Annotated in this window: 54 protein-coding genes and 1 riboswitch (2 of these 55 cut by a window edge); of the genes, 25 read left to right on the top strand and 29 right to left on the bottom strand. The window is 58.7% G+C overall.

The window, feature by feature from the left end:
• The 4 genes from PH562_RS02970 to PH562_RS02955 all read right to left on the bottom strand — a co-directional run.
• A protein-coding gene (locus PH562_RS02970; protein WP_285171355.1) for an NAD(P)/FAD-dependent oxidoreductase crosses the window boundary here: on the bottom strand, positions 1–153 show its 5' portion. It extends 1,041 nt beyond the left edge of the window; 153 of the gene's 1,194 nt are visible here — the first part of the coding sequence; its start codon is at positions 151–153; the stop codon falls past the left edge of the window.
• A gap of 78 nt (positions 154–231) precedes the next feature.
• A complete protein-coding gene (locus PH562_RS02965) occupies positions 232–789 on the bottom strand; it encodes a lytic transglycosylase domain-containing protein (RefSeq protein WP_285171354.1) in 558 nt (185 codons plus the stop codon).
• A gap of 266 nt (positions 790–1,055) precedes the next feature.
• Entirely contained in the window at positions 1,056–1,817 is a 762-nt protein-coding gene (locus PH562_RS02960; protein WP_285171353.1) for an N-acetylmuramoyl-L-alanine amidase, read from the bottom strand.
• Entirely contained in the window at positions 1,814–2,524 is a 711-nt protein-coding gene (locus PH562_RS02955; protein WP_285171352.1) for a J domain-containing protein, read from the bottom strand. Before PH562_RS02955 ends, PH562_RS02960 begins: the two co-directional genes overlap by 4 nt.
• 272 nt (positions 2,525–2,796) lie before the next feature.
• Between PH562_RS02955 and PH562_RS02950 the strand changes: the two genes are divergently transcribed.
• The 3 genes from PH562_RS02950 to PH562_RS02940 all read left to right on the top strand — a co-directional run bounded on the left by PH562_RS02950 (position 2,797) and on the right by PH562_RS02940 (position 6,073).
• Entirely contained in the window at positions 2,797–4,008 is a 1,212-nt protein-coding gene (locus PH562_RS02950; protein WP_285171350.1) for a pyrophosphate--fructose-6-phosphate 1-phosphotransferase, read from the top strand.
• Between the two features lie 140 nt (positions 4,009–4,148).
• A complete protein-coding gene (locus PH562_RS02945; protein WP_113230495.1) occupies positions 4,149–4,784 on the top strand; it encodes a LysE family translocator in 636 nt (211 codons plus the stop codon).
• 134 nt (positions 4,785–4,918) lie between these two features.
• Positions 4,919–6,073 (top strand): lytic transglycosylase domain-containing protein, encoded by a 1,155-nt coding sequence (locus PH562_RS02940; RefSeq protein ID WP_285171349.1) that lies wholly within the window; start codon positions 4,919–4,921, stop codon positions 6,071–6,073.
• A gap of 29 nt (positions 6,074–6,102) precedes the next feature.
• On the opposite strand, the gene PH562_RS02935 is transcribed toward PH562_RS02940, so the two are convergent.
• Entirely contained in the window at positions 6,103–7,491 is a 1,389-nt protein-coding gene (locus PH562_RS02935; protein WP_285171347.1) for a serine hydrolase domain-containing protein, read from the bottom strand.
• 192 nt (positions 7,492–7,683) lie between these two features.
• Between PH562_RS02935 and PH562_RS02930 the strand changes: the two genes are divergently transcribed.
• The 5 genes from PH562_RS02930 to PH562_RS02910 all read left to right on the top strand — a co-directional run bounded on the left by PH562_RS02930 (position 7,684) and on the right by PH562_RS02910 (position 12,999).
• The gene (locus PH562_RS02930; protein WP_285171346.1) at positions 7,684–8,931 is read left to right on the top strand and encodes a BtaA family protein; all 1,248 of its coding nucleotides are present in this window, start codon (positions 7,684–7,686) and stop codon (positions 8,929–8,931) included.
• Positions 8,928–9,602, top strand: coding sequence for a class I SAM-dependent methyltransferase (locus tag PH562_RS02925; RefSeq protein WP_483315309.1), 675 nt, complete (start codon positions 8,928–8,930; stop codon positions 9,600–9,602). Before PH562_RS02930 ends, PH562_RS02925 begins: the two co-directional genes overlap by 4 nt.
• A 212-nt stretch (positions 9,603–9,814) precedes the next feature.
• Positions 9,815–10,606, top strand: coding sequence for a glycoside hydrolase family 25 protein (locus PH562_RS02920; protein ID WP_285171345.1), 792 nt, complete (start codon positions 9,815–9,817; stop codon positions 10,604–10,606).
• A 133-nt stretch (positions 10,607–10,739) separates the two neighbouring features.
• The gene (locus PH562_RS02915) at positions 10,740–11,930 is read left to right on the top strand and encodes a lytic murein transglycosylase (RefSeq protein WP_483315313.1); all 1,191 of its coding nucleotides are present in this window, start codon (positions 10,740–10,742) and stop codon (positions 11,928–11,930) included.
• A 142-nt stretch (positions 11,931–12,072) separates the two neighbouring features.
• The gene (locus tag PH562_RS02910; RefSeq protein ID WP_113230488.1) at positions 12,073–12,999 is read left to right on the top strand and encodes a DMT family transporter; all 927 of its coding nucleotides are present in this window, start codon (positions 12,073–12,075) and stop codon (positions 12,997–12,999) included.
• A 414-nt stretch (positions 13,000–13,413) separates the two neighbouring features.
• On the opposite strand, the gene metF is transcribed toward PH562_RS02910, so the two are convergent.
• From metF to PH562_RS02890, 4 genes are all read right to left on the bottom strand, one after another.
• Positions 13,414–14,316, bottom strand: coding sequence for a methylenetetrahydrofolate reductase [NAD(P)H] (metF, locus tag PH562_RS02905; protein WP_285171343.1), 903 nt, complete (start codon positions 14,314–14,316; stop codon positions 13,414–13,416).
• 1 nt (position 14,317) lies between these two features.
• The gene (locus tag PH562_RS02900) at positions 14,318–15,343 is read right to left on the bottom strand and encodes an ArsR/SmtB family transcription factor (RefSeq protein ID WP_285171342.1); all 1,026 of its coding nucleotides are present in this window, start codon (positions 15,341–15,343) and stop codon (positions 14,318–14,320) included.
• Between the two features lie 190 nt (positions 15,344–15,533).
• Entirely contained in the window at positions 15,534–17,183 is a 1,650-nt protein-coding gene (ettA, locus tag PH562_RS02895; RefSeq protein ID WP_113230485.1) for an energy-dependent translational throttle protein EttA, read from the bottom strand.
• A gap of 125 nt (positions 17,184–17,308) precedes the next feature.
• Positions 17,309–18,055 carry a ribonuclease T2 family protein gene (locus PH562_RS02890; RefSeq protein ID WP_285171341.1) on the bottom strand — a complete coding sequence of 249 codons (747 nt, stop codon included), beginning with the start codon at positions 18,053–18,055 and terminating at the stop codon, positions 17,309–17,311.
• 164 nt (positions 18,056–18,219) lie between these two features.
• Here PH562_RS02890 and PH562_RS02885 point away from each other — a divergent pair, with 164 nt between their 5' ends.
• Genes PH562_RS02885 through PH562_RS02870 form a run of 4 tightly spaced genes read left to right on the top strand, consistent with a single transcriptional unit; the run spans position 18,220 to position 23,003 of the window.
• Positions 18,220–19,152: an alpha/beta hydrolase gene (locus PH562_RS02885; protein ID WP_285171339.1), complete on the top strand. Its 933-nt coding sequence runs from the start codon at positions 18,220–18,222 to the stop codon at positions 19,150–19,152.
• 19 nt (positions 19,153–19,171) lie between these two features.
• Positions 19,172–20,131, top strand: coding sequence for a DMT family transporter (locus tag PH562_RS02880; RefSeq protein WP_285171338.1), 960 nt, complete (start codon positions 19,172–19,174; stop codon positions 20,129–20,131).
• A 14-nt stretch (positions 20,132–20,145) separates the two neighbouring features.
• Positions 20,146–21,348 (top strand): succinate--glutarate CoA-transferase, encoded by a 1,203-nt coding sequence (gene caiB, locus PH562_RS02875; protein ID WP_285171337.1) that lies wholly within the window; start codon positions 20,146–20,148, stop codon positions 21,346–21,348.
• Positions 21,345–23,003, top strand: a complete 1,659-nt coding sequence (locus tag PH562_RS02870) for a thiamine pyrophosphate-binding protein (RefSeq protein ID WP_285171336.1) — start codon at positions 21,345–21,347, stop codon at positions 23,001–23,003. The genes caiB and PH562_RS02870 overlap by 4 nt, the downstream gene beginning before the upstream one ends.
• A 41-nt stretch (positions 23,004–23,044) precedes the next feature.
• On the opposite strand, the gene PH562_RS02865 is transcribed toward PH562_RS02870, so the two are convergent.
• The 3 genes from PH562_RS02865 to PH562_RS02855 all read right to left on the bottom strand — a co-directional run bounded on the left by PH562_RS02865 (position 23,045) and on the right by PH562_RS02855 (position 24,729).
• A complete protein-coding gene (locus PH562_RS02865) occupies positions 23,045–23,389 on the bottom strand; it encodes a RidA family protein (protein ID WP_095435300.1) in 345 nt (114 codons plus the stop codon).
• An 89-nt stretch (positions 23,390–23,478) separates the two neighbouring features.
• On the bottom strand, positions 23,479–23,817 hold the full coding sequence (locus tag PH562_RS02860) for a protein tyrosine phosphatase family protein (RefSeq protein ID WP_285171335.1): 339 nt from the start codon (positions 23,815–23,817) through the stop codon (positions 23,479–23,481).
• A 72-nt stretch (positions 23,818–23,889) separates the two neighbouring features.
• Positions 23,890–24,729 carry a DUF4432 family protein gene (locus PH562_RS02855; RefSeq protein WP_285171333.1) on the bottom strand — a complete coding sequence of 280 codons (840 nt, stop codon included), beginning with the start codon at positions 24,727–24,729 and terminating at the stop codon, positions 23,890–23,892.
• A gap of 216 nt (positions 24,730–24,945) precedes the next feature.
• Here PH562_RS02855 and PH562_RS02850 point away from each other — a divergent pair, with 216 nt between their 5' ends.
• Positions 24,946–26,406, top strand: coding sequence for a L,D-transpeptidase (locus PH562_RS02850; RefSeq protein ID WP_285171332.1), 1,461 nt, complete (start codon positions 24,946–24,948; stop codon positions 26,404–26,406).
• Between the two features lie 114 nt (positions 26,407–26,520).
• Here PH562_RS02850 and PH562_RS02845 read toward each other — a convergent pair whose 3' ends face one another.
• The 5 genes from PH562_RS02845 to PH562_RS02825 form a co-directional block, all read right to left on the bottom strand.
• A complete protein-coding gene (locus PH562_RS02845; RefSeq protein ID WP_285171331.1) occupies positions 26,521–27,669 on the bottom strand; it encodes an iron-containing alcohol dehydrogenase in 1,149 nt (382 codons plus the stop codon).
• On the bottom strand, positions 27,666–29,051 hold the full coding sequence (locus tag PH562_RS02840; RefSeq protein ID WP_285171330.1) for an aldehyde dehydrogenase family protein: 1,386 nt from the start codon (positions 29,049–29,051) through the stop codon (positions 27,666–27,668). The genes PH562_RS02845 and PH562_RS02840 overlap by 4 nt, the downstream gene beginning before the upstream one ends.
• A 153-nt stretch (positions 29,052–29,204) precedes the next feature.
• Positions 29,205–30,575, bottom strand: coding sequence for a glutamine synthetase family protein (locus tag PH562_RS02835; RefSeq protein ID WP_285171329.1), 1,371 nt, complete (start codon positions 30,573–30,575; stop codon positions 29,205–29,207).
• Between the two features lie 147 nt (positions 30,576–30,722).
• On the bottom strand, positions 30,723–32,294 hold the full coding sequence (locus PH562_RS02830) for an amino acid permease (protein ID WP_285171328.1): 1,572 nt from the start codon (positions 32,292–32,294) through the stop codon (positions 30,723–30,725).
• A 126-nt stretch (positions 32,295–32,420) separates the two neighbouring features.
• The gene (locus tag PH562_RS02825; protein ID WP_285171327.1) at positions 32,421–33,188 is read right to left on the bottom strand and encodes an N-formylglutamate amidohydrolase; all 768 of its coding nucleotides are present in this window, start codon (positions 33,186–33,188) and stop codon (positions 32,421–32,423) included.
• A 179-nt stretch (positions 33,189–33,367) separates the two neighbouring features.
• Here PH562_RS02825 and PH562_RS02820 point away from each other — a divergent pair, with 179 nt between their 5' ends.
• The 7 genes from PH562_RS02820 (at position 33,368) to PH562_RS02790 (ending at position 39,580) form a co-directional block, all read left to right on the top strand.
• Positions 33,368–34,240, top strand: a complete 873-nt coding sequence (locus tag PH562_RS02820) for a MurR/RpiR family transcriptional regulator (RefSeq protein WP_095435308.1) — start codon at positions 33,368–33,370, stop codon at positions 34,238–34,240.
• 188 nt (positions 34,241–34,428) lie between these two features.
• Entirely contained in the window at positions 34,429–35,532 is a 1,104-nt protein-coding gene (locus tag PH562_RS02815; protein WP_113230471.1) for an ABC transporter substrate-binding protein, read from the top strand.
• A 72-nt stretch (positions 35,533–35,604) separates the two neighbouring features.
• Positions 35,605–36,495 (top strand): ABC transporter permease, encoded by an 891-nt coding sequence (locus PH562_RS02810; protein ID WP_285171326.1) that lies wholly within the window; start codon positions 35,605–35,607, stop codon positions 36,493–36,495.
• A complete protein-coding gene (locus tag PH562_RS02805) occupies positions 36,492–37,280 on the top strand; it encodes an ABC transporter permease (RefSeq protein WP_015340397.1) in 789 nt (262 codons plus the stop codon). Before PH562_RS02810 ends, PH562_RS02805 begins: the two co-directional genes overlap by 4 nt.
• 11 nt (positions 37,281–37,291) lie before the next feature.
• The gene (locus PH562_RS02800; protein ID WP_285171325.1) at positions 37,292–38,353 is read left to right on the top strand and encodes an ABC transporter ATP-binding protein; all 1,062 of its coding nucleotides are present in this window, start codon (positions 37,292–37,294) and stop codon (positions 38,351–38,353) included.
• 105 nt (positions 38,354–38,458) lie between these two features.
• Positions 38,459–38,605: riboswitch (FMN riboswitch) on the top strand.
• Positions 38,606–38,694: 89 nt separating this feature from the next.
• On the top strand, positions 38,695–39,171 hold the full coding sequence (locus PH562_RS02795; protein WP_113230469.1) for a 6,7-dimethyl-8-ribityllumazine synthase: 477 nt from the start codon (positions 38,695–38,697) through the stop codon (positions 39,169–39,171).
• A 58-nt stretch (positions 39,172–39,229) separates the two neighbouring features.
• Positions 39,230–39,580 carry a VOC family protein gene (locus PH562_RS02790; protein WP_285171324.1) on the top strand — a complete coding sequence of 117 codons (351 nt, stop codon included), beginning with the start codon at positions 39,230–39,232 and terminating at the stop codon, positions 39,578–39,580.
• 39 nt (positions 39,581–39,619) lie between these two features.
• Here the strand turns inward: PH562_RS02790 and phnF are convergent, their stop codons facing one another.
• The 4 genes from phnF to PH562_RS02770 all read right to left on the bottom strand — a co-directional run bounded on the left by phnF (position 39,620) and on the right by PH562_RS02770 (position 42,063).
• Positions 39,620–40,348 carry a phosphonate metabolism transcriptional regulator PhnF gene (gene phnF, locus PH562_RS02785; RefSeq protein WP_285171323.1) on the bottom strand — a complete coding sequence of 243 codons (729 nt, stop codon included), beginning with the start codon at positions 40,346–40,348 and terminating at the stop codon, positions 39,620–39,622.
• A gap of 1 nt (position 40,349) precedes the next feature.
• Entirely contained in the window at positions 40,350–41,036 is a 687-nt protein-coding gene (locus tag PH562_RS02780; RefSeq protein ID WP_285171322.1) for a class I SAM-dependent methyltransferase, read from the bottom strand.
• Between the two features lie 116 nt (positions 41,037–41,152).
• Complete coding sequence (locus PH562_RS02775) at positions 41,153–41,548, bottom strand: VOC family protein (RefSeq protein ID WP_285171321.1); 396 nt, start codon at positions 41,546–41,548, stop codon at positions 41,153–41,155.
• Between the two features lie 68 nt (positions 41,549–41,616).
• Positions 41,617–42,063 (bottom strand): tautomerase family protein, encoded by a 447-nt coding sequence (locus PH562_RS02770; RefSeq protein WP_285171320.1) that lies wholly within the window; start codon positions 42,061–42,063, stop codon positions 41,617–41,619.
• 119 nt (positions 42,064–42,182) lie between these two features.
• On the opposite strand from PH562_RS02770, the gene PH562_RS02765 reads away from it, so the two are divergent.
• Positions 42,183–42,788, top strand: coding sequence for a TetR/AcrR family transcriptional regulator (locus tag PH562_RS02765; RefSeq protein ID WP_285171319.1), 606 nt, complete (start codon positions 42,183–42,185; stop codon positions 42,786–42,788).
• Positions 42,789–42,853: 65 nt separating this feature from the next.
• Here the strand turns inward: PH562_RS02765 and PH562_RS02760 are convergent, their stop codons facing one another.
• The 5 genes from PH562_RS02760 to PH562_RS02740 all read right to left on the bottom strand — a co-directional run bounded on the left by PH562_RS02760 (position 42,854) and on the right by PH562_RS02740 (position 48,199).
• A complete protein-coding gene (locus PH562_RS02760) occupies positions 42,854–43,858 on the bottom strand; it encodes an ABC transporter ATP-binding protein (RefSeq protein WP_285171318.1) in 1,005 nt (334 codons plus the stop codon).
• 12 nt (positions 43,859–43,870) lie between these two features.
• On the bottom strand, positions 43,871–44,935 hold the full coding sequence (locus PH562_RS02755) for a Gfo/Idh/MocA family protein (protein ID WP_285171317.1): 1,065 nt from the start codon (positions 44,933–44,935) through the stop codon (positions 43,871–43,873).
• Positions 44,932–45,771: a carbohydrate ABC transporter permease gene (locus tag PH562_RS02750; RefSeq protein WP_015340408.1), complete on the bottom strand. Its 840-nt coding sequence runs from the start codon at positions 45,769–45,771 to the stop codon at positions 44,932–44,934. Before PH562_RS02750 ends, PH562_RS02755 begins: the two co-directional genes overlap by 4 nt.
• A gap of 12 nt (positions 45,772–45,783) precedes the next feature.
• The gene (locus PH562_RS02745) at positions 45,784–46,737 is read right to left on the bottom strand and encodes a carbohydrate ABC transporter permease (RefSeq protein ID WP_285171316.1); all 954 of its coding nucleotides are present in this window, start codon (positions 46,735–46,737) and stop codon (positions 45,784–45,786) included.
• 202 nt (positions 46,738–46,939) lie between these two features.
• Complete coding sequence (locus tag PH562_RS02740; RefSeq protein WP_285171315.1) at positions 46,940–48,199, bottom strand: ABC transporter substrate-binding protein; 1,260 nt, start codon at positions 48,197–48,199, stop codon at positions 46,940–46,942.
• A 542-nt stretch (positions 48,200–48,741) separates the two neighbouring features.
• Here PH562_RS02740 and PH562_RS02735 point away from each other — a divergent pair.
• Positions 48,742–49,626 carry a glucosamine kinase nucleotide-binding domain-containing protein gene (locus tag PH562_RS02735; RefSeq protein WP_113230684.1) on the top strand — a complete coding sequence of 295 codons (885 nt, stop codon included), beginning with the start codon at positions 48,742–48,744 and terminating at the stop codon, positions 49,624–49,626.
• The gene (locus tag PH562_RS02730) at positions 49,623–50,387 is read left to right on the top strand and encodes a GntR family transcriptional regulator (protein WP_069612582.1); all 765 of its coding nucleotides are present in this window, start codon (positions 49,623–49,625) and stop codon (positions 50,385–50,387) included. Before PH562_RS02735 ends, PH562_RS02730 begins: the two co-directional genes overlap by 4 nt.
• Positions 50,388–50,618: 231 nt before the next feature.
• Here PH562_RS02730 and metH read toward each other — a convergent pair whose 3' ends face one another.
• On the bottom strand, positions 50,619–54,395 hold the full coding sequence (gene metH, locus PH562_RS02725; protein ID WP_285171314.1) for a methionine synthase: 3,777 nt from the start codon (positions 54,393–54,395) through the stop codon (positions 50,619–50,621).
• A 266-nt stretch (positions 54,396–54,661) separates the two neighbouring features.
• Between metH and PH562_RS02720 the strand changes: the two genes are divergently transcribed.
• Positions 54,662–55,918 carry an AGE family epimerase/isomerase gene (locus PH562_RS02720; protein WP_285171313.1) on the top strand — a complete coding sequence of 419 codons (1,257 nt, stop codon included), beginning with the start codon at positions 54,662–54,664 and terminating at the stop codon, positions 55,916–55,918.
• 42 nt (positions 55,919–55,960) lie between these two features.
• On the opposite strand, the gene PH562_RS02715 is transcribed toward PH562_RS02720, so the two are convergent.
• Complete coding sequence (locus tag PH562_RS02715; RefSeq protein ID WP_285171312.1) at positions 55,961–56,449, bottom strand: heme-degrading domain-containing protein; 489 nt, start codon at positions 56,447–56,449, stop codon at positions 55,961–55,963.
• A 59-nt stretch (positions 56,450–56,508) separates the two neighbouring features.
• The gene (locus PH562_RS02710) at positions 56,509–56,703 is read right to left on the bottom strand and encodes an ATP-grasp fold amidoligase family protein (protein ID WP_285171311.1); all 195 of its coding nucleotides are present in this window, start codon (positions 56,701–56,703) and stop codon (positions 56,509–56,511) included.
• A gap of 431 nt (positions 56,704–57,134) precedes the next feature.
• On the opposite strand from PH562_RS02710, the gene PH562_RS02705 reads away from it, so the two are divergent.
• Positions 57,135–57,671, top strand: partial view of a polysaccharide lyase family 20 protein gene (locus PH562_RS02705; RefSeq protein ID WP_483315308.1) — the 5' portion only. The gene runs 432 nt beyond the window's last position; the window shows 537 of its 969 coding nt (coding positions 1–537); it begins with the start codon at positions 57,135–57,137; the stop codon falls past the right edge of the window.

Raw genomic sequence — 57,671 nt, 5'->3', positions numbered from 1 at the left:
ATGACTGCCGAATACGCCCTGATGGCTGGCGCGATCTTCAGGTTCATCCGGCCCGATGACGGCAACCCCGTCCGTTCGGTTTGCCAGGTGACGGGCAGCGGCTGCCCCCATCATGCCCCGGCCAACGACGATGAACCTGAAATCCGCTGCCATGCTGTAACCCTCATCCATAGTCGCGATTTCGATAGCACGGAAAGCGATTCCGCCCTACCCGAAATGCTAGCATGAATGTCAGTCCAGAAGTGCAAGCACCTTGCCGCAATAGCGCTTCGAGATCGGGTTCATGCGCGTGGCGCCATGGCCGGCATTGTATTTGAGGATGGTGTTGCAGGTCGGTCCACCGCCGAGATCCTGCGCCATGGCGAGATATTTCATGCCGAACTTGATGTTCGTTTCGGGATCGTAGAGATCTTTGGTGCGGCCGGTATAGCCCATCAGCTTGGCGGTCGCCGGCTTGATCTGCATCAGGCCGATTTCGCCTGCACTTCCACGAGTTTTCGGATTGAAATTGCTTTCGATCCGGATGACGGCAGTGGCGAGTTCAACTGCAACGCCGTTTTGTTTTGCATATTTGGCAATCAGCGCGGAATAGCGATTTTGCCGTGCGAAGGAGGTCTCGGCGTCGCGCAATTCGGCGGGAACATTGGGAACCGGAAAGCCGGTGGTGCGGCTGACGATCTTGAGAGGAACCGTTTTCTGCTTTGCGTGGCGCTCGCCCGCAGAGGCGCAATCGTATCCCACCAGCAGCACGCCCACGCATGCCACAGCCGCAACAATCAAATTTTTCATGTAGTCTTTTGTCTCCAGGGGCGGGACCACAGATAGCGCAAGCCATCACGTCCGGCTGGAGGCAAAAAGAGCCGCCGGAATGCACAGTCCCCATTAGTCGTCTACGGTCGCGCGACACACAAACCCAGACGGCGCGACCGCCGTTCAGCGAGCGTCGTTAGACCAATGCAATGCGGAGATAATAGGGAAAAGCTGTGGCGCAGCAGGGAGTTACGCTTTTTTACATCCATAGCCGGCTATAAATGCAAAGGACACGATCGAACGAATTAGGAATAACGGGGCAAAGCCGAGAGCAGGCGATGCAGCGTATCGATCGTGGAGAAGTCAGCAATGCCGTCCACTCGCTCCTGCCGGAAATGGCGCTGGAAGGCTTCAACGTCGCCCTTCAATTTTTCCGAGAATTCGCCATTTATTTCAGTGCTATAGCCATAAAGCGAAAGCATCGACTGCAAGGCTTCGATCGGCTGTCCCACATCACCCTTTTGGAAGAATCGGCCGCCGGTGATCGAAGCCGGCTCAACCCAGTGCCCGACACCGGCCGCAGCCAGTCGCGCCCAGGGGAATTTCTCACCCGGATCGACCTTGCGCACCGGCGCAACATCGGAGTGTCCAAGCACACGTTCGGGCGCGATTGCCCAGCGTTGGCCGCAATCGCGACACAGTTCGATCACCGCCTCGACCTGAGCATCAGGGAATTCAGGCAGTCCGCCGGGATGGCCGGCATTGGCGATCTCGATGCCGATAGACGCTGAATTGATATCGGTCTCGCCATGCCATGAGCTCTTGCCCGCATGCCAGGCACGACGCTCTTCCGGGACTAGCTGCATGACGCGCCCATCCTCGAAGACGAAATAATGGCTGGACACCTGGCTCTCCGGACGACAGAGCCAATTGAGAGCGCCCTCAGCCGTGCCCATGCCGGTATAATGCAGAAGGATGATGTCAGGCCGACGCCCATCCCGCCTCTCGCTATGATTCGGCGAAGGCTGCACATGGGCGCGAGCGAAATCGGCCTTGAATGCACTCATGCTGCGCGGCGTTCTTTCTCGATCTCGGCATAAGCCGCATTCAGAGCCGCCATGCGCTCGTTGGCGATGACATGGAACTCTTCCGGCACCCCACGCGACACGAGGCGATCCGGATGGTTCTCGTAGACGAGGCCATGGTAACGGCGGCGGATGGTCGGGAAATCGTCGTGGCGCGAGACACCGAGCACCTTATAGGGATCGCGACCGCCAACGTTTACATGGCGGGCCATGATCTGCTCGAACCGCTCCTCGCTCATATGGAAGATTTCGGCTACATGCTGAAGGAAATCCATTTCCTTCTCATGGATCAGGCCGTCGGCCTTGGCGATATGGAAAAGACCGTCGAGCACGTCTTCCAGCACCGGGCAATTCTTCGTGCAGGTCTCGCAAAGGGAGGACAGCCGCTCCGCATAGGCTTCGTAGCCGGCCACGTCCTGGCGCGCCAGATTATAAAGACGGGCGACATTTTTCGCTTGATCAGACGGAAATTCGAAGATCTCCCGAAATGCATTGACTTCGTTTTCCGTCACCACGCCATCTGCTTTCGCCATTTTGGCGGAAAGAGCGATTATAGCGACGGAAAATGCCACCTTACGGCGCGTTTCCGGATCGCCTTCGAAGACGGTGCGAATAGCCTCGACCACCGCCGACAGGGCATTGCCGGCAGTGCTACCGATAGCATTCAGCAATTTTTCCCAGAACGACATGCCGGTCTCGATATCCTACTAAACAGTAGAACACCTTGATCAAATAATGGTTGCCATTGCAAGCAGTCCATTCGTCGCAAGCCCGAAAACACTTTTCACAATTTGGTAATGATGCTGCAAATGCGAACGTCGTCCGAACGCCCTCGCCCGGCTTTTGAAGACGAAACAAACCACCGCTTTCTTAAATTCTTTACTTTACACCCTTGCCTGCCTGTCGCATCCATTCCACCGCAACCATTGAAATGAAGCAGCTTGCCTGCAAGGAGGATCCCATGGCCAAACAGAAAGTCGCAATGCTCACTGCCGGTGGATTGGCGCCCTGCCTTTCGTCTGCCGTTGGCGGGCTGATCCAGCGCTATAGCGATGTGGCGCCTGATCTCGACATGATAGCCTATCGTTCCGGCTATCAGGGGGTTCTGCTGGGTGACAGCATCGAGGTGACGCAGGCCATGCGCGAAAAGGCCTATCTGCTGCATCGCTATGGCGGCTCGCCGATCGGCAACAGCCGCGTCAAGCTCACCAATATCGCAGACTGCGTGAAGCGTGGCCTAGTCAAGGAAGGCGAAAACCCGTTGCGCGTCGCAGCCGAGCGACTGGCCTCCGATGGCGTCACCATCCTTCACACGATCGGGGGCGACGATACCAACACGACGGCGGCCGATCTTGCTGCCTATCTTGGCGCCAATGGCTATGATCTGACTGTCGTCGGCCTGCCGAAAACCGTTGATAACGATGTCGTGCCGATCCGTCAGTCCCTCGGCGCCTGGACGGCGGCCGAGGTCGGCGCTCACTTCTTCGACAATGTCAGCAACGAACAGACCGCCGCACCGAAAACGCTCGTCATTCATGAAGTGATGGGCCGCCACTGTGGCTGGCTGACGGCGGCAACCGCGCGCGCCTATATCCAGAAGAGCAGCGCGAACGAATATGTCGAAGGCTTCATGATGAATGCCGAGATGAAGGGTATCGACGGCCTCTATCTGCCGGAAATGGCATTCGATATCGAGGTGGAAGGCGAACGCCTGCGCAATATCATGGAGAAGACCGGCCAGGTGACGCTCTTCGTATCGGAAGGCGCCGGCCTCGACGCCATCGTCGCCGAACGGGAAGCCTCCGGCGAAACCGTCAAGCGCGACGCCTTCGGCCACGTAAAGATCGACACAATCAACGTCGGTGGCTGGTTCCAGAAACAATTCGCTGCGATCATCGGCGCCGAACGCTCCATGGTGCAGAAGTCGGGTTATTTCGCACGCTCCGCCCCCGCAAACGGCGAGGACCTCCGCCTGATCCAGGGCATGGTCGACCTCGCGGTGGAAAATGCGCTCAATAAAGTGTCGGGTGTCACGGGACATGATGAAGGTCAGGGCGGCAAGCTGCGCGTCATCGAGTTTCCGCGCATCAAGGGCGGCAAGGCCTTCGATATTTCCACTCCCTGGTTCGCCGAGGTCATGGATCATATCGGGCAGAAATACTCACAAGCCTGACCGAATGGTGATCAACCGGACCGATTGGCGATCAATCGGCCTAATCGGTGGTCAATCCGCCTGATTGACAATCAGGCGGATTGACGGATCGCAAATCCAATGTCTTTGCTGACGGCGGAAGAGGAATAGAGGAGGATTCTATGTCCATCGAAACCTGGCTCGCTTTCGCCGCCGCGTCCTGTATCATGTTGGCCATACCGGGTCCGACCATTCTCCTGGTGATATCCTATGCGCTCGGCCACGGCCGCAAGACGGCGCTGGCAACGGTGACTGGTGTCACGCTTGGGGATTTCACAGCAATGACCGCATCGCTAGCCGGTCTCGGCGCTCTTCTCGCCACATCAGCGACACTATTCACGATTCTTAAGCTGATCGGCGCAGCCTACCTCGTTTTCCTCGGAATCAAGCTCTGGAGAGCCCCGATTGTGACGGGTCCTCTAGGCGACAATGACAATCTCCCAGAGGAAAAACCGTTAAAAATTCTCTTACACGCATATGTTGTAACGGCTCTCAACCCGAAAAGCATCGTCTTTTTCATTGCATTCGTTCCGCAATTTCTCGACATGTCGAAGCCATTTCTTCAGCAAACGCTTATTCTAGAGGCAACTTTCCTCACCTTGGCGGCCTTGAATTCGCTTATTTACGTGTTCGTCGCCGATATGGCACGTGGCTTCATCCGCAAGGCAAGCGTGCAACGCGTCGTTAACAGAACCGGCGGAACCCTGTTGATTGCAGCCGGTGCAGTGACCGCCGGATACCGTCGGATGGCGGCCTGAGGCGGCGCAGGGTTGCGGGGTGATCACGGATAGGTTAATGGGGATTCATAATTTTATCGATCCTGTGACCGAATTTGGCGGTCCTGTGGCCGAATTGCATCGAAATTAGGTTTGGTTTTTTCGAAAGTGACAGAATGGTAACGATCGGATTTCCCAGCCTGAAGCGCAGCGTTGCCTTGTCGGCAGTGATGTGCGGCGCTCTCGCCGGGTGCGCAAGCACTCAGCAGCAGCAGACGTCTCAGGCAGAACTCCCGTCGGCACATGCCAACGTGCCGCATCCGAATACGACCCTGACCGCCACCGGCGCAACCGCGCCTGCAGGCGGCATCGCAGTGGCTGCGGTATCGCCGAATTTCATCGGTCCGCGGCAGCCGCAACAAACAGCAATGGCAAAGTCCGGTCGCGTTGCTCCGGCTACGACAAACGTTGCTGCCGCAAGCCAGCAGCAGATGGACGCGGGACGTTTCGGCACGCCTGTAGCGAACGCTGCCAATCAGGGAACCGCCGCAATCGCTGCCGCAACGGGCGCTCCCGCGGGCAGCACGTCAGCCGCAGCGGCCTATGCAGCATCCGACCTGCCCCTGGTGCCTTCCGTGGTCGCGATCCCCATGCCCAATCCGGCGCGTCCCGGTGATGCCGCACTCACACCAGTCTCCTCCTCCGTGGCTCAGAGCCAGACGACCATTCCGATGACCTCGGATGTTGCAGCCATTCAGGTCGCCGTGCCGACGCCACGTCCTGGTTCGATGCCGCAGGCTGAAGTCGCCTTTGCCACGCCCGCGCAGATCGGTGTTCCGCGCTATGCGGACAACCGTATGCATTACGACTTCAATTTCGACAGTAGCGGTCCGACGGTCGTTCCGGCTGTCATGACCACCACCAACACCGCGAATTACGATTCCGATGTTCCGGCTGAGGAAAAGAGCTACGTTTCCAAGCTCATCCAGAAATACGCCAAGCTTTACGAAATTCCGGAATCCCTGATCCATCGCGTCGTTCACCGCGAAAGCCGCTACAATCCGAAAGCCTATAACCGCGCTGGATATTTCGGCCTGATGCAGATCAAGTATAATACGGCGAAGTCCATGGGCTACGAAGGCCCGGCGTCCGGCCTTCTTGATGCCGAAACCAACATCAAATATGCCGCCAAATATCTGCGCGGCGCCTGGATGACGGCGGACAGCAAGGCTCAAAACAAGGAAGCCAATGCCGTCCAGCTTTATGCCCGTGGCTACTACTACGACGCCAAACGCAAGGGCCTGACGGACGTCGCCAACGGCAATTACTGATTTTATCGTGATCGTTCTGAAAAGCCGGCCTAGTTCGTGGCCGGCTTTATCACATCCATGATCCGCTTCAGCAGGATTTGCGGCCGATAATCCGCCCAGGTTGGCGTCAGCCCCATCCGCACGACGATGAGATTGGCGGACGGGACGATCGCAACCGTTTGGCCGTCGTGACCAGTCATCCAAAAAGTATCCGCGGGCAAACCGAATTGGGCATTCGAGCCGCCAGGACCCGCAAGCCAGGTCTGAACCTGCGAGTAGACACCCTCGGAGGCGTTCGTGGGCGTGCGCATAGCGCCGACAAAACCTTCCGGCAGCAGGCGGTGCCCATTCCAGACGCCGTCCTGCAGCAAAAAGAGACCAAAGCGCGCCCAGTCGCGGGCGTTGGCATAGAGATAGGAGCTGCCGACAAAGGTGCCGCGCTCATCGGCCTCGAAAACGGCACTGTACATGCCGAGCGGTCCGAAAAGTGCCTCGCGCGGATAGGAAATGGCAGCGCTCAGATTGGGCAGCCGGTTCATCCAAAGGCGCGAAAGCAGCGCTGCTGTACCGCTGGAATAACTGAAACGCTCACCCGGTGCTGCCAACTGATGCGCGTTGGCTGCTATGCTGGTCACGTCCGCGTCGAGATAGAGCATGCGCGTTACATCCGATACGGTGCCATAGGATTCGTTGAACGCAAGCCCGCTTTCCATGGCAAGAAGATCGCTGAGCTTGATGTCCTTGCGCGAGTCAGCGCTCCATTGCGGCAGAAGATTTTGATCGTCGAAGGACATGCGCCCGGCCAGCATGAGTCGGCCGATGATTGCGGCGTTGACCGTCTTGGTCATCGACCAGCCGATCAGCGGCGTTGCCTTACTGAAGCCATCGCCATAGGTTTCGGCGACAATGCGCCCGTCTTTGACGACAACGATCGCGCGCATGGCGGGCCCGGCGAGATCCGAATTCGATACGATATCGGCAAGCTTCGCACCGACATCGCCCTGACCGAGGTTTACCATATCCCCATCCGGCCACACCGCATCGTTCTTCGGCGCCTTCACCTTGTTAAGGAAGACGGCACTACGGGCCGTTTGCAGATCGCCATCCGGCACCAGCGCACAACCGAGCGCGCCGCGATAGAGCGCACGGTTCGGCGCGAACAATCCCAAGAACCGGGCCGTGACCACGCCCTCATCCCGGTCAACATAGACGCGAATGAGCTTCAATGCCGGATTGCCTGGAGCCTGTACATCCTCCTCCATCACCTTGTCCGGGTCCCGCTTGGCCACGAACGTATTGGAGCAGACGATCTTTGCCGCGTAGCCATCGCCGACCTTCAGCAATTCCGGCGGATAAAGAGAGAGCCAGACGGCCCCGCCGGCGACAATGATCAGCAGCAGAACAATAAGAGCCCCGATCACTCTCGATATCAAACGCATGTCACATATTCTCCAGAAAGGTAGGCGGAGACAATCAGGAAATGCAGCAAGATGAAAGACCTATGATGATTAGGGCTCCTTAAATATGTGCAAGGATGCCTCTCCGTCGGATCTGCCAACAGCCCGCGTCATCAGACTGTAGCATTGCCGGGTTACACGCCCTGAACTTCACAAATCGGTGACAAGACTCAGATGACGGAATTCGCCCCGGATGCCGGTCTCCAAAAGAACCGGAAACTCAAGGACGCACTGCTGCAGCACAAGGCACTGTCTAAGGCAGGCCTTTCCGAGCGCTTGTTCGGCATGCTGTTTTCCGGCCTTGTCTATCCGCAGATCTGGGAAGATCCGGATATCGATATGGAGGCGATGGAGCTGCAGGCGCATCATCGCATTGTCACCATCGGTTCGGGCGGCTGCAACATGCTCGCCTACCTCTCGCAAAATCCGGCATCCATCGATGTCGTCGATCTCAATCGCCACCATATCGCCCTGAACAAGCTGAAGCTTGCAGCCTTTCGCCTGCTTCCCGGTCATGCGGACCTGGTGCGCTTCTTCGGAACGCCCGACATTGCGGCCAATAGCCAGGCCTACGACCAGTTCATCGCACCGCGCCTCGACGCGGCAACTGCAGATTATTGGGACGGTCGCGATCTCTATGGCCGCCGCCGCATCACGGTCTTCGACCGCAATATCTACAAGACCGGCCTTCTCGGCCGCTTTATCGGGGCCGCCCATATATTGGCACGCCTGCACGGCGTTCGCCTCCAAAAGATGACTGAAGCCCGTACCATGCGCGAGCAGCGTCAGTTCTTCGAGGAGGAGATCGCTCCGATCTTCGACAAGCCGGCCGTCCGCTGGCTGCTCGGCCGCAAGAGCTCGCTTTTCGGTCTCGGCATCCCGCCGCAGCAATATGACGAGCTTGCAAGCCTGGCCGGTGACGAATCCATTTCCGCCGTGCTGAAACACCGCTTGGAAAAGCTCGCCTGTCATTTCCCCATGCGCGACAATTACTTTGCCTGGCAGGCATTCTCGCGCCGCTACGCTGCCCAGCACCAAGGCCCCCTGCCCACCTACCTCAAGCCGGAGCACTACGCAGCGATCCGCGCCAATGCCGATCGTGTGAGCGTCCATCACGCCAATTTCACCGAGCTTCTCGCCTCGAAGCCGGCGGCCTCGCGCGATCGTTATATTTTGCTCGATGCGCAGGACTGGATGACCGACGAGCAGCTCAATGGCCTCTGGGCCGAGATCACCCGCACGGCGCGCGAAGGCGCCCGCGTCATCTTCCGCACCGCCGCGGAAAAGAGCATCATCGAAGGCCGCCTCTCTCCAGCGATCCGCGACCAGTGGGTCTATTTCGAAGAGCGTTCGCAGGAGCTCAATGTTCGTGATCGCTCGGCCATCTATGGCGGCTTCCACATCTACGGGAAAAAAGCGTGAGCCAGGCGGATACAAGCATAGAAAGCGGCGCGAACAACCACGCCAAGCTGATGGACGGCATGTACCGTTATCAGCGTCATATCTATGACCTGACCCGCAAATATTACCTGTTCGGCCGCGATCGAACGATCGAACAGCTGAATGTGCCCGTCGGGGGCTCGCTTCTGGAAGTGGGCTGCGGCACGGGCCGCAATATGCTGCTCGCCTATCGGCGCTTCCCTTCTGCCCGCCTTTATGGCCTCGATATCTCGCAGGAAATGCTGATTTCCGCCCGCAATAATTTCCGCGGCCTGAAACAGATGCCGGATTTTCGCGTCGCCGACGCTACAGTCTTTTCGCCGGCCGATTTTAGCGTCGACGGCTTCGACCGTGTGATGATCTCCTACGCGCTCTCGATGATCCCCGACTGGACAAGCGCTATCGACGCGTCGCTCGATGCTGTCGCACCGGGCGGTGAGCTTCACATCGTCGATTTCGGCCAGCAGGAAGGGTTGCCAGGCTGGTTCCGTGCCATGCTCAAAGGATGGCTGAAGAAATTCCATGTCACTCCCCGCGCCGAACTTCTGACAGTGCTCGAAGAGAAGGCTGCAGTGCGGGGCATGTCGGTGAAAACCGAAAAGATCGGCCGCGGCTATGCGTGGCGGGCCGTGGCGACCCGGCACGGCCCCTGATTGGCGACGGATTCCAGCGCAAATTCGGTTCCGAAGACGCCAAGCATAAGAATTTGCTTGAAGATAACGCATTTTTTACGTTGATATGGTGAATAAAGTGGCAAGACCAGCTGGCAACGGTATGGTCTGCCGCTCTTTCGGATTCTCGGGGACCACATTACGGAAGCCAAGTCTTGGGGCAGCAAGATCACTCGGGCCATAACAGGATATCTATGCGCCGGCTTCTGGCATGCCTACTGCCGCTCGCTCTTGCCTTGACTGGCTGCACGACGGGCTATGATGCCTTATCGACGGCGGCCCTTCCCAAGACCAGATTCGCCGATACAAAGCCCCAGGACTTCGGCCGCGATCATCCGCAGCGCCATCCCATTCATGGCATCGATATTTCCAAGTGGCAGGGCGATATCGATTGGAAAGCCGTCAAGGGTTCGGGTGTCGCCTTCGTCTTCATCAAGGCGACGGAGGGCAAGGACCGGATCGATCCGCGCTTCACCGAGTATTGGAATGAAGCGAGCGCTGCCGGGCTTCTGCATGCGCCCTATCATTTCTTCTATTTCTGCTCGACGGCCGACGAGCAGGCCGATTGGTTCATCCGCAACGTGCCGAAGGATGCCACGGCGCTTCCGCCCGTCGTCGACGTCGAATGGAACCCGGGCTCCCCGACCTGCAAGACCAGACCGGCTCCCGAAACGGTACGCAGCGAGATCAAACGCTTTATGGATCGCCTGCAGGCCTATTACGGCAAGCGCCCGATCATCTATACTTCGGTCGACTTCCATCGTGAAAATCTAGTCGGCTATTTCCAGGATTATCATTTCTGGGTCCGATCCGTTGCCAAGCACCCGAAAGAGACTTACGCCGGTCGCAACTGGGCCTTCTGGCAATATACGTCTACGGGTGTCATTCCGGGGATCAAAGGCCCGACGGACATCAATGTTTTCGGCGGTTCCGAGCAGAACTGGCAAAACTGGGTGGCTGCAGTAGAGAAGCAGGGAAATTCTTAATACTGAGCCCATTTCACACTTGCTTATGTCACAATCTTCTGTGAAAGCGACCCTATTCTATCACTTGGAAGGATCGCTCATGGATCGTCACACCATTCGACGCGGCGCTCTTGCGTTGCTCCTCGCCTCAGCCATGACTGGTACGGCATTGGCTCAAAGCGCATCCCCGGCCGCAGTGCCGCCCGCAAGCAGCGACGCCACTCCGAAAGTAGCCTGCGGTGGCGATCTCACTGCATTCCTTGCCGGCGTAAAGGCTGAAGCGATTGCCGATGGTGCGGATGCAGCCTCTGCCGACAAGACACTCGCCGGCGCCCAGATTGACCAGAAGGTTCTCGCCATGGACCGCAGTCAGGGCGTCTTCCGACAGACCTTCCTCGAATTCTCCCAACGCACCGTCAGCCAGGGCCGTCTCGACATCGGCCGCCAGAAAATGAAGCAATATGCCGATGTCTTCGCCAAGGCCGAACAGGACTATGGCGTACCTCCGGGTGTCATCACCGCCTTCTGGGCGATGGAAACCGATTTCGGCGCCGTCCAGGGCAATTTCAACACCCGCAACGCGCTGGTCACCCTCTCGCACGATTGCCGCCGGCCGGACTTCTTCCGCCCGCGCCTGATCGCACTGATCGAGCTCGTCCAGCGCGGCGATGTCGACCCGGCAACGACGACCGGCGCATGGGCCGGCGAAATCGGCCAGACGCAAATGTTGCCGCCCGATATCATCGCTTACGGCACCGATGGCGATGGCGACGGCCATGTGAATCTGAAGACCAGCGCACCTGACGTCATTCTGACGACGGCACGATTCCTCCAGCATCTCGGCTTCCAGCGCGGCCAGCCCTGGCTGCAGGAGGTGACGGTTCCGGACAACCTTCCCTGGGAAAAATCCGGTATCGGCGGCCCGCTGACTGCGGGCGATTGGTTCAAGCTCGGCGTCACGCCGCGTGACGGCAACACGAACTTCGGCTCCCTGCCCGCTGCTCTCATCCTGCCGCAAGGCCGCAAGGGACCCGCCTTCCTGACCTATCCGAACTACAATACCTATCTCGGCTGGAACCAGTCGTTCATCTACACGACCTCGGCCGCCTATTTCGCCACCCGCTTTGCCGGCGCTCCACCCTATAACAAGGGCAATCCCGAGCCGGGTCTCAATGACGTCGACATGAAGGCACTTCAGACCAAGCTTGTGGCCCGCGGCTATGATGTCGGCAAGATCGATGGCATCCTCGGCTCCGGCACACGTGTCGCCATCCAGAAGGAACAGTTTCGCCTGGGGTTGCCAGCCGACGGGTGGGCGACGACGGCCCTGCTCAACGCACTTTGATTTCTCCCATATATCGATCGAAAAGGCGGCTCCATGCCGCCTTTCTTGTATCTGCTCTCCTCGCACCGTGAGCAAAACAGCAAGAAACGGGTGGAGAGCCTGCACTCTTCCGGTTTAGATGCCTCGAAAGAGGAGAGATACCATGAATGGCGAACATCGAATGAGCGCCTCGACCTGGGGCCTGCTGCTGTTGCTCGGATTGATCTGGGGCGGTTCGTTCTTCTTCGCCCGTATCGCTGTTCACCACGTACCCCCCTTCACACTCGTCTTTCTGCGTCTGTCGCTGGCGGCCGTGGCATTGCATCTCTATCTAGCCGGTCGCCTCAATATCTATCAGTCCCTGCGCCACCATTGGCCGCAATTTCTGCTGCTGGGCTTAATCAACAATGCGATACCGCATACGCTGATCTTCTGCGGCCAGACGCAGATGGGTGCCGGGCTCGCATCCATCTTGAACGCGACGACGCCGATGTGGACCGTGTTGATCGGCAATCAGCTCACCACCGACGAACGCTTGACATCAGCCAAGCTAGTCGGCTGCCTCACCGGCCTCCTCGGAACGATCGTGTTGCTCGGACCGAGCATTACCAGCAGCGGCTCGGTACCCTTCTGGGCGCTCTCATTGCCGATCTTGGCGGCAATCTCCTACGGATTCGCAGCAATTTATGCCAAACGCTTCAAGGGCATCGCGCCGCCGGTTGTGGCAGCGGGCCAGTTGACAGGCTCCTCACTCCTCATGCTGCCGGTCGCGCTGGTGATCGACCAACCTTGGACGCTTGTCGCCCCGCCGGTGACGGCAATTGCCGCCATTCTTGGCCTGGCGCTGCTGTCGACCGCTTTTGCCTACATCCTCTATTTTCGCATCATCGAGCTCGCCGGCGCCACCAACACCTCCCTCGTCACTCTGCTGGTGCCGCCGAGCGCGCTATTGCTCGGCTTCCTCTTTCTCGGCGAGCGGATGGGGCCTACCGAAATCGCCGGCATGCTGCTCATCGCCGCAGGTCTGCTCGTTCTCGATGGACGGCTTTTCATGTGGATGAAACACGGGGCCAGAACGCGGGAAACATGATCTCCTGCTCCATTCGGATGGTCCGCAGTCACAACATATTAATATTTATTCACAGCCCGTCATTGAGCTAGAAATCGACATTTATAAAGCAATATCAAAGCACTGCTGCGAATTTGTGAATCATGTCGCGAACTCGATACCGCGTCGCAGCATCGAATGTTCTTTCCAAACAACACATTTTCGACATAAAATTTAACGGCTGACTGAGGAGGAAGACATGGGATTAACGCGATCCATCAACGTCCTAGTGGTCGGTGCGGCCTTCGCTTTCGTCGTGACGATGCTCTTCATCTGACGGCTTCGGCGAAATTCGCAAGCGACCAAACTCCGAAAAGCTAACAAAACCTCTGTTTCATTAGAAAAGCGCATGCCCCCGCCGGACATGCGCTTTTTCATTAGCTTGAGCGACACGCTTTAGGCGGCGGCGCCGGCCCGTGCATTCACCTTACGCTCGAGGCCCAGCCGTTCAAGCACGGCGGAAACCAGTGCCGAACGGTTCATCGTATAGAGATGAAATTCGTGAATGCCGCGGCGCATCAGGTCCTGGATCTGCTCGGCGGCAACATCGGCGGCGACCTTGGCGCGCTCCTCCACATCCTCATCCAAACCATCGAAACGCTCGTCGAGCCAGCTCGGAATATTCGTGCCACAGGCGCCGGCGAAGCGCTTCAGTTGCGTCAGGTTCTGGATCGGCATAATGCCCGGCACCACGGGAATCTTGATGCCGGCGGCGCGAACGCGATCATGATAACGCTCGAAGGCATCATTATCGAAGAAGAACTGGGTCAGCGCCCGGTCGGCACCATTCTCCGCCTTGCGCTTCAGCATGTCGATATCGGCTGCCGTATCGCGGCTTTCCGGATGCTTTTCGGGATAGGCCGAAACGGAAATATCGAAATCGCCGCGCTCGCGCAAAGCCTGCACCAGTTCCGCGGCATTGGCATAACCGCCCGGATGCGGCTGATAGGCCGAGCCGACGCCACCCGGCGGATCGCCGCGGAGCGCGACGAAACGGCGAACGCCGGCAGCAAGGAACTCATCGATCACCCGATGCGTATCCTCACGCGTGGCACCGACGCAGGTCAGATGCGATGCGGTCGTGAACGGTGTCTCATGGATCATTTTGCGCACGGCAGAAAGCGTCGGCGCCTTGGTCGAACCGCCTGCCCCATAGGTGACTGAAACGAACTCAGCCTCCCAATCGCTGAGTTCCTCGACGGTGTTCCACAGCTGTTGCTCGGCCTCTTCCGACTTCGGCGGAAAGAATTCGAAGGAGATGCGGATACCGTCGCTATGGCTTTCTGATCTCGAAGACATGTCAAACTCTCCCGGCAAGAATGGGGGATGACTGATGGCCCTGGCCGGACGCAATCAGCAATCGTGGATCACGCGCCAGCCAGATGGTGACGGTCAGCGCCTGCCCGCCTTCCCTCCCCGAATGAAGATCCTGCACGCGCTCCACATCCAGCCCCGCCAGTTTCAGCCAATCCGAAATGGCCTGATGCGAGAAGCCGAGGCGCAGATGCGCATGCTCGTCACGCAGATATTCCAGCCCGTGCGGCGCGAGGTCTATGATGACAAGGCGGCCGCCGGGCCGCAGCATTCGCGCGGCTTCATTGATGGCAACCTCCGGCTGATCAAGGAAGTGCAGCACCTGGTGGATGGTAATGAGATCGAAGTCCTGCTGCTCCAGCGGCAGGTTGAAGATATCGCCATGCCGCACCGAGGCAGCGGTGATATTGGCCCGGTCGAGATTGGCGCGGGCAACGGCCAGCATGTCACGGCTGGCATCGATGCCGACGGCGCGGCGATAGTGCCCAGCCAGAAGCTGCAGCATCCGGCCCGTGCCCGTACCGAGATCGAGGAAGGAGTCGATCGGCTGCGGACCGATAAGATCGATCAGCGCCTTGTCGACATCCTCATCCGCGACATGGAGACGTCGCAGCTCATCCCACTCGGCGGCATTCCGGCTGAAGTAGGCCTGAGCGCGCTCGGCGCGAACGCGCTTCACGGAGGAGAGACGTTCTCCGTCACGCAGCAGCACCGTATCCTTTTCGGCGGTATGGCGCAGTAGGCTGCGGGCCAGCGTCACCGCCTTGCCTTCCTGCTTCAGGCGGAAATAAGCCCAGGCGCCCTCCTGGTATCGATCGATCAGCCCGGCTTCGCCGAGCAGCTTGAGGTGCCGGGAAATGCGAGGCTGCGACTGACCGAGAATTTCGGTAAGATCGGTCACGGTGAGATCGCCTGCCGCCAGTAGCGCCAGAAGACGCAGCCGGGTCGGCTCGCCGACCGCCTTCAGCACGTCTACCACGTCATCCAAGCCGAGTTTAACCAGATCCGTCATTTCACACCCAATCAAGATATAAAGATATCTTTATGTGATTTGGACTTTCATGGCAAGAGCCAATCAGTCAGCCATGGGAGTTCGATGTCGGAAATCTGTTAGTTTCCGCCGAAAACGGAACATCGCCGGTAGTTGCTATATAAACGAAAACCCCGGACAAGCCGGGGTTTCAAAGAGCCAAACCGAGAGCTTAGCGTGTCAGGCGCTTATGCGCCTGGCTACCCGGATTGAGGGCATCGGGGCCGAGACGGCGGATCTTGTCCTGCTCGTAATCCTCGAAATTGCCTTCGAACCATTCGACATGGCCCTCGCCTTCAAAGGCCAGGATGTGCGTAGCCAGACGGTCGAGGAACATGCGATCATGGCTAATGATGATGGCGCAGCCGGCGAAGTTTTCGAGAGCACTTTCCAGCGCCCCCAGCGTTTCCGTATCGAGGTCGTTGGTCGGTTCGTCGAGCAGAAGCACGTTGCCGCCAGCCTTCAGCATCTTGGCCAGGTGAACGCGGTTGCGCTGACCGCCAGAGAGATTGCCGACCTTCTGCTGCTGGTCGCCGCCCTTGAAGTTAAAGGCGCCGCAATAGGCGCGCGAATTCATGTCGAACTTGCCGAGCTTGATGACTTCGGCACCGCCCGAGATTTCCTCCCATACCGTCTTATTGCCGTCAAGCGCGTCGCGGCTCTGGTCGACATAGCTGAGATGCACCGTCTCGCCGATGCGGACCGTGCCGGAATCCGGCTTTTCCTGCCCGGTGATCATCTTGAACAGCGTCGTCTTGCCGGCCCCGTTCGGGCCGATGATGCCAACGATGCCGCCGGGCGGCAGCTTGATCGACAGATCGTTGATCAGCGTACGGCCTTCGAAACCCTTGGTGATGCCTTCCATCTCGATCACCACCTGGCCGAGACGCTCGCTGACCGGAATGATGATCTGCGCATCACCAGGACGCTGATTTTCGGCAGCATCGACCAGCTGTTCGTAAGCGTTGATACGCGCCTTGGACTTGGCCTGACGGGCTTTGGGACTGGAGGCAATCCATTCCTGTTCGCGGCTGATCGCCTTCTGGCGGCCGGCTTCTTCGCGGGCTTCCTGCTGCATGCGCTTGGCCTTGGCCCGCAGATAGGCGGAATAGTTGCCTTCGTAGGGAATGCCCCGGCCGCGATCGAGTTCCAGGATCCAGCCGGTAACGTTGTCGAGGAAGTAGCGGTCGTGGGTGATCATCATCACGGCACCGGGATAGTCGCGCAGGTGCTTTTCCAGCCAGGCAATGGTCTCAGCGTCGAGATGATTGGTCGGTTCGTCGAGCAGCAGCAGGTCCGGCTGCGAGAGAAGCAGGCGGCACAGTGCGATACGGCGGCGCTCACCGCCTGAAAGGCTGGTGACTTCGGCATCGCGCGGCGGGCAGCACAAGGCTTCCATCGCCATCTCGACCTGGCTTTCCAGATCCCAGAGATTCTGGCTGTCGATGATGTCCTGGAGCTTGGCGCCCTCTTCCGCCGTCTCGTCGGAATAGTTCATCATCAATTCGTTGTAGCGATTGAGGATTTCGGTTTTCTTGGCAACGCCTTCCATGACGTTTTCGAAAACCGTCTTGTTGGGATCGAGCTGAGGCTCCTGCGCCAGGTAGCCGATGGTGGCGCCTTCGGCCAGCCAGGCTTCGCCGGTATATTCCTTGTCGAGGCCGGCCATGATGCGCAGCACGGTCGATTTACCTGCACCGTTCGGGCCGAGAATACCGATCTTGGCATCGGGGTAGAAGGAGAGATGGATATTCTCGAGAATCTTCTTGGCGCCATAGGACTTATTCAGACCGGCCATATGATAAATGAACTGACGTGCCATAGCTTGGGTTGCTCCACGGACGAATAGCGTTGCGATTTGTGCCGCTATGTAGGCGAAACCCCGCCCTCGGGCAACGGCGAAACCTTGTCCGAGGGCATTATCCGCGTCAGAAAGGCCGTATTTTCTCAGAAACCGGCCGCGTCCACCACACCCCGATCACAGCCGAAGGAGGTGCTGCCGGCCCCCTGGATCAGTTTGGCGAGCCGCGGCTCACTGCCCTGCTGGGGATCGATCGCATCTTCCGAGAGACCGATGGTCAGCTCCGAAATCATTCGGACATCGCCGACGCGGCGGCAGCTCATCTTGATGCGCGCATTGGCGCCGTCGCCGAAGCTCTGGTCAAAGGCTGCCTTGATGCTTTCGGCATCCAACTCCTTGCCGATATTCTGCGCGAAAAGATCGCGCACGGCAGACGTATTGAGTTCGGCAATCAAACCGGCGGCGATGGAGAAATATTGGTCGGCGCTAAGCTTCGTACAAGTGCCGTGCTTGATCCATTCATGCCGCTCCAGGCCGGATTGAGTGCCTGGCATTGCCTTATCCAGCTTCGCCTTGACATCCTGAGACAGCTGCACGGCAGGCAGGTCCTTCCAGTCGCGGCCACGATCCGCCTGCTTCAGATCCTCGGAAACATCGCAATATTCCTGCCGCATCGGCCAGAGGCCATGCAGGGAGAAATTCGTCGCGTCATGATTGTCCGACGACTGGTTGCGGCATTCCGCCTTCTTCTGGTTCGTCTGACAAAATGCCGGCTCCCAGCTCGCCGCCAGGATAAAGCGCGTCCGCCCGCGGCTATGTTCCTGCGCAACGGCACTGGACGCCGCCCCGACCGAAACGAGCACAACCATAAATACCCGAAGCCACTGCTTCATTTATACCTCCAACTAGAACATTATAGGAACAAATAAGCAGTTTGATCGAGCGGGCGCAATCCTGAATCGCAGCGCTCGGAAAGATTTATTTCTGTGAGCTTTACCACCTATCCATTGCAATCGGGCAGATGATAACCTTTCGTCCAATTGGGAGGAATGAATATATGTTCGCCGAGACGAAGCGCCTGAAAAGTCCGACGGGCGCAACCCTTGCCTATCATCATTTGCCGGCGGTAACCGATGCTCGCGGCATCCTGCTGATATCGCACGGTCTCGCCGAGCATTCCCGCCGATACGAGACCTTCGCGAAGGCGATGGCGGGCCAAGGCTTTCATGTCTATGCCCACGATCATCGCGGCCATGGTGAGACGACGGCCCCTGATGCCCCCATCGGCCGCTTTGCCCGGAGAAATGGTGTCGAGCAGGTGATCGCCGACGTGCTCGCCATGCGCGAGCTTGCCGCAACGACCTATCCGGGTCTGCCGATCATCCTGTTCGGGCATTCCATGGGCGGATTGATCAGCCTGAACACCGTGGTCACGCATCCGGACAAGTTCGATGCCGTCACGGTCTGGAATTCCAATTTCAACCCGGGCCTCGCGGGCCGTGCCGCGCAGCTCACCCTCAAAACGGAGCGCATGTTCAAGGGATCGGACGTCCCGAGCGGGCTACTGCCGAAACTGACCTTCGGCACCTGGGGCCAATCGATCGCCAACCGCCGCACCGATTTCGACTGGCTCTCGCGCATTCCGGAACAGGTGGACAAATATATCGCCGATCCGCTTTGCGGCTTCGATGCCTCCGTCTCGCTCTGGCTCGACCTATTCGAGTTGACCTTCCGGGCGCCGCAAAGAACCTATCTCGACCGCCTCCGGCGCGACCTGCCGATCCATCTCGTCGGCGGCGGCAAGGATCCGGCGACGGACAATGCGAAAGCGATTTCCTGGCTGGCAAATCATTTGAAAAGAGCCGGTTTCTCTCGTATTACCATCGAGATCTATCCCGACATGCGGCACGAGACGCTCAACGAAATCGATGCCGAAGAAGCCATTTCCAACTTCGCCGACTGGTGCAAGAGGATAACGGCAAACAACTGATTCTCATGGGAATTCCACAATGAATACCTCCAGCGGCTCCTCGGCGCGATTGCCGCAATCGGAGCTGACCTTCGGTTTGGTGATGATGTTTCTCTCCGTCATCCTCTCGCCGATCATCGACATCTTCTCCAAGCTTGCCGCAGCCACCATTCCGCCGGGTGAAGTGACCGCCGCCCGTTTCATCTTCCAGGCTCTTTTTGCGCTGCCTATGATGGCGGTGCGCTGGAAATGGGGCGTGTGGACATGGCGGCGTAGCGGCGTCCATGCCATCCGTGCCGCCGTACTCACGCTCTCCATGGTGTCGTTCGTGACCACGCTGCAGGTGATGGAAGTGGCCGATGCCATCGCCATCTTCTTCGTCGAGCCGATGATGCTCACCATCTTGAGCAGCATCTTCCTGAAGGAAACCATCGGCTGGCGGCGCTATACCGCCTGTGCCGTCGGCTTTTTCGGCGCGATTCTGATTATCCAGCCGAGCTTTCAAGAAGTCGGCTTCATCGCCCTGCTTCCCGTCGTTACTGCGCTTTGCATCGCCGTCTATGTGATGATTACGCGCGTCGTCTCTCATAGCGAGGATGCCTCGTCAATGCAGTTCCAGACCGCCGTGTGGGGCATTGGCTTCAGCCTGATCCTGCTCGCCATCGGCCGGGCGACGGGGTCTGCAATTCTCGATCCGGTCATGCCGGATCTGACGGCAATGCTCTATTTGCTCTGCGTCGGCGCAACTGCAGCGGCCTCCGGCGTCCTGACGGTCTATGCCTATCGCGCAGTACAAGCCTCGACGCTTGCGCCGCTGCAGTATTTCGAGATCGTCTCAGCCACCATCTTCGGCTGGCTCGTCTTCCATAACTTCCCGGATGCGATCAAATGGCTCGGCATCCTCATCATCATTGGCTCGGGGCTTTACATTCTCTGGCGCGAGCGGCGCTTTGCTTCCAAGCCCGTATCCGATACATCTGAAACGGCATTCACGCCGTAAGCGAGTGGATCGACATGACAGAACAAAAGACCAAGAAACCTCCGCTGTCCGGTATTCGCGTCATCGAACTCGCCCGCGTTCTCGCCGGCCCCTGGGCAGGGCAGATGCTGGCCGACCTCGGCGCCGATGTCATCAAGGTGGAAAATCCCGACGGCGGCGACGACACGCGCCAATGGGGGCCGCCCTTCGTCGAAGGCAAGGACGGCGAAAATCTCTGGGCCGCCTATTACCATTCCACCAATCGCGGCAAGCGCTCCATCACCGCCGATCTCAAGACCGAAGAAGGTCAGGAACTGGTGCGCCGATTGGTGAAGACGGCCGATGTGGTGATCGAGAATTTCAAGCTCGGCGGCCTGGTAAAATACGGGCTGGATTATGAAAGCCTGAAGAAGATCAATCCCCGCATCGTCTATTGCTCGATTACCGGCTTCGGCCAGACCGGCCCCTATGCCAACCTCGCCGGCTATGATTATATCGTCCAGGGCATGTCCGGCTTCATGTCGATCACGGGCGAACCGGATGGTCAGCCGATGAAGGCGGGCGTCGCGATCGCCGATATCTTCACTGGCATCTATGCCGTCTCGGCGATCGAGGCCGCCCTGATCCATGCGCTGAAGACCGGCGAAGGACAGCTCATCGACATGGCGCTGCTCGATGTGCAATCGGCCGTGCTTGCCAATCAGAACATGAACTATCTGATCTCGGGCAAGCCGCCGGTGCGGCTCGGCAACGCCCATCCCAATATCTCGCCCTATGAAGTCGTACCCACCGCCGACGGCTATCTCATTCTCGCTGTCGGCAATGATGGGCAGTTCCGGCGGCTCTGCACCATTCTCGGCATGGAAACCAATGCGGACGATGAGCGCTATGCGACCAACAAGGCTCGCGTCGCTCACCGCAACGAGGTACGGGCCTTCGTCTCGGCGGAGACGCTGAAGTGGAATAAGGCGGAGCTGCTTCACGCATGCGAAGCCAATGCCGTCCCGGCCGGCGCCATCAATACGATCGAGGATATGTTCGCCGATCCGCAGATTGTGGCGCGCGGCCTGAGGGTCGATCTCGAAGATAGCGCCGGCACTGTCATTCCGAGCGTCCGTACGCCGATCGTGCTGTCGGAAACGCCGTTGACCTATACGCGGCCGAGCCCGCGCCTTGGGGAGCATCAGGAGGAGGTTCTCGCCGAATTGGCGGAACTGGAGGGAAAGGCGAGGACATGAAACGAACGGGCGGCCAACTCATCGTCGAAGCTTTGAAGGCAAATGGCGTGCAGCGCATTTCCTGCGTGCCGGGCGAGAGCTTTCTCGCCGTGCTCGATGCCCTGCATGATAGCGATATCAAGGTGCTCGTCTGCCGCCAGGAGGGCGGTGCGGCGATGATGGCGGACACCTGGGGCCGATTGACCGGCGAACCGGGCATCTGCCTGGTTACCCGCGGCCCCGGCGCCACAAACGCCTCCGCCGGCCTTCATATCGCACGGCAGGATTCGATCCCGATGATACTGTTCATCGGCCAGGTCCAGCGCGATGCCCGCGAGCGCGAAGCCTTTCAGGAGGTTGAATTTCGCCGCGCCTTTACCGAATTCGCCAAATGGGTCGGGGAGATCGATGATGCCACCCGCATTCCGGAATTCGTCACCCGCGCCTTCGCGGTCGCGACGTCTGGGCGTCCCGGCCCGGTCGTGCTGACCCTGCCCGAGGATATGCTGCGCGATGAGGTCGAGGCGCCGGAAGCGCTGCCCTATGTCCCGGTTGCAGCTCATCCGGGCCGCAACCAGCTTGCTGACTTTCACAAGCGCCTTGCGGCGGCGGAGCGGCCGATGGTCATTCTCGGCGGCACACGCTGGAACGACGAAGCAGTTTCCGGCATCAGGCAGTTTGCGGAGCGCTTCAAGCTGCCGGTCGGCTGCTCCTTCCGCCGGCAGATGCTGTTCGACCATTTGCATCCCAATTATGCCGGCGATGTCGGCATCGGTATCAACCCGGCGCTGGCAAAGGAAATCAAGGAAGCGGATCTGCTGATCCTTCTCGGTGGCCGCCTCTCGGAAATGCCGTCCTCCGGCTATACGCTGGTCGATATTCCCTACCCGCGCCAGCAGCTCGTCCATGTCCATCCCGACCCTTCAGAGCTCGGACGCGTCTATCGGCCGGATCTGGCCATCTGTGCCAGCCCGGCGGATTTCGTTGCGGCTCTCGCGCATTTGGAGCCGCTGCACGAAATGCCTTGGGCCGACCGAACCGAACGTATGCACGCCGCCTATCTCGCCTGGTCAAAGACACCGGAAAAGAGCCCCGGCGCCGTCCATATGGGCCGCATCATGGATTGGATCGAAGCCAATACGGCCGATGATGCGATCTTCACCAACGGCGCCGGCAACTACGCAACCTGGCTGCACCGCTTCCATCGCTTCCGCCGTTTCAACACGCAAGCGGCTCCCACGTCGGGCTCGATGGGCTATGGTCTACCGGCAGCGGTCGCAGCAAAACAGCTCTTTCCCGATCGCGAAGTCATCTGCTTTGCCGGCGACGGCTGTTTCATGATGCATGGCCAGGAATTTGCGACCGCCGCCCAATACGGCCTGCCGCTCATTGCTTTGGTCATCAACAACGGCATGTACGGCACAATCCGCATGCATCAGGAGCGGGAATATCCCGGCCGGGTCAGCGCCACCGCACTCGACAATCCGGATTTCGCGGCGCTTGCCCGCGCCTATGGCGGCCACGGCGAAACAGTGAAGACGACGGAAGAATTTGGCCCGGCCTTCGAACGGGCGCGCGCTAGCGGCAAACCGGCCATCATCGAGATCGCGCTCGACCCGGAAGCGATCACGCCCTCGCGCACACTGACAGAAATCGCCCAAACAAAAGGCCGATGAGCGCGAGCCCACCGGCCTTTAAAAATTACTGACGGCCCGACTCAGTCGAGTGCTGCCGTCACGATGAATTCGACCTTATACTTCGGTGCAGCGAGCTTGGCTTCACTGGTCGCACGGGCCGGCGTGTTGGCCGGATCGACCCAAGCTTCCCAGGCGGCGTTCATTTCGGCGAAGTAGGAGATGTCGGAGAGGTAGATGAGCGTCTGCAGGATCTTCGATTTATTGGAGCCGGCCGCAGCGAGCAGGCGATCAACTTCAGCCAGTGCCGACTTACACTGATCGGTGACGCTTTCGCCTTCGCCAACCTGGCCGGCGAGATAGACGGTATTGCCGTGGATGACAGCGCCGCTCATGCGGGCGCCAACGTCGATACGCTTGATGCTCATGGTGTTCTCCTGATGTTGTTCTTCGACAGGTAAACAGGGCATAGCTCACCGCCTGCCCTGCAATCAAAAGGCCGGGGGAAAGAACCCGTTCAGCCGCGAATGTGATGTGTCTTCTGATAGATCGCGGTCGAACGCGCGCCGGAGCGGCAATAGCCGAGCATCGGCCTCGGAAACTCGTCCAGCGCATCGACCATGCTCTGCACGGCCTCTTCGGTCACACCCATCGGGCCGACAGGCACCTGGGTGATCTCCAGGCCGAGCTCCTTGGCGCGGGCTTCCACGACGCCGAACGGCGTCTGATCCGGGCTCTCGCCGTCGGGGCGATGGCAGACGATGGACTTGAACCCCAGGGCCTTGATCTGGTCGAGATCCTCTACGGTGATCTGGCCGGATACCGAGTATTCATCGTCGATCGGGCGGATATCCATGGTTCATGTCCTCTCTAAAATCGTGGCCTTGATCTACGCCGCCATAGGGCGAGCGTCAACCGCGGCGCACTCTCAAACGAAGGCAAAATTGAGCATGAAATTGCGGGCTTCACCGGGCTGGAGAATATTGAATTCGCCTGTCTCTTCCAGCTCGGCCCGCGAGACCCAGCGATGCGAAACAGGCTCGATACCGAGCACATGCGCCGGCGCGCGCTGATTGCGCCAGACCTGCAGGAATGGCAGCGTGTCCGTTCCGAAACGCACCCTTAATGTCTTGCCACCGATGGCTGCGATGGGGCCGAGGCTGATTTCGGCCCAGTCCTCGCCCTTGTCCTGCGCCGGCACACAGAAGATATCGCCCCCTTCCTCACCGAAGGTCCAGGGAAAGCCGCCATTGTCCAGCATGTGGCCGGCAAGGCGCGTGCCGTTATCGAACCATTTGCCGCCGATGTTCATGTGGTACATCAGGAAAACCGGCATCGCCTCTGTGCTGGTATTGACGATGCGGTCCGCAAGCGAGACCTCGCCCGTCGCGCCATCGATCCGCCAAAGACGTTCCAGCCTGGCGGTCCGGCGTTCGGCCGTGATGACATCGACATCGGCACGGCATTCCGCATTGCCATTCTCGAATTTGGTCCAGAGAATTTTGGCTGGATGGGACGAGAAGGAGCCATGCAGCGGATAGCGCTTGCCTTCATATGCGCCGGACATCGGCTCGGGATGGCGGATATGATCGGGGCCGCAGGTGAAGAGAAAGCCTTCCACGGAATGACTGATACGCGGATCGCCATCGTCGGGAACGGCACTTCCGGGCGCGAGATTATTGCCCTCGACGATGCAGGCGCCGATATCCAGAACAGAGCCCTCGTCCAACGTCAATTTCGGCCCCTTGGCCGCAGAAAAATCCATCATCCCTAAAGTCCTCCCTGATCAGCTCTGCGCGCGAACATTGTCCCAAGGTGGCGCGCGACTGAAATAAGCGGTTATTTGGCTTACCAAATCTTAACTTGAAGCCTTGATCACATAAATTTTTATATTTTATTCAGCATGATAATCTAAATCTCCATACTGGCGTCAAAATTGCCATGTGTGTGTCAGCCGAATGACCATCCCGAGGATCCGACAGACGTGAACCGGTTCGTAAAATTGAGTTTTGCCCTGGCAATGACTGCCACCGTGTCCATGCTCGCGCTCACGGACGCGCAGGCACAATACTATCGCAGCGGCAACGGCAGCACGGTTCTCGTCACTCCTGACGGCCGCATCCTCGATCAGTATCCTTACGGCGGCGGATATTCCATGGCACGCGACGGACGCGGTCGCCGGGTTCTGATTGATGCCTACGGCAATGTCGTCGCCACGGAGATGAGGGCCAGCACCTACTATCCCCGCGCCCCAGCCCGCGATACCTATGGCAATAATGTCGGCCGGTATGGCGACACGCAGCTTTCCAACAACGGCGACTACCAGGACTATCGTCAGTATCGCTCCGACAGCTACGGAAATTACGACGGCGCACCCAACAATGGTTACGACCAGCAGGATCGCGGCGTGGTCACCGGCGGAATTCCGCGCGACAGCGATATCCAGCGCCAGCCGCTCGACAATCAGCCATTGCCTGGCAAGGACCAGGGCCAGACGAACCAGAACGGCAACGACTACGCGTCGATCGATCCGCAGCAGAGCGCGCCCGACATCGTCAACAAACCGGCACCGGCCGAACCCGTCATCACGCTGAAGGGCAAGTCGAAGATGGAGATCACCGCGCTGGAGGTCTTCCTCGCGCGGCAGGGCATTTCGCCGGGTGCGATCGACGGACGCATGGGCGCAAACGTCACTAAGGCGATCTATGCCTATCAGCAGATGACCGGCCAGACGCTCGACCCGAATAATACCGACGCGATCCTCGAGCAGCTTCGCATGTCCGGCGGCATGCCGATCGTCAATTACACGATCACGGCGGCCGACGCTGCAGGCCCGTATGTCGCCTCTATTCCTGAGGACTATGCGGCTAAGGCACAGATGCCGTCCCTCGGCTATACTTCGACGACGGAAATGCTCGCGGAACGCTTTCACATGGATGAAGGCTATCTGAAGGCGCTCAATCCCGGCGTTGATTTCACCGTACCGGGCAGCACCATCAAGGTCGTCAATACGGGTCCCAGCAAGACCGGTACGGTTGCCAAGATCCTGGCGGACAAGGGCCGCAAGCAGGTTTTCGCCTATGACGCCAACGGTACACTGATTGCGGCCTACCCGGCCAGCATCGGCTCCGCCGACACGCCCTCGCCGTCAGGCACCGTCACGGTCGAGCGCGTCGCCTTCAATCCCGGCTATACCTACAATCCGAAGATCAACTTCCAGCAAGCCGGAAACGACAAGGTTCTCAACATTCCGCCTGGCCCGAACGGTCCGGTTGGTACGGTTTGGATGGCCCTGTCGAAGCCAACCTATGGCATCCACGGTACGCCGGATCCTTCGCGGATCGGCAAGACGCAGAGCCATGGCTGCGTGCGCCTTACCAACTGGGATGCGACCGAACTCGCCAAGATGGTCAAGCCCGGCGTCGTCGTCGAATTCGTGGATTGATTACCAGACAGAGCTTCAATGAAAAAAGCCGCCGGGTGACACTCGGCGGCTTTTTTTGTTTGGCCTGAATATGCTGCCAATTTCACCCCGCATATCGGGGAGCTGAGCGCAGTATCAGAAGCAATCCCGGAAGAGAGCCTTGGTATTTTCGAGCGTCAGCGGCACCGGATTGCCGCCGGCACTCGGGTCTTCGATCGCCATGGCGGAGAGCTCGTCGATCCGGTCGGGCGCGATGCCCATGGCGGACAGATTTTCCGGCACACCGAGTTCCGAGCGCAGCTGCAGCACATAGTCGTAGAAGCCGTCAAAACCGCCCGAGATGCCCAGATAGGCTGCGGCGCGGGCAATCTTATCCTCGATAGCCTTACGGTTGAAACGCAGGACGGCCGGCATGACGACGGCATTGGTCATGCCGTGATGCGTGTTGTAAACGGCGCCGATCGGATGCGAGAGCGCGTGGATCGCGCCAAGCCCCTTCTGGAAGGCGACGGCGCCCATGGCAGCCGCACTCATCATGTTGGCCCGGGCTTCGAGATCCGTTCCCTCGCGATGGGCGCGCGGCAGGAATTCCTTGACGAGCCGCATGCCTTCCAGCGCGATACCGGCTGACATCGGATGATAGAAGGGTGAGGAATAGGCTTCCAGGCAGTGGGCGAAAGCGTCCATACCGGTGCCGGCGGTAATGATCTTCGGCATTCCGACGGTCAGCTCCGGATCGGCAATGACGACGCCCGGCAGGAACTTCGGATGGAAGATGATCTTCTTCACATGCGTTGCGGAATTGGTGATGACGCTGGCACGGCCGACTTCCGAACCGGTGCCGGCCGTCGTCGGTACGGCGACGATCGGCGCAATGCCTTCGACACTGGCGCGTGTCCACCAATCACCGATGTCTTCGAAATCCCAGACCGGACGCGTCTGGCCGACCATGAAGGCAACGCATTTGCCGAGATCGAGGCCGGAACCACCGCCGAAGGCGACCACGCCATCATGGCCGCCATCCTTGAAGGCCTTCACGCCGGCTTCGAGGTTCTTCTCGTTCGGGTTCGGATCGACGTCAGCGAAGATAGCACGGCCGAGACCTGCATCTTCCAGAATATCCAGTGCCGTCGCCGTGATCGCCATCGAGGCAAGTCCCCGGTCAGTGATCAGGAGCGGCTTCTTCATGCCCAGGCTCTTGCAGGCGTCCGCCAGTTCCTTGATGCGGCCGCGGCCGAGCTTGAAGGCGTTCGGATAGCTCCAATTGGCTGAGATAGTGCTCATGCTGTTACTTTCTTCAGATGATAGGATTTCGGGCGCGTCAGATTGTGGAAGCCGATGATGGAGAGCGAGCCGCCGCGACCGGTTTCTTTCACGCCGGTCCAGCACAGCGCCGGATCGAGATAATCGGCGCGGTTCATGAAGACGGTGCCGGTTTCGATCTCGCGGCCGATGCGCGAGGCACGCTCGACATCCTTCGTCCACAGCGAAGCCGTTAGGCCGTAGGGGCTGTCGTTCATCAGTTCCAGCGCTTCCGCGTCGCTCTTCACCTTCATGATGCCGACGGCCGGGCCGAAGGTCTCCTCGCGCATGAAGGCCATGGAATGATCGACATCGACGAGGATCTGCGGCGCGAGATAGGCACCGCCATCATCGGCCGGGAACAGCTTGGGATCGACCAGCGCCTTGGCGCCCTTGGCGACGGCATCGGCGATCTGTTCGCGCACGACCTTGGCAAAGCGCTTGTGCGCCATCGGTCCGAGCGACGTCTCGGGATCGAGGGGATTGCCGAGCTTATAGTTCGAAACCCAGGCAACCGACTTCTCGACGAAACTGTCGTAGAGCGATTCATGCACATAGATACGCTCGATGCCGCAGCAGCACTGGCCGGAATTATAAGTCGCCCCATCCATCAGTGTATCGACGGCGGCGTCGAGATCGGCGTCCCCCATGACGTAACCCGGATCCTTGCCGCCAAGCTCCAGTCCGAGGCTGGTGAAGGTGCCGGCAGCGGCGCGTTCGATCGACCGGCCGCCTTCGACGGAGCCGGTGAAATTGACGAAGTTGAAGCTGCCGGCCGCAATCAGCGCCGAAGTCGTTTCATGATCGAGGAAGACATTCTGGAAGACATCGGCGGGAACACCAGCCTCGACAAAGGCCTGTACCAGCCGCTCGCCGACGAGCAATGTCTGGCTTGCATGTTTGAGGATGACCGTATTGCCAGCCATCAGCGCTGGGGCAATCGTATTGATCGCCGTCATGTAGGGATAGTTCCACGGCGCGATGACGAAGACGACGCCATGCGGTTCGCGCTCGATGCGGCGGGCGAAATTGGCGCTGTCCTCGACGACAAGCGGTGCCATCGCATCGGCGGCGATCGAGGCGACATAGTTCGAGCGCTCGTTGAAGCCGCGATATTCGCCGCCATACTTGATCGGACGGCCCATTTGCCAGGAGAGTTCCGGCACGACCACATCGGCCATCTCATTGAGCCGGGCCACGCCCTTGAGCACGAGCTGAACGCGATCCTCCAGCGGACGACGCGCCCAATCTTTCTGTGCCTTACGGGAGCGTGCGACGACGTCCTTGGCGGCTTCCAACGACAATGCCGGACGCTCGGCATAAACCTCTCCATTCACCGGAGAGACACATGTGATCACGGTCATGATCGAATTCCTGTTTTCTTGGTCATCCAATTGATTGCCTGGTGTTGTAGAACCTTTGGCCGCCTCTAGGAAGAAACGGCAGGTCAACAAGCATCAGGGCGCCCCTGCCCGATCCTAGAATGAAAATCGGGCAAGAGGCAGATCGCAAAAGCCTTACGCTCTTTCGAATCCGCGCGCCACTTCCCAATCGGTGATGCGACGATCGTACTCTTCCTGCTCCCATTCGGCAGCGCGGGTATAGTGATCGATGACATCGTCGCCGAAGGCAGCGCGCAGCATCTTCGAATTGGTCAGAGCCTCGGTCGCGCCGCGCAGGGTGCGCGGTATCTCGCGAACTTCGCGCGCGCCATAGGCGTCGCCGACGAAGGGCGCCTCCAGTTCGAGCTTGTTTTCGATGCCATCAAGGCCGGCGGCAATCAGGGCAGCAAATGCCAGATAGGGATTGAGATCCGAGCCGCCGACGCGGCATTCGATGCGGATGCTCTTGGTTTCGGCACCGCACAGGCGATAACCGGCGGTGCGATTGTCGGTGCTCCAGATCGCCTTCGTGGGTGCGAAGGTGCCGGCAACGAAGCGCTTATAGGAGTTGATATAGGGCGCAAGGAAATAGGTAATTTCGCTGGCATGCGTCAAAAGGCCCGCGACATAGTGCTTCATCAGCGGCGTCATGCCGTACTCTTTTTCTTTGTCGAAGAACAGCGGTGTCTTGCCGTCTGCGCTCCAGAGCGACTGATGAATATGAGAGGAACTGCCGGCGGCGCTGTAGTTCCACTTCGCCAGGAAGGTGATGGCCTTGCCTTTCGACCAGGCAATCTCCTTGCAGCCGTTCTTGATGATCGCATGTCGGTCGGCCATGGTCAGGGCATCGGCGTAGCGGACGTTGATTTCCTCCTGCCCCGCCGAGGCCTCGCCCTTGGAGTTTTCTACGGGGATTTCGGCGCCCTGTAGTCCCTTGCGGATTGCCCGCATCACATCTTCTTCTTTCGTCGTCTGGAAGATGTGGTAATCCTCATTGTAGCCGCTGACGAGATTGAGATTGCGATAGCCGGACTCGCGTGCGCTGTCATAGCTTTGGTCGAACAGGAAGAATTCAAGCTCCGAAGCCATGTAGGCCTTCATGCCCATCGCTTCGAGACGCTTGACCTGCTTCTTGAGAATAGCGCGTGGCGAATGCGCGACTTCCTCATGAGTATGATGGTCGAGCACGTCGCAGAGGACGAGCGCCGTACCTTCCAGCCAAGGAATGCGGCGCAGCGTGGCAAGATCCGGCTTCATCGTATAGTCGCCATAACCCTTCTCCCAGCTCGTCGACTTGTAGCCGGAGACGGTCTCCATCTCGATATCGGTCGCCTGCAGATAGTTGCAGCTATGCGTTTCCTTCCAGGCGCTTTCAATGAAGAATTCCGCCTGGAAGCGTTTGCCCATCAACCGGCCCTGCATGTCGACTTGGCATGCCAGAACCGTATCGATGCGCCCTTCGGCCACATCTCGCTTGAGGTCGTCGAACGTATAGCTGCTGCTCATAATTTGGTCCGCCTGAACAATGAATTGAAACGTCGGCCTGCCGAACGATACCGCCTAGCGGATAATCCGCGCGCGTGCCGCCGTGTCGCTACCGGTGAAAAGGGCCGCAGGTCTGCGACCCCATTGCTTACAAAGATTGGATTTCGCTTACTTCTCGCCGACGGCGGCTTCCGCTGCCGCGATCTCGGCCTTGCGCTTGGCAATCGCATCGCCGATCGGCGGCCCCTTGAAACGGCGGCGCTCGAAACCGAACCAGACGATGCCGGTCAGCACAAGGAAGCCGACGGTGATGATGCCGGCCCAATCGTTTGGCGGCTGAATGCCCAGGACGAAGATGATGATCATCGCGATGATCGTCAGCACGGCAAACAGCTTGAACAGCCCTTCCCCGAGGTTCCAAGGACCCATCTTGTCCCACTTCGCCGTACCCCATGCGAAAAGACCGAGCGTGATCGGGATCGCGAAGGAGAAGAACAGGAAGATGACGGTGCACGAGACGACGATGGTGTAAACCGGCGTATCGCCGATAGATACCAGCGACGAACCCCAGACGAAGAGGACGGAAAGGATCGAGCCGATCCAGATCGCCGAAACCGGCGTGCGGTATTTCGGGCTGACCCGAGACAGGGCCTTGGATCCCGGCAGACCGCCGTCACGCGAGAAGGCGAAAATCATGCGCGAAACCGAGGTGACTGTCGCAAGACCACATAGCCACTGGCTGATGAAGATCAGCAGGTAGAGAATGTCCTTCACGATGGGATTGACCCGTGCGTCCATTGCCCAGAAGAACACATTCCAGCCCTGCTTGGCGGCATCGTCCATATTCGGCAGCATCAGCACGAATGAGCAAAGCATGATGTAGCCGAATAGCGCCGACCACAGAACCGAAGACACCATGCCGCGCGGCACGGAATGGGCGGCTTTCACCGTCTCTTCCGAGGTGTGGGCCGAGGCGTCGTAGCCGGTGATCGTGTAGATCGGCAGCAGAAGGCCGAGCGCGAAGACCCAGAAGGTCGAAACCTGCGGCCAGACCGGTGCGCCGGTTGCCGAGCCGTCGGCAGCAATCGTCGCCAGGCCGGAATAATTGGTGAAGGTGAAGAGCCGCGCAAAATCATAGGATGGCGCAGCGATCAGGCACACAGCCGCCAGAAGGATCGAGGTTGCGAAGATCAGATAGCCGGAAAAGTCGGTCAGCTTCGCTGTCAAGCCGATACCCATGTGATTGACCAGTGCCTGAAGGCCTGTGATGACCACCAGGAACACGATGCGCACGAGCGTGGTATCGGTCATGTTGAAATAGCCGCCGAAGGCACCGACGAAGAAGTAATAGGTGCCGACATTGATGGCGCCGAGGACCGTTACGAGGCCGAGCAGGTTGAACCAGGCCGTCAGCCAGCCGGTGAAGCGATTGCCGAGGATCGAGCCCCAGTGATAGAGACCGCCGGCCGTCGGATAGGCCGAGCTGATCTGCGCCATCGCCACGGCGAAGACGAGAGATATGAAGCAGCCGACCGGCCAGCCGATGCCGATAGCGGCTCCGCCCGCACCCGATGTCGCCTGGGCGAGCGAATTGATGCCGCCGGATAGAATGCAAATGATCGAGAAGGACACGGCAAAATTCGAGAATGAACTCATCCGCCGTTCCAGCTCCTGGGCATAGCCCATGGAGTGCAGGATCTGGACATCCTGCTTTTTGTCTAACTCTGAATAATCAGACATGCCATTCCCCCTAAAGCCCGGTTGTCCGCGGGATTGCGGAAAACCATGTGTCACATTGACCGCTGGCATTTCGCCATGCGGCCCGATCGCAGTTGAACTGCTCCCCGGGGTCTTTTTCTTTTATGCTCAGGCTTCCAGACTGCTCTGGAGAAGCCCCGTCAGATAATCGGCCATGACCCCTTGGCCGACGTCATCTTGAATGAGGTCGTTGCGGACCTCGATCATCACGTTATGCAGGCCGTTGGCGATCCCATGCAGCTTCAGCGTATGGGTGACGCCGTCTTCCGGCCCGTAAGGTTGGTTACGTTCGGTCTGATAGAGCGGAGCCTCGGCCGCCGCATCCAGCATGCGATCGGCCAACCAACGATCTTCATCATGCAGAATGCCAAGCTCCACTGCCCGTGGTCTGCCATTATAGACCGGTGTGAAGCTGTGGATTGTCACGATCACGGTTTTTTGTCCGCGCGTTGCCCGCTCCGTCAAGAGCGCCTGAATGCGATCGTGAAACGGGATGTAGAGCCCTTCCGTACGTGCCTTCCTATCCGCCTCGCCCAGGTGCTGATTGCCGGGGATGGTATAGATCTCGCTCGTTTCCGGCATGGCACCGGCGCTTTCGGGGGGCCGGTTGCAATCATAAATCAGCCGAGAGAAGCGTTGAAAAACCAAGGTGGCATTCAAGCCGGCGGAAATACCTCTTGCAACCGCGAGTGCACCCGGATCCCAGGCGATGTGGCTGGAAAGCGCCTCGGCAGAAAGCCCGAGATCGCCGAACTTCTCCGGAAGGGCGCGAGAGGCATGCTCGCAGACGAGCAGAACCGCACTGCTTCCGTCCGGTCTTTCGACCGTAACACAATCGCCGTCCGCCTTCGTCAAAATGCCTTGCTGCGCAAGCATTGGAGACGCCCCACTGCCGATTAATAGAATGTTTATAAGAAAAGAATTCTTCAGGTTCTCGTCGCTGTCAACTGGAAACTGAAATTATTTCTTCATTTGTGACATTGACTCGAAATGTGACAGCGTTGTTATATCCTGCAAGGAAAGCGGCATCAGACCGTTCCGGGGAGCAAAATCGAGTGAACAATGCGTCGAAGACAGTTTCGGACGTAATCAATGCGCGCTTTGACACGCTGACGCGTGCCGAAAAGCAGCTCGCCAAGAGCCTGCTCGACAATTATCCCGTTTCCGGGCTGGGCAGCATTACCACCGTCGCCGAGAATGCGCGGGTTTCGACCCCGACGGTCGCTCGCATGGTGCAGAAACTCGGATACAAAGGCTATCCGGACTTCCAGGCCCATCTTCATCAAGAGGTCGAGGCGACGATCTCCAACCCGCTGACAAAGCACGATCGCTGGGCATCCAACGCGCCAGGCACGCATATCCTCAATCGTTTCGCCGACGCCATCATGGGCAACCTGCGACAGACCCTGTCGGATATCGACGTGGCAACCTTCGATGGCGTTGCCGCGCTGCTGTCGGAAAGAAAACGCGGCCTTTATTTCGTGGGCGGGCGCATTACAGGGGCGCTTGCCGAGTATTTCTTCACCCATATGCAGGTCATCCGGCCCAACACGACGCTGCTTTCTTCCAATTCAAGCACCTGGCCACAATATGTCCTGAACATGAATCCGGGTGATCTGCTCGTCATATTCGATATTAGGCGTTACGAGCAGGAAATGGTCAATCTCGCCGCCGCCGCCCGCCGGCGCGGCGCCGAAATCATCGTCTTCACCGACCAGTGGGCAACGCCCGCCGCCAAGCACGCGAAATACACGTTTCGCGTGCAGATCGAGGCGCCGTCCGCCTGGGATTCATCGGTCGTCACTCTCTTCATCGTCGAAGCCCTGATCGAAGCCGTGCAAAGCTCGACATGGGACGAGACAAGCGAGCGCATGAAGACACTGGAAGGTCTTTTCGAACAAACCAAGCTGTTTCGCAAGCTAAGCTGAAGGGGAATAAAAACAGAAAATAACGGCTCGTGGAGGATGTGAAATACAGCGACTGTCATACTTGTCGACTAGAAGCAAAAATCGACTGCGTTTTCAGCAAACCCAACGCTTTGAAGTCGTCACACAACCTTCATGTAACGTCATTAACAGCAACGCCAGACACTGAAAACCTAAAAGGAGGAAATGCAGTGATCTCGAAAATTCATCGTCTTCTGACAATTTCTACGGCGATGCTCGTCGCTTCGACGGCAATTGCCGCTGCAGAACCGAGCGCCGATCTCATCGCTGCCGCCAAGAAGGAAGGCACGCTGACCACCATCGCCCTGCCCCACAACTGGTGCGGTTATGGCGACCTGATCGCTGCGTTCAAGGCGAAATACGGCATCGAAGTCAACGAACTGAATCCGGATGCCGGCTCGGGCGATGAAGTCGAAGCAATCCGTGCCAACAAGGGCAACACCGGCCCGCAGGCTCCTGATGTGATCGACGTCGGTCTCTCCTTCGGCCCGACCGCTAAGAAAGAAGGCCTGCTGCAGCCCTACAAGGTTTCCACCTGGGATTCGATTCCGGACAGCGCCAAGGATGCCGAAGGTTACTGGTACGGCGACTACTACGGCGTTCTTTCCTTCGTCACCAACAAGGACGTCGTGAAGAACCCGCCGAAAGACTGGGCTGACCTGCAGAAGCCCGAATACGCCAACACCGTTTCGCTCGCCGGCGACCCGCGCACCTCGAACCAGGCCGTTCAGGCCGTCTATGCCGCCGGTCTCGCTGCCGGCGAAAAGGACGCCACCAAGGTCGGCGCCGCCGGTCTCGACTACTTCGCGAAGCTCAATAAGGCAGGCAACTTCGTTCCGGTCATCGGCAAGTCCGCTTCGCTGGCGCAGGGCGCAACGCCGATCGTCGTCGCATGGGACTACAACGGTCTTTCCTGGCGCGACAGCCTGAACGGCAACCCGCCGGTTGACGTCACCGTTCCGGCTTCAGGCGTTATCGCTGGCGTTTACGTCCAGGCGATCTCGGCCTTCGCTCCGCATCCGAACGCTGCCAAGCTCTGGATGGAGTTCCTCTATTCCGATGAAGGCCAGATCGGCTGGCTGAAGGGCTATTGCCACCCGATCCGCTTCAACGATCTGGCGAAGAACAAGAAGGTTCCGCAGGAACTGCTCGACAAGCTGCCGCCGGCCGCCGCTTACGAAAAGGCCGTCTTCCCGACGCTCGAAGAGCAGGATGCCGGCAAGACCGCCATCACCACCAAGTGGGATTCTGTCGTCGGTTCGAACGTACAGTAATTTGACCTGACATGACCTCCCCGCTCCGGCGGGGAGGTTTCCGTTTTTCTGACGCCGCGGATTGGGCCAATTATGAGCATCGCCACAACATCAACGGTCAGTTCCACTCCGATGATCAACAAGCGTGTGGTTGTCGATTGGCTGGGAATAACACCCTTCCTGATCTTCGCGCTGCTGTTTCTGATTTTGCCGACGATCTATCTGATAGCAGGCGCGTTTCTGACGCCTGACGGCAGCCTGACGCTGAAGAATATCGGCGATCTCTTCACGCCGACGATCATGAGCGCCTATTTAATCAGTATCAAAATCTCGGTCGCTTCGGCGCTCGGTGGCGCGATCATCGGCTTTTACCTGGCTTGGGCGCTCGTCCTGGGCGGACTTCCCGCCTGGATCCGTCATGCCTTCCTGACCTTCTCGGGTGTCGCATCGAATTTCGCCGGCGTGCCGCTGGCCTTCTCGTTCATCGCCACCTTGGGCCGCCAGGGTCTGGTTACGATATTGCTCGCTCATTTCGGCTTCAACCTCTACGGCACGGGCTTCAACCTGCTGAGCTTCTTCGGCCTGACCATCACCTACATGTACTTCCAGATACCGCTGATGGTGCTGATCATTACACCTGCGCTCGACGGCATGAAGAAGGAATGGCACGAAGCGGCTTCCATTCTCGGCGCAACCAATGGACAATATTGGCGGATGGTCGCCCTGCCGATCCTCTGGCCGAGCCTGCTTGGCACGACGCTGCTACTGTTTGCAAATTCGTTCGGCGCCATCGCGACGGCAATTGCACTTACCGGCAGCTCGCTGAATATCGTTCCGATCGTACTCTATGCGCAGATTCGCGGCGACGTGCTGCACAATGCCAATCTGGGCTATGCGCTGGCGCTCGGCATGATCGTCATCACCGGTATTTCGAACGTCGTTTATATCTTGATGCGCATGCGCGCTGAACGGTGGCAGAAATGAAGCTGCAAAAATTCTTCGCCTGGATCGCCGTTGCCATCGGCCTCATCTATTTCCTGGTGCCGCTCATCGGTACACTGGAGTTCTCGCTGCGCATGCGGCGCAACGCTTACAGCTTCGACGCCTATGCCTCCGTCTTTTCGGATTTCGGCTTCATAACGGCCTTTGGCTTCTCGATGTTGATGGCGCTTCTGACCATTATCTTTGGCATGCTGCTCGTTGTACCCACGGCCTATTGGGTGCGGCTGCGGCTACCGCAGCTTCGCCCTGTCGTAGAATTCATCACCCTGATGCCGTTGGTCATTCCGGCCATCGTCATCGTCTTCGGCTATCTGCGGCTCTATAATTCGTCGTCGATCCTGCCGCTGACCGGCTATAATTCGACGACGAACATTCTGCTCGTCTGCTCCTACATTGTATTGTCGCTGCCCTATATGTATCGTTCGGTCGATACGGCGATGCGTACCATTGATGTCGGCACGCTGACAGAAGCTGCCGAAAGCCTTGGTGCAAAATGGACAACCATTATGTTCAAATGCATCTTTCCAAATGTCATGAGCGGTGTGCTTTCCGGAGCGTTCATCACCCTTGCGATCGTCATGGGCGAATTCACCATGGCATCGCTGCTCAACCGTCCGGCATTCGGGCCCTACATGCAGCTCATGGGCGCCAATAGAGCTTACGAGCCCTCTGCCCTGGCCATCATCGCGCTTGCCGTTACTTGGCTCAGCATGGGCCTCTTGCAGCTCGTTTCCCGTTTCTCAAAATCCGCTCCGATTAAGGCGTAAGGCTTCTCACCATGGCTTTTCTCGAACTCACCCACATCAAGAAGTCCTTCGGCGACATCCAGGTCGTTCACGATTTCAACATGAAAATCGAAAAGGGGGAATTCGTCTCCTTCCTCGGACCCTCAGGCTGCGGCAAGACGACCGTGCTCCGCATGATCGCCGGTTTCGAAACGCCGACCGCCGGCACCCTGTCGATCAACGGCAAGGATCAGCGGGCGTTAAAACCGAACCAGCGCAATATCGGCATGGTGTTCCAGGCCTACGCGCTGTTCCCGAACATGACGGTGCACGACAATGTCGCTTTCGGCCTCAAGGTGGCCGGCATGGCAAAGCCCGACATCGATAAGCGCGTCAAGGAGATGCTGGCTCTCATCAAGCTCGATCATCTGGCCGGCCGCTATCCCTATCAGATGTCCGGCGGCCAGCAGCAGCGCGTGGCGCTCGCCCGCGCCATCGCCGTCAAGCCGCAGGTGCTCCTGCTCGACGAGCCGCTTTCGGCGCTCGACGCGAAGATCCGCATCTCGCTGCGCGAAGAAATCCGTGCCATCCAGCAGCAGCTTGGCATCACCACCGTCTTCGTGACGCACGATCAGGAAGAAGCCCTGTCGATCTCCGATCGCATCGTCGTCATGAATGCCGGCCGCGCCGATCAGATCGGCACGCCTTTCGAAATCTACAACACACCGGCAACCCGCTTCGTCGCCTCCTTCGTCGGCACGCTGAATCTCATCGAAGGCAAGGTCGTCGATCCCGACAGCAACCGCATCATGATCGGCGATCAGGGTGTGACCCTGAAGCAGTCGGTGACAGCCTATAAGCCGGGCGATACCGTATCGCTGGCCCTGCGTCCGGAAGCAGGTTCGCTGGGGGAATCGGCCAAGGGCGACACGGCGCTGACGGGTGAAGTCTCCTCGGCACATTTCCTGGGCTCGGTCATCCGCACCCGCATGAATGTCGCCGGCAACACGATTTCCTTCGACATGTTCAATAGCCCCGGGATGATGCCTCCGAGCGTTGGCGAGAAGGTGACGCTACGCTTCGCCTCTTCCGACCTGCTCGTTATTCAGGATTGAGCGCACCTCTGCGCCGCAGGGAAACTTTGAAAAATTATTCGCAGGCGCCGGGTCAAAAGCCCGGCGTTTTTCTTTGATTTCCATGAAGGAAAACATCTATAGTCCAGGCGTTCTCAGGGCGGGGTGCAATTCCCCACCGGCGGTATGGGGATCTTCCCCGAGCCCGCGAGCGCCTTCCGAGCTTTCGGAAGGGTCAGCAGATCCGGTGAAATACCGGAGCCGACGGTATAGTCCGGATGGAAGAGAGCAAGCAGGGTCGCACCTCCTCCGTACGGGGAGTGCCGCGTTCATGCGTGTTCGCCCAAGGGATAATTGACAACAACCCTTGAAAGGCAAAATTCATGACCATTTCGATTTCTACCCAGCCGAGCCGCGTCGCGATCATTCGGGCTCGCTGGCATGCCGATATCGTCGATCGCTCGGTCGACTCCTTCGTTGCCGAATGGCAGACGACTGAAGGTGCATCGCCCATCGATATCTTCGACGTGCCCGGTGCCCTGGAAATTCCGCTGCATGCTCAGACGCTTGCCCGCAACGGCCGTTATTCCGCAATCGTTGCCACCGCTTTCGTTGTCGACGGTGGCATCTATCGCCATGAGTTCGTTGCAAATACGGTTCTCGACGCCATGATGCGTGTCCAGCTGGACACCGGCGTGCCGATCCTGTCGGCAGTCCTGACCCCGCATCACTTCCAGGAGTCGGAAGCCCACATCCAGTTCTTCAAGGAACATTTCATCATAAAGGGCCGGGAAGTCGCCAGCGCCTGCCGCCACATCCTGACGGAGCGCGCCAAGCTGCTGCCGGCCGTCACGGTCTGAACCAGCATCGTGGAGGCGCGGCTTGAGCTCGCCTCCACATCACAAGGGAGAAACGTCAGTGACCGTCCTACGCATCATCCCGAACCTGCCCGCCGCCGATCCCGCCACGGCCCGTCTTTTCTACCACGACCTGCTCGGCCTCGACATCGTCATGGATCACGGCTGGATCCTGACCTTCGCCTCCGAAGCGGCAACAGTGCCGCAGATCAGCGTCGCCAGCGAGGGCGGTTCGGGAACGCTCGTCCCCGACCTTTCCATCGAAGTCGACGATGTCAACATGCTCTATCAGCGCGCCACCTCCATGGGCTTCGGCATATTGTACGACCTGACGGACGAGCCATGGGGTGTCCGTCGCTTCTATGTCCGCGACCCTTTCGGCAAGGTCGTCAATATCCTCTCCCACCGCTAATTCAAGCTCGCGGAGAGCCTCAAGGGCTCCCTAGCACTCTCACCGCAGATCGAGATTGAATGTGGTGCGCTCGGCCGGCCAGACCGATTCGGAATAGGTGATCGGCACTCCATCGGTATCCGCATCCACCTTGCGCGTCACCAGCAGCGGCGCGGATTTCGGCTGGCGCAGGATCCGTGCCTCGTCGGCTGTCGGCATACGGGCCTCGATCTCCGTCGACAAGCGCTCATAGTCGGTAACGCCATAGCTGGCGAGCGCCGCCGAGATTGTCGGATATCGCAATCTGGCCTTGTCGAAATCGGGAAAACGTTCGGCTGGATAATAGGAATCACCCAATTCCACCGGAATGTCGTCGGCCGTCATCACGCCGCGACGATGGATGACCATTACCCCAACTGCCAGCTTCAGATAGCTGGCAACGCATTCCGTCGCCGGCACGATCTCATGGACGAGCAACTCGCCACCCGGCTCGAAACCCTGCTCGATCAGGTTCTTGTGAAAACGGGTGCGCTTCGACAGCGTATAGTCGAGCACGCCCCTATGAACGAAGGTTCCCCGTCCCTGCTCGGCGCGCACCAGTCCGCGTTGCTCCAGATGCCCCAGTGCCTGACGCACGGTAAAGCGGCTGACACCGAAGCGCTGCATCAGTTCGGGTTCGGTCGGCAATTTCTCTCCGGGCACGAAAGTCCCGGCGGCAATATCACCCGCCAGGATCTCGCCGATCTGATGCCAGAGGGCGCTGCCGCCCTTGCGGTCGATCGTCTCCATATCAGATACGCTTCTCGAGCCGGAACAGAAGCTTGTATTCGGCCGGATAGCTCAACGCATCGAGAATGCTCGGATAGTATTTGCGGTCTTTCGTCGCGCGCACGAAACCGTCATAGCCGAAACGCCTGACGGAAACATCGAAGCCGGCCGCCGTGAAGGCTTCGATATAGTCCTGTGGCGAGCGATCCTGCATCGGCGCATTGCTGTTGTTGCCGATCAGCTCGAGCCATTTCGGCCAAAGCGGCATTTCATTGTGGCAACCGGTCACGGCGTAGTAGACGCCCCCATCGCGCATGGCCCGGAACATCCCCTCGGCATGCTCTCTCAGTTGCGGCAGCAGATAGATCACCTCATAGCTGAAGGCCACATCGAAGCTGTCGGCAAAGGGCGATAAATCGGTCGTCACATGAAATTGGAGCGGCATATTGCCGACAGCCTCGACGGCAGCAGCCGCGGACTCCGAAGCGATATCGATGCCGACGCCGCGTCGGAACGGTCGCATGGCGTAAAGCAGCCGCAGAAAGCCGCCGCGGTTGCAGCCGAAATCCAGGATAGTCTTGGAGGAGAAATCCCGCTCCGGCACCGTCTCGATGAAGTGCCGCCAATAGGGGCTGTGCGATTCCGCCATTGCGGCGTCGCCCTGCGGTTCCTTGTGCCAGGTTGCATAAGTCATTGCTGCGTTCGTCATGATGCTCTCGCTGTTGGAGTGGACTGAACTTAAGATAGCGCAGCTTCATGACAGTGGCATGAATTCGTCCGGACGACTGGACTAATTACGATAACCCTCAATATGATGGGCTGCTACTATTGCAGGCAGTCCCCCATCCATTGCACATCGAACCGATCCGTCAGCTTGCCGTAGTAGCTGCCCCAAGGCTGAACGGCGAGCGGTGTCGTCACCCTGCCGCCTTCAGCCAATCGTGCAAAAATCCTCTCGGCAATCTCTCGGTCATCCACCATGAGCATATGAGCGGAACCTCTCATCGGCTCAGCATCATAATTGTCGGAGGCGAAGAAGTAGACGCCTCGCCCCTCAAAGCGAGCGTGCATTACCCTGCCCCGCATCGCCTCGTTGGCAAGCGGCACCCCATCCGTATCGTGACGGACTAACAGTGTCACTTCGCCAAGCCCGCAGGCCGTATAGAAAGCAAGCGCTTCCTCGCAATGTGTCGTAAAAAACAGATAATTGGCGAGTTGCATCTCCTGCCCCCTTGTTGTCGAACGAGCGACCAACGCGGCCGCCCGGTATTGATGCCAATTTCCTCACTTCAGGCGCGATGAGCTTCGACCTCAGGCGCCGCAGCGCTTGCAATCGCAGCGACAAGATCGGCATTGCTGTAGCTTTGTCCCGCAATGCCCCAGGCACCCTCGGGCGCATAGACGATATTCGACCAGATATGCTCGCGCTTGATCCGCCCTTCGGCCGCCTGCTCGACAACATCGGTCGCCCTTGCAATGAAGGCGCGCTTGGCTTCGGCAGTCGCAAGGGCGATTTCGGGCAGCTTGAGTTCAATGAAAGCCGCGGCAACGGGCTTTCCACCTGCCAGCACATGTGCGGCCGGAAGCACATTGATCGACCCGATGACATTGGCCGTCATGAATTCATTCCCGGCCAAGCCGGCAACATCGAGGACTGCATCCGTTAATCCGGCAAAGGCTTGCGCCTGCGCTTCGGATGAAAGCAGCCCTTCGGATACGGTAAGTGTAATGGGCATGGATATCTCCTTGTTGGACCTGTGACGGCAATTGATATATACCGATCACTCTTTAACGATACATATCGATCACTCTCTATGCAAGCAATAAAGAGAGATCGCTCTCAATGGAGGCGCCAATGCGCTACAGCGCCGAGCACAAGGAAGAAACCCGGACTCGTGTCGTCGCGGCCGCGGGACAAGTATTTCGCAAGGAAGGCTATGGCGGCGCAGGCATCGATGCGCTGACAAAAGCGGCCGGCGTTACCAATGGCGCCTTCTACGGACACTTCAAGTCCAAGAGCGAAGCGTTTCGCACCGCTGTCGTGGAAGGATTGGAAGAGTTGCGCCAAGCGATCCTGACGCTCAGGCAAAACCAGCCGAAAGACTGGCTAAAGGCGCTTGCCAGCCTCTATCTCGGCTACAAGCGGACCTGCGATCTCGGCGACAGCTGCACGCTGCCGAGCCTTTCGCCCGATGTGATGCGTGCCGACGAGGAAACACGTCGCGTCTATACGGCAGAGTTGAAAAAATTGATCGCCGATGTCGCCGCCGGCCTGCCGGAGAGCACGAACCCTGGCGAAACGACGGCGGATGATCGAGCCATCGTTCTTCTCGCAACGCTGAGCGGTGGCCTGACGCTTGCCCGCGCCGTCTCCGATCCCGCCCTGTCCGTGCACATAGCCGAAGTCATCGAGCGGGCTGCTCTGACGGCGGGCGATCCTTTGCGGTCGCAAGGCGAATGACGATGCAACTCAAGCAATGACAATACAGCCGAGACGGAACCTCTTGGTTCGTCTCGGCGGGTCCATTAGGCCCGGATCGCCTTGTCATTCACATCGAAACGATGCATCTGGTTCGCATCCGGCGTCGCATAAACCATCTCGTCCGGCTCGTATTTGTGTTCACCGAAGAGACGCGCGGTGAGTAGACCGGTAGTCTCCGACTCCAGATAGATGATCGTGTCCGCACCGAGATGCTCGACGTGGATGACTTTGGCGGCCCATGTACCCTGATCGCGTGCTAGCGTGATGTGCTCGGGGCGTATGCCGACGGTCTTGGCGCCACTTTGGCCGAGGCGCTCGGCCGGGATGAAATTCATCTGCGGCGAGCCGATGAAGCCCGCAACGAAGGTGTTGGCCGGACGGTTATAAAGCTCCATCGGCGAGCCGATCTGCTCGATCGCACCGGCATTGAGCACGACGATCTTATCGGCAAGCGTCATTGCCTCCACCTGATCGTGGGTAACGTAGATCATGGTTGCCTTCAGGCTGCGATGCAGCCGGGCGATTTCGAGACGTGTCTGCACACGTAGCGCCGCATCGAGATTCGACAGCGGCTCGTCGAAGAGGAAAAGCTCCGGTTCGCGCACGATGGCGCGGCCGATGGCGACGCGCTGGCGCTGGCCGCCGGAAAGCTCCGATGGCCGGCGGGCGAGATAGGGCGCTAGTGAGAGCATGCCGGAGGCCTTTTCGACACGGCCGTCGATCTCGGCCTTCGCGGTGCCGGCTTGCTTGAGGCCCAGGCCCATATTGTCCTTGACGGTCAGATGCGGATAGAGCGCATAGGACTGGAAGACCATCGAGATGCCACGCTTGGCAGGCGGTGTCACAGTCACATCCTGGCCGTTGATCAGCACGGCGCCGGAGGTCACGTCTTCGAGGCCGGCGATGCTGCGCAGAAGGGTCGACTTGCCGCAGCCGGAAGGACCGACGAAGATGACGAACTCGCCATCCTTCACCTCGAGGTCGATGCCCTTCAGCACGTCATGCGTACCATAGGCCTTGCGGATGGATTTCAGTTGAAGCGATCCCACAGTCTTTTGTCCTTATAGATAAACGGGCTTGCCGGTGCGCACGCTCTCATCGGCGGCAAGGCATATGCGCAGCGATTGAACGGCATCGGCCATATGGCGATTGAGGTCGAGATCCTCGCGGATGGCCTTCAGCATGAAGGCCTGCTCGAAGTCGCAGAGTTCCTGGTGACCCGGTTCGCCGTCCATACGCAAATCCTGATCCGTCCGGATGAACTGGCCGTTCGGTCCCGTCTCAGCGCTATGCAGCCGGATGACCGACGTTTTCGTATGCATGTCGATATCGTCGGACTTGGCGTTCTGATCCATGGCGATCGAAACCGAGCCGTTCGGCGACATCACATCCTTCACGAAGAAAGCCGTCTCCGAAATCATCGGACCCCAGGCGGCCTCGTACCAGCCGACGGAACCGTCTTCGAAGATCACCTGCAGATGGCCGTAATTATACATGTCCGGCTTGATTTCCTGCGTCAGTCGCAGGCCCATACCGCGCACCTCGACGGGTTTGGCATCGGTGATCTGGCACATGACGTCGACATAATGCACACCACAATCGACGATCGGCGAAGTGTTTTGCATCAACGCCTTGTGCGTCTCCCAGGTCGGGCCGCTCGATTGCTGATTGAGGTTCATGCGGAACACATAGGGGCCGCCGAGCTTGCGCGCTTCGGCAATCAACCGCATCCACGAGGGATGATGGCGCAGGATGTAACCGATCGTCAGCTTCTTGCCGGCTTTCTTCGCAGCCGCAACCACACGCTCGGCATCTTCGACCGTCGTGGCCAGCGGCTTCTCGACGAAAACGTGACAACCGGCTTCGAAGGCCATGACGGCGAAATCGGCATGGCTGTCGGAATAGGTATTGATGGAGCAGAGGTCCGGCTTCAGCTCCTTCAATGCGGTCTCGAAATCCGGATGGATCGTATATCCCCGCAACTCCTCGGGCAGCTCCCGCTTGGAGCGGTTGACGAGGCCGACGATCTCGAAGCCCGGATTATTGTGATAGGCCAGCGCATGGCTGCGACCCATATTGCCAAGGCCGGCAACGAGAACGCGGATCGGCTTTTCAGATGGGCTCACTTGACTGCTCCAGATGTAATGCCGCGAATAAGTTGGCGCGAGAAGATAACGTAGAGGATGAGGATCGGCAGGATGGCAAGCGTCAGCGCCGCCAACACCGCATTCCAGTTGGTGACGAACTGGCCGATGAAAATCTGCGATCCGAGCGTCACCGTCTTGGTCGCCTCGCTCGGTGCCAGGATCAGGGGGAACCAAAGATCGTTCCAGATCGGGATCATGGTGAAGACCGCGACCGTCGCCATCGCCGGGCGAACCAGCGGCAGCACGAGGCGGAAGAAGATGGCGTACTCGCTGAGGCCGTCGATGCGGCCGGCATTCTTCAGGTCGTCGGAAACCGTCCGCATGAACTCGGACAGGATGAAGATCGCCAGCGGCAGGCCCTGCGCCGTATAGACGAGGATCAGCGCCGTCAGCGTGTTGACCAGGCCGGCAGCGACCATGCCCTGCAGGATCGCGACGGTACCGAGCCGGATCGGGATCATGATGCCGATCGCCAGATAAAGCCCCATCACCGTATTGCCGCGGAAACGGTATTCCGACAGCGCGAATGCGGCCATGGCGCCGAACAGCAGCGTCAGGATGATCGAGACGATCGTGACGACGAAGCTGTTCTGGAAATAGGTGAGGAAGTCCCCCTGCTTGAGAACGGTGTCATAGCCGATCATGCTAAAGGAGGATGGCGTCGGGACGCTCAAGGGCGCGCGGAAAATCGAGGCGCGATCCTTGAACGAATTGATGACGGTCAAGAACACCGGAAAAATGGCAACCAGCGTATAGGCGATGAGCGCCAGATGCACCAAGCCGGTGCGAAGAGTGGACGTGCGTGCCTTGGACATGGGCCGCGCTCCTCAGAACTGGTAGCGACGGATGCGCCGCTGCACGATGAAAAGATAGAAGGAAACACCGGCCAGAATGATGAGGAACATCACCGTCGCGATCGTCGCCCCCATCGAGCGGTCACCCAGCTGCAGCTGGAAGCCGAAGAAGACGCGGTAAAGCAGCGTGCCGAGAATATCCGTCGAGCCGTCAGGCCCCGCCAGTGCGCCTTGTACGGTATAAACCAGGTCGAACGCATTGAAATTGCCGACGAAGGTGAGGATCGAGATGATGCCGATCGCCGGCAGCACCAGCGGCAGCTTGATCTTCCAGAACTGGCTCCAGCCGGTGATGCCATCACATTCGGCCGCCTCGATCACCTCGTCGGGGATGTTGAGCAGCGCGGCATAGATCAACATCATCGGAATGCCGACATATTGCCAGACCGAAATAAGGGCCACGGTAATCAGGGCCGTGCTCGGCCTGCCGAGCCACGGGGCAAAGAACGATTTCAGACCAATGACATTCAGAAGCTCGGGTGCAACACCCCAGAGCGGCGAGAGGATCAGCTTCCAGATGAAGCCGACAACGACGAAGGAAAGCAGCGTCGGCAGGAAGATGGCGGTGCGGTAGAAGGCGACGAAACGCAGCTTCGGCAGGGACAGGAGTGCGGCCAAAGCGACACCGATCGGATTCTGCACGCACATATGGATGGCGAAGAAGATCAGGTTGTTGCGCAGCGCATTCCAGAAATCATGCGACCAGCGTTCGTCGCCGAACAAAACCTTAAAATTGTTCAGGCCGACGAAGACGGACTGATTATCAACGACATTGTAAAGCGACAGCCGCAAGGTCTCGATCAGCGGCAGGATCATGACCGCCGTATAAACAACGAAGGCCGGGAAAAGGAAAACGAGTATGTGCCAGCGCTTGGAGCGCCTGATCGGCGTCACCCCAAGGGCGTCTGATGTCGCGGCGTCGCTCATGGCTTTCTGCCTGTTTTTCTTGGCTGCTTGATGAGGCGGCAGCGCAAAGGTTCAAATCCGCCCGTTGCCCCCGGCTCTCCGGCCGAATGGAAGCGATATCAGGCGTGTCGAATGTAACGGCGAGACGATCGCCAATCCAATTACTCAAGATAACGAAAAAGGCGAGGAGCCTGGAAGGCCACTCGCCCGTGTCATGCAATGCTTACTTGCCCGGCTTGTACCAGCTGTCGAGGCCCTTCTGGAGCTTCTCGCCAGCCTGTTCTGGAGTGTCCGTGCCGTTGATCACGTTTGCGGATTCGGTCCATGTCTCATTTTCCAGGTTCGGCGTGCCGCGCGACAGGATCTGATAGGTGGAACGAACGGTCGACTTGTGGTTGTCACGCCAGGAAACGAATTCCTGGGCGAGCGCATCGCTCATCTTCACCGGATGCGAGTTCAGGCTGAAGAAGCCCGGCAGCGAGTTGGCATAGATGGTTGCAAACTCGTCGGAAGCGACCCAGTCGAGGAACTTCTTGGCTTCTTCTTGGTGCTTGCTCTTCCTATTCAGGCCGACACCGATATCAGGATGGTCGGAGATGTAGGCGGTGTCACCAGCCTTGGCGACGGGCGGTGGGAAGGCGCCCATCTTGAACTGCGCCTGGGTGTTGAAGAGAGCAATTTCCCACGAGCCGGCCGGATAGATCGCAGCCTTCCCAAGCGTGAAGAGGTTCTGGCTGTCGGCATAACCCTGCGCTTCGAAGCCGTCACCGAGGTAGGGCTTCCACTTGGCCAGTTCCTTATAGGGATCGACCCACGGAGCGTCCGTCAGCTTTTCCTTGCCGGCGATGAGAGCCTTGCGGCCTTCCTCGCCCTTCCAGTAGTTCGGGCCGATGTTCTGATAGCCCATGGTTGCGGCTTCCCAGAGGTCCTTCGTGCCCATGGCCATCGGGATGTAGGTGCCGTCAGCCTTGATCTTGTCGAGGACCGCGAAGAACTCGTCACGCGTCGCCGGAACCTTCAGGCCGAGCTTGTCGAAAGCGTCCTTGTTGTAGATGAAGCCGTGGATGACTGAAGCCATCGGCACGCAGAAGGTCGACTTGCCATCATCGGTGGACCATGCGGCCTTGGCGACAGCCGAAAAGTTTTCCAAGCCCTTAAGCTTGGTCAGATCGGCAAGATGCTTCTTGTTGAAGAGGTCGAGCGAAGCATCGAACGGACGGCAGGTGATGATGTCGCCGGCGGAACCGGCATCGAGCTTGGCATTCAGCGATGCGTTATATTCGGTCGGCGCCGTCGGTGAGAAGACGATCTTGATGCCCGGATTCTTCGCTTCGAAAGCCGGGATGATCTTTTCCTGCCAGATCTGCAGGTCGTCGTTACGCCAGCTTTCAACCGTCAGCGTCACATCGGCCGCATGTGCCAGGCTGACAGAAGTCAGCAGGCTCGAGGCAAGAAGCAAGCCTTTCAGAACATTGGTTTTCATTTCCCTCTCCTGTTTTCCGCGCCGTAGCTAGGCGCTGTTCTCGATCTGATATCCGCTGGCCTGTCCGAGGAACCGGTCAGCGCTCCATAGGGACCGCCAATATTGCCGACCCCTCCATGCAAAAGGCTTCAGAGGCTTTATGCCCGATCGGCCCGATCAATTGCCGTCGCCGCCACCAGACGGAGACGCAGCAAGAACCACGCGGGAAAATTATGACGAACGTCGAAACGGGATCCTCCTGATCCCTAACGGCCTGGCGCAACGACCAGATGCGCGCCCTTCCGCCCACTTACCGGCTGTTGTTTTTCTGCCGGCTTTGCCGATGTCCGTTCGTACTGTTCCCTTGCCTCGAATTAAGGCCAAAAAAATACCAATTGTCCAGCCGAATTTAACTTTCGGACAGAAAAAGATGGAGCCTCATTAATTTATCCAGATAATTCAATGGGATAAAAACAGTCAAAAATGCCCGCTTTGCCTATTGGTAAATGGTATTTTTTTGGTATTGTACGGGAAAGCGGGAACAGGCGGCATCCGGAGGCATGATGGGGCAGTTTGCAATTGGTATCGATGGCGGTGGCACGAGTTGCAGAGCGGCTGTCATAGACGCTACGGGACAGGTGCTTGGCACCGGCAAGGCGGGCGCGGCGAACATCCTGTCCGATCTGGAAAACTCGCTGATTCATATCGTCGCCTCGGCAAAGCAGGCCCTGATCGATGCCAACCTCGCCCCGGAACTGCTGCGGGAATTGCCTGCCGTTATCGGAACCGCCGGGGCCAATGTCGGCAATTATGGTAAACAGGTCGAAGGCGCCTTGCCCTTTGCCAGCACGCATGTGGTCACCGATGCGACCATCGCCCTTCAAGGCGCGCTTGGCGATGCCGATGGTGTTATCGGCGCCTTCGGCACCGGCTCTGTCTACAATGCCCGCCATGGCGGCAAAAGCTGGGGCATCGGCGGCTGGGGGTTTGTCGTCGGCGATCAGGCGAGCGGCGCGCGCCTTGGCCGCGATCTGCTGGAAAGAGCGCTTCTGGCGCATGACCGGGTGACACCGGGCTCAGCGCTGACGGCATCGATCATGGCCGAATACGGCAATGATCCCGAACGGATCGTCGAATTTGCGCACGCCTCCAAGCCCAAGGATTTTGGCCGCTACGCACCTATTATCTTCGAATATGCCGGAATGGAGGACGCGGTCGCCATCGACATCGTGAAAACTGCGGTCAAATCGATAACCGAAAGCCTGGACGCGCTGCTTTGGCCGGAATGCCCTTCGATCTGCCTTCTCGGCGGCGTCGCTCAGGCTTATCGTCCCTGGCTCGACGAACGTCACAAGACGATTCTGGCCGAACCCAAGGGCGATGTCTTGCGCGGCGCCGTAGAACTGGCGGCAAAATTGCTGCGGGGTGGAGAGGAAAACAAGGCATGACCGAAGATTTGAGTGCAATCTTCTCGCCGGAACGCCTTTCCGTGGGCGGCACAGGCCCGCTCTATGTCAAGCTGCGCCGCACGCTCGAGGAGGCTGTGAAGGTCGGAAGGCTGAAGCACGGGGACGCGCTGCCGCCGGAACGTGACATTGCCGAATTTGCTGCGGTTAGCCGCGTCACTGTCCGCAAGGCGATCGACGATCTCGTCGCCGAAGGCATACTCGTCCGCCGTCATGGCTCGGGCACCTTCGTCGCAAAACCCGTTTCAAAGGTGGAGCAGCGGCTGTCGCAGCTGACATCCTTTACCGAGGATATGGCACGGCGTGGGATGACAGCTCGCTCCGAATGGCTGCATAAGGGTATCCACACGCCCTCCCCGGATGAGATGATGATCCTCGGCCTTGCCGCCGACACCAAGGTATCGCGGCTGAGCCGTCTCCGCATTGCCGACGACCAACCACTGGCGATCGAGCATGCCAGTGTCTCCGGCGAATTCCTGCCGGATCCGTCTGTGGTGACCACATCGCTGTACGCAGAACTGGAAAAGCGCCAGGTGCGCCCTGTTCGTGCGGTGCAGCGCATATCCGCGACCAACATGAAAGAGGCCGATGCGGGCTTGCTCGGCGTTCCGGTCGGCGCGGCCGGCCTCTCAATCGAGCGTATCTCTTATCTCGGTTCGGGTCGGGCGGTCGAATTTACCCGGTCGCTCTATCGCGGCGACGCCTATGATTTCGTCGCGGAACTGACGATTGGCGCGAACTAGCTCAACTAAAGCAATTCCAGGAAAAGTGCGAAGCGGTTTTCCGTCCGGAATTGCGTTAAAACAAAAGAATAGTGCGTTTTCGCGATTCGAAGAAAAGCGGGAAAACTCTAGGCGAAACAGAAAAATCCCGGAATCAAAAAAACGCCGCCCCAGCCGAGTAAGCTGGAGCGGCGTTTGCATGCAGGATCAAATTTCAAGCGAAGCACTGCGAGTCTTTGAAACGACTCGCAATCAGGCTGCGTCGTCGATCGCAGCCTCGCGCTTCTCCGGCACATAATTGAGAACCGGACCCAACCAGCGCTCCACCTCGCCCACGGGCATGCCCTTGCGGGCAGCATAATCCTCGACCTGATCGCGCTCGATCTTGGCGACACCGAAATAGTAGGAAGACGGGTGAGCGATATAAATGCCGGAGACGGAAGAACCCGGCCACATCGCATAGCTTTCTGTGAGCTTTACGCCCGTTGTCGCTTCGGCATCCAGCAGGCGGAAAAGCGTATCCTTCTCGGTATGGTCAGGCTGCGCCGGATAGCCAGGTGCAGGACGGATGCCCGCATAGGCTTCGAGAACAAGCTCCTCGCTCGTGAAATTCTCATCCGCAGCATAACCCCAGAACTCTCGACGCACCCGCTCATGCATCCGCTCCGCGAAGGCTTCGGCAAAGCGGTCGGCCAGTGCCTTCACGAGGATCGACGAATAATCGTCATTGGCCCGCTCGAAGCGTTCGGCAATGGCCACCTCCTCGATACCGGCCGTGACGACGAAGCCGCCGACGTAATCGCCGACACCACTGGAAACCGGCGCCACAAAATCCGACAACGCCACATTCGGGCGACCGTCTCGCTTCGATAGTTGCTGCCGCAGCGTGTAGAAAGTGGCGAGCTCCTCATTGCGGCTTTCGTCGGTGAACAGCCTGATATCATCGCCGACCGTGCCCGCCGGCCAGAAGCCGATGACCGCACGCGGGCGGAACCAGTTTTCCGTGATGATCTTTTCGAGCATCGCCTGCGCATCGCTGTAAAGCTGTCGTGCCGCCTCGCCCTGCTTTTCGTCTTCGAGAATTGCCGGAAAACGACCCTTGAGCTCCCAGGTCTGGAAGAATGGAGTCCAGTCGATATATTTCGCCAATTCAGCAAGATCGTAGCTCTCGAACACCTTGGTCCCGAAGAATTGCGGTCTGACCGGCTCGTAATCAGACCAATCCACCCTCTCGGCATTCTCGCGCGCCCTTGCAATCGGCAGGCGCACCTTCTCCGCCTCGCTGCGCGCATGGGCGGCGGCGACCTTGGAATACTCAGCCCGAACGGTATCGATATAGCCCTGCCGCGCATCCGGCGATAGCAGAGCGGATACGACGCCCACGGCGCGGCTCGCATCCGTAACGTAGACAGTTTGCCCCCGGTGATAGCCGGGATGGATCTTCACCGCAGTGTGGACGCGGCTCGTGGTAGCACCACCGATCAGCAATGGTATATCGAAGCCCTGCCGCTCCATCTCGGACGCGACATGCACCATTTCGTCCAAAGAGGGCGTGATCAGCCCCGACAGACCGATGATATCAACCTTCTCGGCAATCGCCGTTTCCAGGATCTTCGTCGCCGGCACCATGACGCCGAGATCGATGATCTCATAATTGTTGCAGGCGAGCACGACCCCGACGATATTCTTGCCGATGTCATGGACGTCGCCCTTGACGGTCGCCATCAGCACTTTGCCGGCCGACTGCCGTTCGCTGCTGCCGCCATTGGCAACCTTCTCGGCTTCCATATAAGGCAAGAGCACGGCAACGGCCTGCTTCATCACTCGCGCTGACTTCACCACCTGCGGCAGGAACATCTTGCCCGAGCCGAAAAGGTCACCCACGACATTCATGCCGGCCATCAGCGGGCCTTCGATGACATGCAACGGCCGCTCGGCAGCCTGGCGCGCTTCCTCGGTATCGGCTTCGATATATTCGGTAATGCCGTTGACCAGCGCATGTTCGAGCCGCTTCTCCACCGACCATTCACGCCAGGAAAGATCCTGCGTCTTGGCTTCCTTGCTGCCGGAACCGCGGAAGCGTTCGGCAATCTCAAGCAGGCGCTCCGTGCTGTCCGGACGGCGGTTGAGCACCACGTCCTCACAGGCGTCCCGCAATTCCGGGTCGATATTGTCGTAGACGGCGAGCTGCCCGGCATTAACGATGCCCATGTCCATGCCCGCCTGGATGGCGTGGTAGAGGAACACGGCATGCATGGCCTCGCGGACAGGTTCGTTGCCGCGGAACGAGAAGGAAAGGTTCGAGACACCACCGGAAATATGAACGAGCGGCATCGTCTGGCGGATCGTCCTCGTCGCCTCTATGAAATCGACACCGTAATTGTTGTGCTCTTCGATGCCAGTCGCAACGGCGAAGATATTCGGATCGAAAATGATGTCTTCCGGCGACAGGCCCGCCACTTCCGTCAACAGCTTATAAGCACGCGAGCAGATCTCGACCTTGCGCTCGTAGCTATCCGCCTGCCCCGTCTCATCGAAGGCCATGACGACGACCGCCGCGCCGTACATCCGCATCAACCGCGCCTGCTTGAGGAAATTTTCCTCGCCCTCCTTCAGAGAGATCGAATTGACGATCGGCTTGCCCTGAACGCATTTCAAACCGGCTTCGATGATCGAGAACTTCGAGCTATCGATCATCACCGGAACGCGAGCAATGTCCGGCTCGGCAGCAATGAGGTTCAGGAATTCCACCATCGCCTTTTCGGAATCGATCAGGCCCTCGTCCATGTTGATGTCGATGACCTGCGCACCATTCTCGACTTGGTCGCGGGCGACGGCAAGCGCTGCGGTATAATCGGCATTGGTGATCAGCTTGCGGAACTTCGCCGAGCCAGTGACATTAGTACGCTCACCGACATTGACGAAAGGGATATCCTTGGTGAGCTCGAACGGTTCCAGCCCCGAGAGCGACATGAACGGCCGATGTTCGGCAATTCGGCGCGGCGGATATTTCGAAACCGCCTGAGCGATGGCTGCAATATGGTCGGGCGTGGAGCCGCAGCAACCGCCGACGATATTGACCAGACCTTCGCGAGCGAACTCCTCGACCTGGGCCGCCATCATCTCGGGCGTCTCGTCATACTGACCGAATTCGTTCGGCAGACCGGCATTCGGATAGGCGCAAATGAAGGTATCCGCGGCCGCGGAAAGCTCCTGCAGATGCGGCCGCATGGCATTGGCTCCCAGCGCACAATTGAGGCCGATCGTGAAGGGGCTGGCGTGGCGCACGGAATTCCAGAAGGCTGACGGCGTTTGACCGGACAGCGTGCGCCCCGAAAGATCGGTGATGGTGCCCGATATCATGATGGGCAGATGAATACCCTTGGCCTCGAAACGCTCCGCGCAGGCAAAGATCGCTGCCTTGGCGTTCAGCGTATCGAAAATCGTCTCGATCAGGATGATATCGGCGCCACCATCGATCAGGCCATCGATCTGCTCGCCATAGGCAAGACGCAAATCATCAAATGTGACCGCACGATAGCCAGGATTGTTGACGTCGGGAGAGATCGAGGCGGTCCGATTGGTCGGACCGATGGCGCCCGCGACAAAGCGGCGCTTGCCATCTTCACGCTCGGCGCGGATCGCCGCTCGGCGCACGATTTGCGTCCCCTCCTTGTTGAGATCGTAGACCGCACCTTCCATCTGGTAATCCGCCTGCGCAATGCTGGTGGACGAGAAAGTGTTGGTCTCCAAAATATCGGCGCCCGCCTTGGCGTAGCGATAATGGATCTCTTCAATCGCATCGGGCTGGGTCAAAATGAGAAGGTCGTTGTTGCCCTTCTGGTGGCAGGCACAGCCGATGAAGCGATGACCGCGAAACTGATCTTCGTCAAAGCCGAGGCCTTGAATCTGCGTGCCCATGGCGCCATCAAGCACGAGGATCCGCTCGCTCGCCGCTTGTCGCAAAGCCTCAAACACCTCGCTGCCGTCGCGCTTCGCCGTTCCCGAACCAAAAAGATTGTCAAACATAAGCGAACTCCTCTGGCCTGATTGCGACTCCGCCCTCAGATCACATAAAGATATCTTTATGTCAACATATCTATGCTTTTAACCGCTCGATAGCAAGGACGATGCTTCCATCCTTCGGCCGTTTCAGGAAAATGACCGTACCTGCGCTAATTGCCGATCCGACCATGGACAACGAAGGGCAGACGACACAGTTTCATCCATAACGCCATGACAGCGCTTTCGAGCGGCGCTATACGGCGTCAGGAAAAGAATCCATGGAGGACGGCATGAATATACAGGTTGAACCCGCAGCGCTCGGAAACTGGAGCACGCGCGCCTACCATCGGCGTTGGCTGCTTGATCAAGCGGACGCGCTTTTCGATTTCTTCCAGTACCGCGCCGTCAATCCCAAAGGTGGCTTCTACGACATGGACGATGCCGGCAAGCCGTTGGATAAGGCAAATCCCGTACGCGGCATTCATTCGACCGCCCGCATGGTGCACTGCTTCTCGATCGGGTCGTTGCTCGGTCGTCCCGGCGCTAACGAAATTGTCGACCACGGCATGAACTATCTATGGAATCATCATCGCGACACGGCGCATGGCGGCTACTTTTGGTCGCTGAACAATGACGGCCCCGTCGATTCCAGCAAGCAGGGCTATGGCCACGCTTTCGTGCTGCTTGCTGCCTCATCCGCAAAGACGATCGGTCATCCACTGGCCGATGGCATGTTGGCAGATGTCACGGAAATTCTGAATACTAAGTTCTGGGAAGCAAAGCACGGGGCGATTGCCGAGGAGTTCAATCGGGATTGGTCCTTGATCGACGGTGGCACCTATCGCGGCCAGAACTCCAATATGCACCTGACGGAAGCCCTGATGGCCGCATTCGAAGCGACCGGCGACAAGACATATCTCGAAAAAGCAGAAAGCATCGCCGATCTCGTCATTCGCCGTTCGGCAGGATCCGTCGGCTGGCGCGTTGCCGAACACTTCAACGCCGATTGGGTGCTTGACAAGAATTATCGCGGCAATGAGATGTTTCGCCCATCGGGTACGACACCAGGACATTGGCTGGAATGGGCGCGTCTTATCCTGCAACTTTGGGCGCTGGGGGAAAAGCGTCATGACTGGATGCCGGAAGCAGCCAAGGGTCTCTTTTCTCAATCCATGTCACTTGGCTGGGACAACAATAGGGATGGGTTCTTCTATACGCTCGACTGGGAAGATGTGCCTGCAAAGCGCAACAAGCTTTGGTGGCCTGCATGCGAGGGTGCCGGCGCGGCTCACTATCTGAATGAACACGTCCCGAGCGATTTCCACGAAGAGAGCTACCGCAAGATCTGGAGCGTAATCGGCCACGCCTTTATCGATCGTGCTAATGGCGGCTGGCATGAGGAACTGACGGAAGATCTCGTTCCTGCTCACACGCTGTTCCCGGGCAAGGGCGATATCTATCACGCCCTGCAGGCATGCCTCATCCCCCTCTTCCCGGCAACCGGAAGCTTGACCAAAGTCATCACCGAGGCTGGTGGCAAGATCTGAAAGCGGCGGCGGCGCCCCATCGACGTGCGCCGCCTCGTCGCTCTATGCGAGGCTGAGATTGTGAAGCTCGTGGCCGAGGGTGAGAGCCAAGGCTTCGACAACGAGATTGTGGTCTTCGCGCTGCGGCAGCCCAGAAACGGTGACGGCGCCGACGCACCCCGTACCATTGACGAAGATCGGAAAGCTGCCACCAGAGGCAGCATATTCGGTGCTTGAAAGCCCGTTGTCCTCGATCGTCTTGCCCTGCTGCTGCAGCCGCAACGCACTGGCGTAGCTGCTTCGGAAATAACGCAGCACCATGTTGCGCTTCCGACGGATCCAGTTGGAATTGTCAGGCGTCGAACCGGGCAAAGCTATGTAGAAAACCGGCATGGAATGAAGCGTGATATCGATAGCAACACCCATGTTGCGCTCACTGGCGAGGTCGCGCAACAGCTTGCCGAGCACCCAAGCGGTCGAAAGGTCAAAAGCATCGAAACGCAGCGTTTCCTCTTGCAGCCCGATACGAGCAAGGTCCTGATCGATCGTCATGGAAAACCTTCTTTAAAAATAGATCGGCCTATCAAACGCGCAGGGAACGATTTGTCCACCTATCTCTTCGGTATTTCGAAGCCAAGCTGCCACTTCTGACCGATCGAGAAGTCATATTCATCCGGCTCGAATGCCTCGAAACCTCCCCCTGGGTAGAAGGTCAACTCCCCGACACGGACCCACTCCGCCGACGCATAGAGATCGACACGAACGAAGTCGATATCGCGAGAAACCGTTTCAGTGACATGAATCATCTCCCTCGCGTGGGCAAAAACGCATGCGACGTCAAGATCGCGATTTTTCGTCGTAGCTGCGCCTCTCGACTGCCCAACTCGAGTTCACCATTTGCCAAAGGCGGCCCCCAACAGCGACCTTTAGCCGGTTTATGTCATGACCGACATTCAAACGTCGATGAGGTCGCAGCGACGAACAGTCATGTCCGGGGCATTGATAGCCGCAACCAAAGCCCAATTCTGCGGGATATGAACCGCAAAGCGTCTAACATGCGGTTAAAGTTGTATCATCAATGATCACATTCACAGGCTGCATTTCGCCTGAAATTGATTGGAATTGACTACAGGATCATCAACCCGGCTTTGAAAGTGGCGCGGCTCTCGCTTGCCTGTGGGAAGCGAACAGGTCATTGATAAACTTTACGAATGTCTCGCCACAGGAATAGTCCAGCATGAATGCAAAGTACGCACTGCCCGCCATATTGGCCTGCACCTGTGCCGCGGCACCGGCTTTAGCCGATAGTCCGTCTCAAATGGTGTTGCGGGATGGTTTCGACGGCACAGATTTCGCCCCATCTGGCCATCTTTACTATCGCGATAACTTCGAGCAAAGGGCCGGAACGATCGAATTTCAATCGGAAGTCAAGCATTCCGGAACGGGCGCATTGAAATTGAGCGTCAGACCATTCTGCCCACGGGGTAAAACAAACTGCAGCGAGAGAGCGGAAATATGGGAGCGCACCAAGTATCGCGTTCCATACGATCAGGGGGTTTGGTACGGTTTCGCCGTAAAATTCGCCGATCCCATACCCTCGGGCGACCATCGCTACCTTATCGCGCAATGGAAGCGAGAAATCGGGCCGAACGCCACAGGGGATTTCAGCCCCTTCCTCGCACTGCGGCTCAATAATGGCAAACTCTTCGCAACCGTTGAAACCAACTACGTTGCCCCCGTCAAGAAACACAAGCCTGAAAGTAACGGCAAGGCC

The organism is Rhizobium centroccidentale (genome assembly GCF_030182565.1).
Taxonomy (GTDB): Bacteria; Pseudomonadota; Alphaproteobacteria; order Rhizobiales; family Rhizobiaceae; genus Rhizobium.
This window is presented reverse-complemented; position numbering and strand designations above follow the sequence as displayed.

Coding starts and splice junctions, on each gene's coding strand:
- metF (WP_285171343.1), bottom strand. CDS start 14,316: ATGTCTTCGAGATCAGAAAGCCATAGCGACGGTATCCGCATCTCCTTC.
- PH562_RS02775 (WP_285171321.1), bottom strand. CDS start 41,548: ATGCAACTCGCCAATTATCTGTTTTTTACGACACATTGCGAGGAAGCG.
- PH562_RS02965 (WP_285171354.1), bottom strand. CDS start 789: ATGAAAAATTTGATTGTTGCGGCTGTGGCATGCGTGGGCGTGCTGCTG.
- caiB (WP_285171337.1), top strand. CDS start 20,146: ATGACAGAACAAAAGACCAAGAAACCTCCGCTGTCCGGTATTCGCGTC.
- PH562_RS02845 (WP_285171331.1), bottom strand. CDS start 27,669: ATGAGCACTATCTCAGCCAATTGGAGCTATCCGAACGCCTTCAAGCTC.
- PH562_RS02840 (WP_285171330.1), bottom strand. CDS start 29,051: ATGACCGTGATCACATGTGTCTCTCCGGTGAATGGAGAGGTTTATGCC.
- PH562_RS02830 (WP_285171328.1), bottom strand. CDS start 32,294: ATGTCTGATTATTCAGAGTTAGACAAAAAGCAGGATGTCCAGATCCTG.
- PH562_RS02955 (WP_285171352.1), bottom strand. CDS start 2,524: ATGTCGTTCTGGGAAAAATTGCTGAATGCTATCGGTAGCACTGCCGGC.
- PH562_RS02805 (WP_015340397.1), top strand. CDS start 36,492: ATGAAGCTGCAAAAATTCTTCGCCTGGATCGCCGTTGCCATCGGCCTC.
- PH562_RS02780 (WP_285171322.1), bottom strand. CDS start 41,036: ATGACGAACGCAGCAATGACTTATGCAACCTGGCACAAGGAACCGCAG.
- PH562_RS02890 (WP_285171341.1), bottom strand. CDS start 18,055: ATGAAGCAGTGGCTTCGGGTATTTATGGTTGTGCTCGTTTCGGTCGGG.
- PH562_RS02910 (WP_113230488.1), top strand. CDS start 12,073: ATGAATGGCGAACATCGAATGAGCGCCTCGACCTGGGGCCTGCTGCTG.
- PH562_RS02810 (WP_285171326.1), top strand. CDS start 35,605: ATGAGCATCGCCACAACATCAACGGTCAGTTCCACTCCGATGATCAAC.
- PH562_RS02835 (WP_285171329.1), bottom strand. CDS start 30,575: ATGAGCAGCAGCTATACGTTCGACGACCTCAAGCGAGATGTGGCCGAA.
- phnF (WP_285171323.1), bottom strand. CDS start 40,348: ATGGAGACGATCGACCGCAAGGGCGGCAGCGCCCTCTGGCATCAGATC.
- metH (WP_285171314.1), bottom strand. CDS start 54,395: ATGTTTGACAATCTTTTTGGTTCGGGAACGGCGAAGCGCGACGGCAGC.
- PH562_RS02870 (WP_285171336.1), top strand. CDS start 21,345: ATGAAACGAACGGGCGGCCAACTCATCGTCGAAGCTTTGAAGGCAAAT.
- PH562_RS02950 (WP_285171350.1), top strand. CDS start 2,797: ATGGCCAAACAGAAAGTCGCAATGCTCACTGCCGGTGGATTGGCGCCC.
- ettA (WP_113230485.1), bottom strand. CDS start 17,183: ATGGCACGTCAGTTCATTTATCATATGGCCGGTCTGAATAAGTCCTAT.
- PH562_RS02795 (WP_113230469.1), top strand. CDS start 38,695: ATGACCATTTCGATTTCTACCCAGCCGAGCCGCGTCGCGATCATTCGG.
- PH562_RS02750 (WP_015340408.1), bottom strand. CDS start 45,771: ATGTCCAAGGCACGCACGTCCACTCTTCGCACCGGCTTGGTGCATCTG.
- PH562_RS02915 (WP_483315313.1), top strand. CDS start 10,740: ATGACTGGTACGGCATTGGCTCAAAGCGCATCCCCGGCCGCAGTGCCG.
- PH562_RS02865 (WP_095435300.1), bottom strand. CDS start 23,389: ATGAGCATCAAGCGTATCGACGTTGGCGCCCGCATGAGCGGCGCTGTC.
- PH562_RS02825 (WP_285171327.1), bottom strand. CDS start 33,188: ATGCTTGCGCAGCAAGGCATTTTGACGAAGGCGGACGGCGATTGTGTT.
- PH562_RS02765 (WP_285171319.1), top strand. CDS start 42,183: ATGCGCTACAGCGCCGAGCACAAGGAAGAAACCCGGACTCGTGTCGTC.
- PH562_RS02745 (WP_285171316.1), bottom strand. CDS start 46,737: ATGAGCGACGCCGCGACATCAGACGCCCTTGGGGTGACGCCGATCAGG.
- PH562_RS02945 (WP_113230495.1), top strand. CDS start 4,149: ATGTCCATCGAAACCTGGCTCGCTTTCGCCGCCGCGTCCTGTATCATG.
- PH562_RS02860 (WP_285171335.1), bottom strand. CDS start 23,817: ATGGATATCCGCCCGATCGACGATGAATACTCGGTATCCGGCCAGATC.
- PH562_RS02710 (WP_285171311.1), bottom strand. CDS start 56,703: ATGATTCATGTCACTGAAACGGTTTCTCGCGATATCGACTTCGTTCGT.
- PH562_RS02885 (WP_285171339.1), top strand. CDS start 18,220: ATGTTCGCCGAGACGAAGCGCCTGAAAAGTCCGACGGGCGCAACCCTT.
- PH562_RS02735 (WP_113230684.1), top strand. CDS start 48,742: ATGGGGCAGTTTGCAATTGGTATCGATGGCGGTGGCACGAGTTGCAGA.
- PH562_RS02935 (WP_285171347.1), bottom strand. CDS start 7,491: ATGCGTTTGATATCGAGAGTGATCGGGGCTCTTATTGTTCTGCTGCTG.
- PH562_RS02960 (WP_285171353.1), bottom strand. CDS start 1,817: ATGAGTGCATTCAAGGCCGATTTCGCTCGCGCCCATGTGCAGCCTTCG.
- PH562_RS02930 (WP_285171346.1), top strand. CDS start 7,684: ATGACGGAATTCGCCCCGGATGCCGGTCTCCAAAAGAACCGGAAACTC.
- PH562_RS02740 (WP_285171315.1), bottom strand. CDS start 48,199: ATGAAAACCAATGTTCTGAAAGGCTTGCTTCTTGCCTCGAGCCTGCTG.
- PH562_RS02880 (WP_285171338.1), top strand. CDS start 19,172: ATGAATACCTCCAGCGGCTCCTCGGCGCGATTGCCGCAATCGGAGCTG.
- PH562_RS02800 (WP_285171325.1), top strand. CDS start 37,292: ATGGCTTTTCTCGAACTCACCCACATCAAGAAGTCCTTCGGCGACATC.
- PH562_RS02920 (WP_285171345.1), top strand. CDS start 9,815: ATGCGCCGGCTTCTGGCATGCCTACTGCCGCTCGCTCTTGCCTTGACT.
- PH562_RS02730 (WP_069612582.1), top strand. CDS start 49,623: ATGACCGAAGATTTGAGTGCAATCTTCTCGCCGGAACGCCTTTCCGTG.
- PH562_RS02770 (WP_285171320.1), bottom strand. CDS start 42,063: ATGCCCATTACACTTACCGTATCCGAAGGGCTGCTTTCATCCGAAGCG.
- PH562_RS02900 (WP_285171342.1), bottom strand. CDS start 15,343: ATGACGGATCTGGTTAAACTCGGCTTGGATGACGTGGTAGACGTGCTG.
- PH562_RS02855 (WP_285171333.1), bottom strand. CDS start 24,729: ATGATGGATTTTTCTGCGGCCAAGGGGCCGAAATTGACGTTGGACGAG.
- PH562_RS02715 (WP_285171312.1), bottom strand. CDS start 56,449: ATGACGATCGATCAGGACCTTGCTCGTATCGGGCTGCAAGAGGAAACG.
- PH562_RS02720 (WP_285171313.1), top strand. CDS start 54,662: ATGAATATACAGGTTGAACCCGCAGCGCTCGGAAACTGGAGCACGCGC.
- PH562_RS02940 (WP_285171349.1), top strand. CDS start 4,919: ATGGTAACGATCGGATTTCCCAGCCTGAAGCGCAGCGTTGCCTTGTCG.